Genomic DNA, 55,302 nt, shown 5'->3' with positions numbered 1-55,302 from the left:
GAATGCGATAGAGCCAGGACCGCGCATTGGCGCCGCGCGGCGCGGTGAAGGGCGAACCCGACAATTGCTCCGCATAGAGCCCGTAAGGACAATGCTGCGGCGAATTCTGCCCCACGGGCAGGGCGCCGGGCAGCGCCTCGCTGGCGAATTCATTGCCGAAGCCGGACATGTAACGCAGTGTCATGGCTCAATCTCCGATGACGGCGCGCGCCCCACCCTCGCCCCTCGAGGGCGCCCGCGACGTCCTGGCCGGGCTTGTCCCGGCCAGGACGGCGGCAGTGTCTCGCGATATCTCCATCCCTCATGCTCCCGCAGGCAGCACGCCGCGCTTCACCTGATCGTCCTCGATCGACTGGAACAGAGCGCGGAAATTTCCTTCGCCGAATCCCTCGTCGCCCTTGCGCTGGATGAATTCGAAAAAAATCGGCCCGATCACCGTCTTCGAAAAAATCTGCAACAAGAGCTTGCGTCCTTCGCCGTCGATCAGAATGCCGAGCTCGCGCAACGCGTCGAGATTTTCGCCATGTCCCGGCAGCCGCTCGTCGACGCGCGCGTAATAAGAGTCCGGCGGCGCCGGCATGAATTGCAGCCCGCGCGCCCGCAGCGCCGTCACCGTGCGATAGATGTCGTCGCAGGCGCAGGCGACATGCTGAATGCCTTCCCCCCGATAAGCGACGAGATATTCCTCGATCTGACTCTTGTCGTCGACGCTCTCGTTGATCGGAATTCGTATCTTCCCGCAGGGGCTGGTCATGGCGCGCGAATGCAGGCCGGTGAGCTTTCCCTCTATGTCGAAATAGCGAATCTGCCGGAAGGCGAAGAAGCGCTCGTACCACCCGGCCCATTCGTCCATATGGCCGCGATAGACATTATGGGTGAGGTGGTCGATGACCGTGAGGCCGGCGCCTTCGGGATGCGGATCGCGCGCGCCGGTCCAGCGAAAATCGACGTCGAAGATCGAGCCGCGCTCGCCATAGCGATCGACAAGATAGATCAATGCGCCGCCGACGCCGACGAGCGCCGGAATCTTCAATTCCATCGGCCCGATCTTCGTCTCCGCCGCGCGCGCGCCCAAGGCGAGCGCGCGCTCGAAAGCAAGGCGCGCATCCGCCACGCGAAAGCCCATGGCGCAGGCGCAGGGCCCATGCGCGCGGGCGAAATCCGCGGCGAAACTGTCCGGCTCGGCGTTGAGCACGTAATTCACGTCGCCCTGCCGATAGAGCGTCACATCCTTGGAGCGATGCCGCGCGACGGCGGCGAAGCCCATTTGCTCGAGCAGAGCCGCGAGCTTCGCCGGCTCGGGATGGGCGAATTCGACGAATTCGAAACCATCTGTCCCCATCGGATTTTCGGGCGAAGGCGACGGAGAAGGCGACGGAGAAGGCGACATGGCGGCCTCCTTGCGAATGACGCTCGCCTTCAACATATTGCGCGCTGCCGCCGATTGAAGTCCCGGCGGACGGCGGAGGCGGCGGCAATGAAGCTCTATGATTACTTTCGGTCCTCGGCCGCCTATCGCGTGCGCATCGCCATCGAGCTGAAAAGCTTGGACGTCGAGCGCATCCCCGTGCATCTGGCGCGCGGCGAGCAGCGCCTGCCCGAATATCTCGCGAAGAATCCCCAAGGCCTCGCGCCGGCGCTGGAGCTCGACGACGGGACGATCATCATCCAATCCTTGGCGATCATCGACTATCTCGACGCGCTCGCGCCGCGGCCGCTGCTGACGCCGAAAGACCCTCTGCTCGCGGCCAAGGCGCGCGGCGTCGCGCTCGCCATCGCCTGCGACATTCATCCGCTCAACAATCGCCGCGTGCTCGACTATCTGCGCGAGAAGCTCGGCCAGGACGGCGCCGGCGTCGACGCCTGGATCCATCATTGGGCCCTGAAAGGCGGGCTGGAGGCGGTGGAGCGGCTGATCGAGCCCGGCCCCTTCTGCTTCGGCGCGCAGCCGACGATCGCCGATGTCTGCCTCGTTCCGCAGCTCTTCGCGGCGCGGCGCTTTGCGACGCCGCTGGACGCGCTGCCGAAGCTTCTCGCCGTGGAGGCGCATTGCCTCGCCCACCCCGCCTTCGCCGCCGCCGAGCCGTCACGACAGGCCGACGCCGAATAGAGCCGCGCGCCCTGTCACGCCCGCGCCGGCGCTCCATATGCCCGAGACAGTGTGGCGGCCTCGTTCCACTTTTCGCCGTCTTCGTCTTCGACAAAAGGCGTTTCCGCTTTTTTAGGAAATCGGCATGTCGCTTCGTCTGCGTCTCGTCCTCGCCGCCGCCGCTCTGCTCGTGAATGCGGGCGCGGCGGTCGCTCAATATTATTATTGGCCGGAGTCGAGCTATGGCCCACAGAGCGGCGCCGCCGACGATCCGTACGCCGAGCCGCAGCCTCGCCGCCCGCGCGCCCGCGCCACTTGGCCGTTCGACGAAGAGCGCCGCGATCCGCCGCGCGCCCGCAACCGGGCGCCTCGGGAGAAGGACGAGCTCGAGCGGCGGCGCCTCGCCGCTCTGCCGCCGGACGCCGATCCCGATTATTCGACGCCGATCGACTATGACGACGACGTCGACATGCGGCAGACGCGTCGCCGCTTCGTCGCCGATCCGACCGCCGGCGATCCGGGCACGCTGACGATCGACACGCGCGCCCGGCGTCTCTATCTCTCGCTGGAGGACGGCCGCGCGGTCGAATATGCGATCGGCGTCGGCCGCACCGGATTCTCCTGGAAAGGCGAGGCGAAGATCGGCCGCAAAGCCTTCTGGCCGGGCTGGACGCCGCCGCCGGAAATGCTGGAGCGCCGCCCCGATTTGCCCGAGCATATGGACGGGGGCTTGAGAAATCCGCTCGGCGCGCGGGCGCTCTATCTGTTCCAGGGGCAGAAGGACACTTTGTTCCGCATTCACGGAACCAATGAGCCGGAGAGCATCGGCCGCGCGGTCTCGTCCGGCTGCATCCGAATGCTCAATGCGGATGTCATCGACCTCTATGGCCGCGTCGCCAAAGGCGCCCGCGTCGTAGTGCGCTGACTCACGCCGCCCGCGGGCGCGCCTCGGCCTCCAGCAGATCGCCGATGAGCGCGGCGATCGTCGCCATGGTGGCCATGCTGCGGCGCTCGAGCATGGGCTTCGGAAACTCGACGTCCAGCGTCGCTTCGAGCCACAGCATCACCTGCACGGCGCAGAAGGGCGAGAGCCCGGCGGCGTAGAGATCGGCCTCGGCGGAAAGGCTCGCCGCGGCGGCCGGCAGATTGCCCTTGGCGTCCACGGCGCGGCGGATGATCTCGATCGACGTCTCGCTGTTCATGATTTCGGTCTTCATGGCCCCATCCCTTCGCTTCGCGCTCTCGTCTCGTCGAGCGTGAGGGAAGCATAGGACGCGCCATCCAGAGCGGCTGTGCGCCTTCGCATGAGCCTCGCCGCGAGCGCGGCTGTCGCCGATTGCCGACGCATCGGCGCGGCCTATATGGCCCGCTGTTCGACGGCGCCGAAAACGGCGCGACCTTTGCCCCAGGATGAGAGCCGATGGCGACGCGGCCGATGGCGCGAACGGATTTCGCTTCGCCTCCACATGGCGACCCTCCCCTCGAGACCGAGACATTGCGCGCTCGGCTCGCCGCGACGCGCGCGCGCACTCTGGCGCTCGCCGCGCCACTCGGCCCTGAGGATATGGCGGCGCAGGCGATCGAGGAGGCGAGCCCCACGAAGTGGCATCTCGCCCATACGAGCTGGTTCTTCGAGACCTTCGTGCTGGCGCGCTTTCTGCCCGGCTATCGCCTCTTCGATCCCGCTTTCGGCTATTGCTTCAACTCCTATTACGAGGGCGCCGGCGCCAGGCAGCCGCGGCCAAGACGCGGCCTGCTGAGCCAGCCTTCGCTCGAGCGCGTCATGGCCTATCGCCGCCATGTCGAGGAGGCGCTGGAGCAGCTCTTCGACTCGGGCCTCGCGCCGCAGAGCGAGGCGGCGCGGCTGCTGGAGCTCGGACTGCAGCATGAGCAGCAGCATCAGGAGCTGATCCTCAGCGATATTCTCGCGCTTTTCGCCGCCAATCCGCTGCGGCCGGCCTATCGCGCCGCGCCGCCGCGCGGCCTTTGCGGCCCGCCTGAGCCGCTGCGCTGGATCGGCTACGCCGGCGGAATCGTGCGCATCGGAAGCGACGCCGACGACCATTTCGCCTTCGACCGAGATTTCGCTTTCGACAATGAGACGCCGCGTCACGACGCGCTGATTCATCCTTTCGAGATCGCCGATCGGCTCGTGACCAACGCCGAATGGCTGGAGTTCATCGAGGATGGCGGCTATGGCGATCCCGCCTTCTGGCTCTTCGACGGCTGGACGACGATCCAGCGCGAGGGCTGGGAGGCGCCCGCCTATTGGGAACGGCGGGGCGGCCTCTGGCTCGCCATGACGCTCGAGGGATTGCGGCCGCTGGAGCCCGCCGCCCCTGTCGTCCATGTGAGCTTCTACGAGGCGGACGCCTTCTCCCGCTGGGCCGGCGCGCGCCTGCCCACCGAATTCGAATGGGAGACGGTGGCGCAGCAGGAGCCGGTCGCCGGCAATCTGCTCGATGGCGACGCGCTGCGTCCTCTGCCGCCCGCGGAGGCGTTCCAGGGCCATGCGCGCCAGCTCTTCGGCGATGTGTGGGAGTGGACAGGCAGCGCCTATCTTCCCTACCCCGCCTATCGCCGGCCGGCCGGCGCCATAGGCGAATACAACGCCAAATTCATGTGCGACCAGCATGTGCTGCGTGGCGGCTGCTGCGCGACGCCGCAGAGCCATATTCGCGCGAGCTATCGCAACTTCCTCTATGCGCGCCAACGCTGGCTCTTCGCCGGCCTGCGCCTCGCCAGGGATGTCGGCCGATGACCAATGATATCGATCGCGCGACGCCTTCGGAGCCGAAGGGCCGCGGCTTCGCGGCCGATGTGCTCGACGGTCTCTCGCGCGCCGAAAAACGCCTCTCCTGCGTCTATTTCTACGATGCGGCGGGCAGCGAATTGTTCGACGAGATCACGCGTCTGCCCGATTATTATCCGACCCGCGTCGAGACGGACATTCTCGCCGCGCATGGCGAGGAGATGCTCGACGGCGCCGCAGAGGATACGGCGCTGGTCGAGTTCGGCTCCGGCTCCAGCCGCAAGACCGAAATATTGCTCGAGCGCGCGCCGCGCCTCGCGCTCTATGCGCCGATCGACGTCTGCGCCAGCGCGCTGGAGAAAGCGCGCGCGCGTCTTTCCGCGCGCTTCCCGCATTTGCGCGTCTGCCCCATCGTCGCCGATTTCTCGCGGCCGGCGCCGCTCCCCGCCGCGCTCGCCGATCGCCGCCGCATCGGCTTCTTCCCCGGCTCGACGATCGGCAATTTCACGCCGGACGAAGCGCGCGCTCTGCTGCTGGCCATGCGCGTATTGCTCGGGCCGGGCGGGCGGCTCATCGTCGGCGTCGATCTGAAGAAGGACCCGTCGCGGCTCATCGCCGCCTATAATGACGCGCATGGCGTGACGGCCGCCTTCAATCTCAATCTATTGGCGCGCATAAATCGCGAGCTCGGCGGCGGCTTCGATCTCTCGGGCTTTGGCCACCAGGCGATCTATGACGCGCGCGCCGGCCGCATAGAAATGCGCCTCGTCAGCCGCCGCCGCCAGACGGCGAAGATCGGCGGTCGCGACTTCGCCTTCTCGCGCGGCGAAGCGATCCATACGGAAGATTGCTACAAATATGGCGTGGACGAGTTCCGCGTCACGGCGAGCGACGCCGGCTGGGAGCCCGGACGCGTGTGGACGGATGGGGAGGCGCTGTTCAGCGTGCACGAGCTGCAGGCGCCTTAGGGGGCGCTCTCGATCCAGAAAATCGCAACGACCCTCATCCGACCTCGCTTCGCGAGGCCACCTTCTCCCACAAGTGGGAGAAGGATGCGCGCCGTTCGATCGCGAAACCAGGAGAGGTTCGCGCTCCTTCTCCCGATCGATGGACAGCGCCACAATCTGCCGCGGCAGAACGCGCATGGCGCGGCGCCGGCTCGCGGTATAGATTTCACAGCTGCAGCTCATAGCGTCGTCGTTGTGGGCCCGAGCCGCGCGCCGTCACGATCATTTCATGAATTTCGCGTCGACATTAGCCCTCACCTCCACAGGAGACCGCGGATGAACATCGTCTCCCCCACCGTCACTTCGCCGCCGCTCGCAGAAGCGACGCCGCGGGAGATCGACCGTAGCGGCGAAATCCCCTCCTTCGACACGCTGGATCGCGCCGCCCGCGCCTTTGCGGCGCGCTTCACGCAAGGCGTCTCGCCTCTGGCGCAAATGTCGGCCTGGCTCGATTGGGCGACGCATCTGACCCGCGCGCCGGGACGGCAGATCGAATTGTCGCTCGCCGCCATGCAGGACGCCGCCAGATACGCGCACTTCGTCGCTCATGCGGCGCGCGGCGAGACCGTCGCGGCGCCCTTCGCGCCCGCGCCTTTCGACAAGCGTTTCGACGATCCCGCTTGGGACGCGCCGCCTTTCGCCTTTTGGAAGCAGGGATTTCTCGCGAGCGAGCATTGGTGGCGGCAGGCGACGCGCGAGGCGCGCGGCATGACGCCCAATGACGCCGCCCGCGTCGCCTTCATGGCGCAGCAATGGCTCGCGCTGTTCTCGCCCTCCAACGCCTTCTGGCTCAATCCGACCGTCATCGACCGCACGATGAAGGAAGGCGGCGCCAATCTCCTGCGCGGCGCGGAAAATTTCATCGAAGATTACACCCGCGCGCTTCTGAACACGCCCAATGGAGGCAATGGCTTTCGCGTCGGAATCGATGTGGCGGCGACGCCGGGCGAGGTGATCTTCCGCAACGAGCTGATCGAGCTCATCCAATACGGCCCCTCGACGGGAAGCGTCCACGCCGAGCCGATATTGATCGTCCCGGCCTGGATCATGAAATATTACGTGCTCGATCTGCAGCCGCAGAATTCGCTGGTGCGCTATCTGGTCTCGCAGGGCTTTTCCGTCTTCATGATCTCCTGGCGCAATCCGACGCCGGAAGATCGCGATCTCTCCTTCGACGATTACCGCGTCTGCGGCGTGCTCGCGGCGCTGAATGCGATCGGCGCCGTGCTGCCCGGCCGCAAGATCCATGGCTGCGGCTATTGCCTCGGCGGCACGCTGCTCTCCATCGCCGCGGCGGCGATGGCGCGCGATCACGACGAGCGTTTCGCCAGCCTCACCCTGCTCGCCGCGCAGACCGACTTCAGCGAGCCCGGCGAGCTGATGCTCTTCGTCGACGCGGCGCAGGTCGCATTTCTCGAAGATATGATGTGGGACCAGGGCGTGCTCGACACGCGGCAGATGGCGGGCGCCTTCGCGGCGCTGCGCTCCAATGAGCTGGTCTGGTCCAAGGCGGTGCGCGAATATCTGCTCGGCGAGCGGCAAAAGCCCAATGATCTCATGGCCTGGAGCGCCGATCAGACGCGAATGCCCTATCGAATGCACTCACAATATTTGCGCGGCCTGTTCCTCGAGAATCGCCTCACCGCCGGCCGCTACGCCGTGGAGGGCGAGGTGGTGGCGCTGAAGGATATATCGGCGCCCATGTTCGTCGTCGGCACGGAGACCGATCATATCGCTCCCTGGCGCTCTGTGTACAAAGTCCATCTCTTCACCGACGACGAGCTGACCTTCGTGCTGACCACTGGCGGCCATAACGCCGGCGTCGTCTCGGAGCCGGGCCATCACGGCCGCTCCTATCACACGGGCCTGCGCCAGGCAGGCGGTCACTATGTCTCCGCCGACAAATGGCTGGCCGCGGCGCGGCGGGAAGAAGGCTCCTGGTGGCCGCTCTGGGCCGATTGGCTCGTCGCCCACGGCTCGACGGAGCGCGTCTCGCCGCCGCCCATGGGGGCCCCGGCGCGGGGCTTCGCGCCGCTCTGCGCCGCGCCCGGAAACTATGTCCACGAACATTGAGCGCTTTCCGCTCGACGCGCGGCGAAATACTCGTCAAACTGCGCTCATGGCTCTGGGCGGGGCGATACCGTGTCGAATTCTTTGTTGCGAATTGCATATTTCGAGGGGCTCGACTCCGCTGAGGCGGAGCGGATCGCCCGCAAATGCATTTGGCGGCGCGTCGACGAGCATGAGCTCGTCGTCGATTACGACGATCGCTCGACGGACGTCTATTTCATCGTCTCCGGCGATCTGCGCGTGCTCATCCGCACGCCGGCGGGCAAGGAGGTCATTCTCTGCGACCTCCATCCCGGCCAGATTTTCGGCGAGATGGCGGCGATCGACGGCGCGGAGCGCTCGGCCAATGTCTCGGCTCTGACAAAATCCGAGCTGTGCATCATGCCGTCGAGCGTGTTCAAAACCGTGCTGTTCAGCCAGCCGGCGGTCTGCGAGAAGGTCCTGCGCCTGCTGACGAAGCGCATTCGCGATCTCAATTCCCGTCTGTTCGAGCGCTCCGTGCTCGATCTGCGCCACCGGCTCTACGCCGAGCTGCTGCGCCTCGCGCTGCCGCGCAAGGGGCATGAGGGCCAGTCGATCATCTCGCCGCCGCCGCTGCAGCATGATCTCGCCGCCCGCATCGGCTGCCGGCGCGAGCAGGTCAATCGCGAAGTGCAGGCGATGATCCACGAGGGCCTCGCCGAGAAAATCCGCGGCGGACTGGTGCTGCTGCGGCCCGCGACGCTGGAGCAGCGTCTGACCGCCTGCCTGGAGCAGGCCGGCTGAAAAAGATTTATGAATCGCGCCGGGACCGCGCCGGCCGTCTGTGCGCCGACGCACAAACAGCCGCGTGGGGGCCTGCTAAATCTTTTTGCTTCGAGGCGCTTCCGACGCCGAGCCGTCCCCTTCGGCCGGTAGCGCTCTCGAGTGGCGACGCCGCTCGCGATGAGCGGCCAACCGGCTGGACGAGCCCGTAATGCCTTTCGCGCTCATTTCGATTCCCCGTTGCGCCGAGCTCTGCGGCCTGGAGCCGCACGAGGCGATCGCCGGCGCCGTCGCCTCGCCCTCGCACCAATCGCTCTACGAAAGCTATCTGATGCTGTGCGATCGTGGCGCGGATTTCGTGCGCGAGCTCGTCATCGCCGACCTGCGCCGGGCGCTGGACCTCGACGCGCGGCGCCTCGCCGCCGAGCTGCTGCTGGTTCTGCGCCGCTTTCTCTCGGCGCCGCGCGGCGCGCCGCGCTCCCGGCCGCCGCCGCTGGACGGGAGCGCGCTCGAGGCCGCTCTCGGCCTCGTCGAGCGCCTCGCGGCCTATCGCACGCCCGACCGGCTCGGCGGCGGCGCTGGAATTTCGGAGACGGCGTGACAAAGGCCGCTCCGGTCGACACGATCGACCGCTCGGTCTAGCGTTTCCGGGCGAAGTGGACATCGGTTCGGCATTGGAAACGCGTCGAATCGAGAGCGCTCGCGGCGCAAGTCGCGCCCTGGGCCGGCGCATGAGAGGCGTGATTGAAGCGCACACGGCGACGCAGACCGGCCTATTATCTCGCGACCGCGACTGCGGCTCTCGCCGTGCTCGCGATCGGCCGGCTGCAGCCGCCGGCGCTGGACGATCTGCGCAATTTCGTCTTCGACACGTTTCAGCGTCTCGCCCCGCAGCCCTATGATCCGGGCCTTCCGGTGCGGGTCGTCGCCGTGGACGAGGAGAGCCTCGCCGCCTTCGGCCAATGGCCCTGGCCGCGCACGCGCCTCGCCGAGCTCGTCGACAAGCTGGCAGAGGCGGGCGCCGCGGCGATCGCCTTCGATATCATCTTCTCCGAAGAGGATCAGACCAGCCTCGATCATTTCATTCGGCGATTGCCCGACGGGCCCGCCAAGGCGGAGATCGCCGCGGTCGCGGCCAACGCCATTCCCAATGATCGGCTGTTCGCCCGCTCGATCGCGGCGGCGCCGGCGGCGCTCGGCCTCACTCTCTCCAACGCCGGCCCGAAAAGCGCGCCGGCGCAAAAGGCGGGCGTCGCCATAGCGGGCGACGACCCGACGTCTTTCCTGAGCCGCTTTCCCGCCGCCGTCACGCCGATCGCCGAGCTGGCGGAGGCGGCGCGCGGCCTCGGCGCGACCAATTGGGCGCCCGATCGCGATGGCGTCGTGCGCCGCGTTCCGCTGCTCGGCGTCGGCCCAGGCGGCCTCACGCCCTCACTGGCGCTGGAGGCGCTGCGCCTCGCCCAGGGCGCCTCGACGCTGGTCATTCGCTCCTCCAACGCCAGCGGCGAGACCGCCTTCGGACGCCAGACCGGCGTCAATGCGGTGAAGGTCGGCGCCTTCGAGATCGCCGTCGGCGCCGCGGCCGACATTCGTCCGCGCTATGGCGCCGAAGCGCCCGAGCGCGTGCTCTCGGCGGCGGCAGTTCTCCAGGGCCGCGCGCCGCGGGACGAAATAGAGGGGCGCATCCTCTTCATCGGCGCCACGGCGATCGGTTTGGGCGATATTCGCGCCACGCCGTTGCAGCCGACGCTTCCGGGCGTCGAGATTCATTCGCAGATCGTCGAATCTCTGCTCTCCGGCGCTCTGCTTTCGCGGCCGGATTGGGCGGCCGGCCTCGAGCTCGTCGCCGCCGGCGCCGCTTTCGTCCTCGTCGCTTCGCTGCTGCTGCTGGTCGCGCCGCTGTTTTCGGCGCTCGCCGCGATCGGCCTGATCGCGGCCCTGTTCACCGCGTCCTTTTGGGCCTTCGATCGCGCCGGCCTGCTCGTCGACGCCGCCTTTCCGAGCCTTTCGGCCGCGCTCGCCTATGGCGTCGGCGCGGTGGCGCTGTGGCGCAACGATCAAGCCGCGCGGCGTCATGTGCATATGGCCTTCGGAAAATTCATCGCGCCCGCCGTCGTCGAGGGCCTCGTCGAGCATCCAGAGCGGCTGGTGCTCGGCGGCGAGACGCGCGAGCTGACGGTTCTGTTCTCCGATCTGCGCGATTTCTCCACCATTTCGGAAGGGCTCACCGCGCAGGAGCTCACGCATTTCATGAACGCCTATCTGACGCCGATGACCGACGCCATTCTCGATCGCGAGGGCACGGTCGACAAATATATCGGCGACGCCGTCATGGCGTTCTGGAATGCGCCGCTCGACGTCGCCGACCATCCGCGCAAGGCCGTCCGCGCCGCGCTCGACATGCGCGCCGCCATGGCGCGCTTCAACGCCGAGCGCGCCGCCGAGGCCGCACGCGCGGGGCGCGACTATCGCGAGGCGGCGATGGGCGTAGGCCTCAATCTCGGGCCCTGCAGCGTCGGCAATATGGGCTCGACGCGACGCTTCGACTATTCGATCCTCGGCGATGTCGTGAATCTCACCTCGCGGCTCGAAGGGCTATGTAAATGGTTCCGCGTCGATATTCTGGTTTCCGGCGATTTGCGCGACGCCGCCGCCGGCTTCGCCTGGCTCGAACTCGGCGCGGCGCAGGTGGTCGGGCGATCGGCGCCGACGCGCATCTATGCGCTGGCGGGAGACGAGGCCTTTGCGGCGAGCGAGGCGTTCGCCGCCTGGCGTGACGAGCATAGGACGATGATGCGCTATCACGCCGAATGGGATTTTACCCGCGCCCGCGCCGCGGCGGCGCGCATGATGGTCATCGTCGAGCCGCATTGGACTGGCTGCTATTTGGCGTTGGAACAGAGATTCGCGGCTTTCGAGGCGGCCCCGCCCGCAAAGTCCGATGGCGGACCCATTTGGAAGATGGATAGCAAATGACGGGCGTGACGGAAGAAAGCGCGGAAGCGCGCAGGCTGCGCTATTGGGGACGGATCGAGCCGGCGTATGAGCCGGACGCTTTCGCGGCGCTCGATTCGGCCTATCGGCAGCCGCATCGCTCCTACCACAGTTGGGCGCATATCGACGAGCTGCTGGCGGGTCTCGAGCGATTCGGCGCGCTGGCGACGCGGCCGGATTTGATCGCCGCGGCGATCTTCTGGCACGACGCCGTCCATCTCGCGCGCGATCCTGACGGCAAGACGCGGCTCGACCGGCAGAATGTGCGCGACAGCGTCGCCGCCTTCCGTCGCCACACGACGCTCGAAGGGAGCGAGGCGCAGGCCGTCGAAGACCTCGTCATGGCGACATCCGATCATGTCGGCGCGCGCGCGACGACCGAGCATTATCCCGGCTTCGCCGCCGATCTCGATCTCTTCGTCGATCTCGATTTGAGCCCGCTCGCGGCGCCTTGGGAAATTTTCGCCGCCAATACGCAGAAAATCCGCTCGGAATCGGTAGGCGTGGAGGAAGCCGAATTCGCCGCCAATCAAGTGAAGATGCTGGAGGGGCTCGCCCATGGCGATGCGCCGGTCTTTCGCCGCGCCGAGACGCGCGCGGCCTGGGACGCCACGGCGCGCGTCAATCTCGCGCGCTGCATAGCGGGGCTGCGCGCCGCCGGACGCTGAGCGTCGCGGCGATCGACCTCCCCCCATAAAAAAACCCCGCCGAAGACCGACGGGGTTTTTGTTTCCAGTCAGACCGGATTGGGTTCGAGCCCGCCGGCGTCCGGCTCCGGCGAAGGACGCGCCGCGCCGGCCGTCGGCACGGGCGAGGGGCGCGCCGGCGGGGCCGCGGGCGGCACATCCTCGCGCACCGGGCGCTTGCCCTGCAGCAGGCCGATCATCTCGTCGCCGGTCAGCGTCTCGAACTCCAGAAGGCCATTGGCCAGCACGTCGAGATCGCCGCGCTTCTCGGTCAGAATGCGCCGCGCGTCCTCATAGCCTTCCTGCACCAGGCGCCGCACTTCCGCGTCGATCGTCTGCTGCGTCGCCTCCGAGAGGGTCTGCGTGCGGCCGATCGAATAGCCGAGGAACTGCTCCTGCTGCGGATCGGCATAGGCCACCGTGCCGAGCTTGTCCGAGAAACCGAGCTGCGTCACCATCGCGCGGGCGATGCGCGTGCATTGCTGAATGTCGCTCGCCGCGCCCGAGGTCACCTTGTCGCGGCCGAACACCAGCTCTTCCGCCACGCGTCCGCCCATCGCCAGCGCCAGCATGGCCTTCAATTGCTCGAAGCTCTGCGAGATCTGGTCGCGCTCCGGCAGGCCCTGCACCATGCCCAGCGCGCGGCCGCGCGGGATGATCGTCGCCTTGTGGATCGGGATGGAGCCCGGCATGTTGAGCTGCACCAGCGCATGTCCGCCCTCGTGGAAAGCGGTGAGGCGCTTCTCCTCCTCCGTCATCACCAGAGTGCGGCGCTCGGCGCCCATCATGATCTTGTCGCGCGAGTCCTCGAACTCTTGGCGCGTGACGATGCGCTTGCTGCGACGGGCCGCCAGCAGCGCCGCTTCATTGACGAGGTTCATCAGATCGGCGCCCGAGAAGCCGGGCGTGCCGCGCGCGACGACCTTCAGATCCACATCCGGCGCCAGCGGCACTTTGCGGGCGTGAACCTTGAGGATCTTCTCGCGGCCGATGAAGTCGGGGTTCGGCACATTGATCTGGCGATCGAAGCGGCCGGGACGCATCAGCGCGGGATCGAGCACGTCGGGACGGTTGGTGGCGGCGATGAGGATGATGCCCTCATTGGCTTCGAAACCGTCCATCTCGACGAGCAACTGGTTCAGCGTCTGCTCGCGCTCGTCATTGCCGCCGCCGAGCCCGGCGCCGCGGTGACGACCCACAGCGTCGATCTCGTCGACGAAGATGATGCAGGGCGCGTTTTTCTTGGCCTGCTCGAACATGTCGCGCACGCGGCTCGCGCCGACGCCGACGAACATTTCGACGAAGTCGGAGCCCGAGATGGTGAAGAAGGGGACGTTGGCCTCGCCGGCGATGGCGCGGGCGAGAAGCGTCTTGCCGGTGCCGGGCGGGCCGACGAGCAGCACGCCGCGCGGAATGCGGCCGCCGAGACGCTGGAACTTCTGCGGATCGCGCAGGAATTCGACGATCTCCTGGAGGTCTTCCTTGGCCTCGTCGACGCCGGCGACATCCTCGAAAGTGACGCGGCCTTGCGTTTCCGTCAGCAGCTTGGCCTTGGACTTGCCGAAGCCGAGCGCGCGGCCGCCGGCGCCGCCCTGCATCTGGCGGGCGAGGAATATCCACACGCCGAGAAAGGCGATGAGGGGCAACGCATTCAGGAACAGCGTCATCCACCAGCCGCCGCCCTCGCTCGAGGGACGCGCGCTGATGGCCACATTTTTGGCGGTCAGGCGCTGCACCAGCGTCGGATCATTGGGCGCATAGGTGATGAAGGAGCGGTTATCGGCGAAATGCCCACTGATCTCATTGCCGGCGATGGTCACGTCATGGACGCGGCCGAGCTCGATCTGCGCCAGCAATTCGCTGAAGTTGATGTCGCGTCCGGCCGAGCGCTGGTTGCGCTGATCGAACAGCATGGCCAGAGCGACGGCGAGCAGCGCGACGATCGCGAATATCATGAAGGGCTTGTAATTCAGTTTCATCGACGACCTCCGACGGACCGTCAGCCGCCGCGGGACGTCTTGCCCGCGTCGACGGCGCGTGTCGCTTTTATGACCTTACGCCAGCATCCGCCGGTCGCCAAATTAAATGCAGTCATGAGCCATGCGCCGCGCTCATGCGCAAAGACCATAAGCTTGGCCGTGCGGCTGCGCGGCGAGAGAGCCCGCGGCCTCGCCCGAGACAAAAAGTCGCAAGCCCGCTCACCCCAGATATTTCGGCAATTCACGCTCGAATTCTGGAAAATAGAGCGAAATCACGCTCACGTCGAATTGCGGAAGGATCTGCTCCTTCGGCTCGCGGTCGAGCAGGAAGCGAAAGGCGGCGGTGAGACATTGCTCTGCGGTGGAAACGCCGCCGCCCAAGCGCTCGGCCAGCTCGCGCGACATGGTCACGCGATGGCGCGATTTACTGCGCGCATCGCGCAGCACGACGTCGAAGGAAAGGAATTTGGGCGCGCCGTCGCGGCGCGCAATGTCGATCGCGATTGTCACGGAGCCTCCGCAAGATGTTTTTCTATATCCGCCGCGATCGCCTGCGGCTCGACGGTCGGCGCATAGCGCTTCACGACGCGGCCCTGTCGATCGACGAGAAATTTGGTGAAATTCCATTTGATCGCCTGCGTGCCCAAAAGGCCCGGCGCCAGCGATTTCAGAAAACGATAGAGCGGATGGGCGTTCCCGCCATTCACCTCGATCTTGGCGAAGAGCGGAAAGGTGACGTCATAGCGCATCGAGCAGAAGGCCCCGATGGCGGCTTCGTCGCCGGGCTCCTGATGGCCGAATTGATCGCAGGGAAAGCCGAGCACAGCGAAGCCGCGGTCGCGATAGGTCCGCCACAGCGCCTCGAGACCCTCATATTGCGGGGTGAAGCCGCATTTGCTGGCCACATTGACGATGAGCAGAACCTTCCCCGCCCAATCGGAAAGGCTCACGCTCTCGCCATCGAGGCGGCGCGCTTCGAATTCATAGACGCGATTCATGGTCGAGGCGACCTCTCGACGATGTCGCCTCGATCGGGGCGCGCGAGCTTCTCCGCGATCCGGCCGCCTCGGCGGCGGATCGGCGGAGCTGCTCGACCAATATGGCGCAGAGTCGCGATTTCGTCACGGCGCCCGCCGGCCTCGCCCACCGCCCGGGGCTAGGACGGACGCTTTTTCCTCACGCCTCGGCGAGCAGGGCCTGAATGTCGGGCTCCATCTGGCGCGGCGTGTTGGTCGCCTGGAAGCGCTTCACCACATTGCCCTTCCGGTCGATGAGGAATTTGGTGAAGTTCCACTTCACGTCTTCCGCCGGACCCGGGTCCTTCTCCTTCAGCAGCTTGTAGAGCGGATGCTGATTGTCGCCATTCACCTCGATCTTGCTGAACAGCGGGAAGGTCACGATGAAGCGGGTGGAGCAGAAGGTCTTGATCTCCTCGTCGGTTCCCGGCTCCTGATTGCTGAACTGATTGCAGGGGAAACCGAGAATGACGAAACCCTTGTCGCGGTTCTCGTTCCAGATCGCCTCGAGGCCGTTGTATTGCAGCGTGAAGCCGCATCTGCTCGCCACATTGACGATCAGGATCACCTTGCCGGCGTAGTCGCCGATCTTGACGGTTTCGCCGTCGATCGTGCGCGCTTCGATATCATAGAGCTCGGACATGACTGAGAAGGTCTCCGTTCCTCGCGCGGCGCCCGAGAGCGCCGGCGCGTTCTGGCCCGCAGAATGGCCGCGCGCGCTTTTTTGGGCAAGCCGGCGAACGCCTAAATTGGCGGCGCCTTCGCCTCTTCAGGCGGCGTCGACATTCTCGTCCATCTCCTCGCCGAGCCCGTACTCCTTCATTTTGCGGTAGAGCGTCGAGCGACCTATGCCCAGACGACGCGCAATCTCCGACATTTGCCCGCGATAATGGACGAGGGCGAATTTGATGACCTCGGCCTCGAGCTCCTCTAGACGGCGCATGTCGCCATGCGGTCCGAGCAGCGCCATCACATTGGGATCGCGAATCTCGACGCGCACGATCTCCCGCTCCGGCGCGGCTCCGGGCGCTGCCGGCGCCGGAACCGGCGGCACACGGGCGGAGAAACCCTCCACATGGGCGGCGATCTGCGGGAACTCATTGACCGTCAGCTCGTCGCCATCGGCCAGCACCACGGCGCGGAAGACCGCGTTCTCGAGCTGTCGGACATTGCCCGGCCAATCATAGCTCGCCAGCAGCGTCGTCGCCTCATGCGATATGCCGCGCAGGCGCTTGTTCTCCTCCGCAGCGAAGCGGATGGCGAAGCGGCGCGCCAGATCGCCGATATCGTCGCGGCGCGCGCGCAGTGGCGGAATCGTGATGGGGAAGACGTTGAGGCGGTAGAACAGATCCTCGCGGAACTGGCCGCGCTTCACCTGCTCGATCAGATTTTGATTCGTCGCCGAAATGAGGCGAATGTCGACGCGCACCGGGCGCTTGGCGCCGACGGGGTCGATCTCCCCCTCCTGCAAGGCGCGCAGCAGCTTCACCTGCGTCTCGAGCGGCAATTCGCCGATCTCGTCCAGGAAGAGCGTGCCGCCATTGGCCTCGAGGAATTTGCCCGAATGCTTCTCGGTCGCGCCGGTGAAAGCGCCCTTCTCATGGCCGAAGAGGATGGATTCGACGAGATTGGCCGGCAGCGCCCCGCAATTGACGGTGACGAAGGGCTTGCCGCGGCGATCCGAGCCGCCCTGAATGGCGCGCGCGACGATCTCCTTGCCGACGCCCGACTCGCCCTCGATCAGCACCGGAATATTGGAATGGGCGGCGCGCTCGCCGAGGCGAATGACGCGCGCCATCTCCTCGCTGCGCGAGACCAGATCGCGGAAAGTCAGCGCGCCGTCCCTGCGGCGATTGACGCGGCGCAGCTCCCCGGCGAGGGCGTCTGCCGACAGCGCATTTTTGATGGAGACCTGCAAGCGCTCGGCGCCGACCGGCTTCACGACGAAATCCTGCGCGCCGGCGCGCATCGCCGAGATCACCGTCTCTATGGAGCCGTTGGCGGTCTGCACGATGACGGGCACGTCGATCTTGAGGTCGCGCAGGCGCGTCAGCACGCCCATGCCGTCGAGATCGGGCATGACGAGATCGAGAATCAGCAGATCGACCGGCGTCGCGCCATTCTGCGTCAGCCGCGCCAGCGCCTGCTCGCCGCCCTCGACAGTCTCCACCTCATAACCGAAGCGCCGCGCCGAAGCCTCGAGCAAACGGCGCTGAACCGGATCGTCGTCGGCGATCAGAATCGTAGAAGTCATTGATCCTCTTGAAATTTCTTAGGCCTGCGCGGCGTGGGCTCGGGCGGATCGCGCGGATCCGCGGCGTGCAATAGAGGACGTGGACGACGCCACCTTCCGGCCATGCTCGGAGATCAGGGTAAAGGCGTCGTTAACGTGAGCCTCGCCGTCGGGAGGAATCCGAAGGCCGGGGACGAGAAAAACTCCTGTGCGGCCAGCGTCTCGGCGGCCTGCGACTTGCATTTTTTCCGTCCCGTGCCCGATATTCGGCGAAGCGCCCTTCATCCTCAACTCCCGGTTCGAACCATGCCGCATCTTCACGCCCGCGTCCAAGCCCCTCTTCACGACGCCGTCTCCGAGGCCGAGGCCGGCGGTCCCGGCCCCGCGCTCCCCGAATGGAATCTCGCCGATCTCTATGCCGCGCCCGATTCGCCGGCGCTGGCCGCCGACATTGCGGCGGCGGAGAAGGAGGCCTCGGCCTTCGCAGCCGAGCTTCGCGGCCGCCTGAGCGAGATGGCGAGCGGCGCGGCGGCGAGCGAGACGCTCGGCGAGGCCGTGCGGCGCTATGAGGCGCTACAGGACCTGTTGGGCCGAATCATGTCCTATGCGGGATTGGTCTACGCCGGCGACACCACCGATCCGGCGCGCGGCAAATTCTATGGCGACATTCAGGACAAGATCACCGAAATCTCCACGCAATTGCTGTTCTTCCAGCTCGAGCTGAACCGTATCGACGACGCTGTTCTCGACACCGCCGCGGCGACGGCGCCGCTCGCGCATTGGAAACCCTGGCTCGAAGATATTCGGATGGAGAAGCCCTATGAGCTCTCCGACGAGCTGGAGCGTCTCTTCCACGAGAAATCCGCCACCGGCCGCGCCGCCTGGAACCGACTTTTCGACGAGACCATCGCCGCGCTGCGCTTTTCGATCGGCGGCAAGGAGCTGACGATCGAGCCTGCGCTCAATCTCATGCAGGATACGCGCGAGGAAGTGCGGCGCGAAGCCGCGCTCGCCGTCGGCGCGACGCTGAAAGCCAATCTGCGCACCTTCGCGCTCGTCACCAACACGCTCGCCAAGGACAAGGAGATCGGCGATCGTTGGCGCGGCTTCAAAGACGTCGCCGACTCGCGCCATCTCTCCAACAGAGTCGAGCCGGAGGTGGTGGACGCGCTGGTCACGAGCGTCACAGCCGCGCATCCGCGGCTCTCGCATCGCTACTACAAGCTCAAGGCCAAATGGTTCGGCAAGGAGGCGCTGGATTATTGGGATCGCAACGCGCCGCTGCCCTCCGTGCCTTCGCATAATTACAGCTGGGACGAGGCGCGCGACATCGTTCTCACCGCCTATAGCGGCTTCGCGCCGCAAATGGCGGAGATCGCCTCGCGCTTCTTCGACAAGAGTTGGATCGACGCGCCGGTGCGGCCGGGCAAGGCGCCGGGCGCCTTCGCGCATCCGACCGTGCCCTCCGTGCATCCTTATGTACTGGTCAATTTCCAAGGCAAGACGCGCGATGTGATGACGCTGGCCCATGAGCTCGGCCATGGCGTGCATCAGGTGCTGGCGTCGCGACAAGGCGCTCTGATGGCGCCGACGCCGCTGACGCTGGCCGAGACGGCCTCCGTCTTCGGCGAGATGCTGACCTTCCGCTCGCTATTGGCGCAAACGACCGACATCGAGAAGAAGCGCGCGCTGCTCGCCGCCAAAGTGGAGGACATGCTCAACACTGTCGTACGGCAGATCGCCTTCTATTCCTTCGAGCGCAAGGTCCACACCGAGCGCAAGAATGGCGAGCTGACCGCCGACAAGCTCTGCGATCTGTGGATGAGCGTGCAGAGCGACAGTCTCGGCCCGGCCATTCGGCTCGGCGAAGGCTACGAATCCTTCTGGGCCTATATTCCGCATTTCGTGCATTCGCCCTTCTATGTCTACGCCTACGCCTTCGGCGATTGTCTCGTGAACTCGCTCTATGGCGTCTATCAAAAGGCGGAGACGGGTTTCGCCGAGCGCTATTTCGGCCTGCTCGAGGCGGGCGGCGCCAAGCCCTATAATGAGCTGCTCGCCCCCTTCGGCCTCGATGCGCGCGATCCCGCCTTTTGGGGAATAGGGCTCGAGATGATCGAGGGGCTCATCGCAGAGCTGGAGGCGATGGAGGGGTAGCGCGCCTGCGGGAGCTCTACTGCTGGCTGATCGGCGCCTTTTCTTCCGACGCGCTTCGATCTATCTTAGGCTCATGAGCGCCGCTATCACATTCGATACGCTGAAATTCGTCGAGAAACTCGAGTCCGGCGGCTTTTCGCACGCTCAAGCGAAAGCCGCGGCGGAGGCTTTCGCCGAGGCGACGAGCCAGGAGTTCACCACCAAAGCCGATTTGGCGGCTCTTCAGATGGAGCTGCGGGCCTCGGAGCAGAAGCTCGAAACAAAAATCGCGACCACGGCCGCCGATTTGAAGGTCGATATTCTCCGCTGGCTGATCGTGACCCAACTCGCCCTCGGCGGCTTCCTGTTCGCCGCGATGAAATTCACGCGCTGAAGGGCGAGCCCCCTCACTCCACATTCTGCCCGATCCGCCACAGCACTCCCGAAGGATCGACCAATGTGAAATCGCGCATGCGCCAAGGCTGGCGCTGCACCTCCGAGACCGCGACGCCATAGCGCGCGGCGATCCCGCTCTCGTCGACCTTCGCCTTCCAGGCCTCGACATCCTCGACGAGCAGATGCATCATTAGATTTTCGGCGAATTCCTTCACGTAGAAATTCTGCAGCAGGAAGCTCACATTCTCGTGATAGAAATAGGCGACGCCGTCGCCGTCCGAGGCGAGCGTGAAGCCCAAATCCCGATAGAAGCGCTTGGAAAGCTCGTAATCCTTCGCCGGGACGAAGGCCTTCAATTCGATCGTTCGCAAATTCGACATGAACGGCTCCCTAGAAACGGAACGCCGCCCATCCTATCAGAAAAAGCGCGTCAGCTCCCGCACTCCGGCCCGCCCCACAGCCAAGCCGCGCCGCGCACGCCGCCCGAGTCGCCATGCACATTGCGCAATATGCGCGTGTCGATGGCGTCCGAGAACGCCTGCTTCTCGACCAGATCGCGCAGGCCCTCGTAAATAAAATCGATATTGGACACGCCGCCGCCGAGCACGATGACATCCGGATCGAGCAGATTGACGATGCCGGCCAGCGCGCGCGACAGGCGGTCGCGATAGACCTCCAGCGCATGGCGCGCCGCCGCCTCGCCCGCCGCGGCGCGGGCGGCGATCTCTTCGCCGCTCGCCTCGGCGCCGACGCGCTGGCCATAGTCGAAGGCGAGCGCCGGGCCGGCGAGAAAGGTCTCCACACAACCGTGATGGCCGCAATAGCAGAGGCGTCCGGGAAATTCATCCGGCGTCATCCAGGGCAGAGGCGTATGGCCCCATTCGCCCGCCACTTTGTTGACGCCCTGCAGAACCTTGCCGTCCACGACGATGCCGCCGCCGACGCCCGTTCCCAATATCACGCCGAAAACGCTGCGCGCGCCCGCCCCGGCGCCGTCCACCGCCTCGGACAGGGCGAAGCAATTGGCGTCGTTCTCGAGCCGCACGGGACGCCCCAGCAGAGCCTCGAGATCCTTGTCCAGCGGCTTGCCGTTGAGCCCTGTGGTATTGGAGTTCTTCACGAGGCCGGTGCGCGGCGAGATCACGCCCGGCGTGCCGACGCCGACGCTGCCGCGCCCGCCGATCTCGCGCTCGAGCTCGAGCACGAGGCCGCCGATGGTCGCCAGAACGGCGGCGTAATCATGGGCGGGCGTCGGCGCGCGCCGACGCGCCAGCGTCTCGCCCATGGGACCCATGGCGATCGCCTCTGTCTTGGTGCCGCCGAGATCGACGCCGATGCGGAAGGGTTCTCTCATCATCGCCCTTCGTTCATCTATGGCGGCGGCGCGATCGGGCAGCCCCCGCCCCTAGAGGTTTCGACGCGTTTCCCAACGCCGAAAATGCCCTATTGCAGATAAGCGCGATCCAAATCCACCGCGCCTTTCAGCGTCGCGGCCGCGCCTCTGTCGATCCGCACGGAATCGAGCGACAGGCCCTCGGCCTTGGTTCCCTCGAAGCGGGCGCCGGTGAAATCCGCGCCGGCGGCGTCGACATCCTTCAGCGAGGCCTTGTCGAAGATCGCGCCCGGCGCCCGCGCATAGCGCATGTCGGCGCGCGAGAGATCGGCGCCGTCGAAATGCGCGCCGTCGAGCTTGGCGGAGCGCAGAACGGCGCGCATCAGCCCCATGGACTGGTTTTTCATATCCGCCGACATGTCCGCGCCGCGGAACAAGGCGCCGCGCAGATCGGCGCCCGTGAGATCGGCGGCGAGGCGGCTCTTGGAGAAGTCCGCGCCCTCGGCGCGGGCGCGCTGCAGCTGCGTCGCGAAGACATGCGCGCCGCGCAGGCTGGCGCCGGAGAGATCGGCCTCGAGCAGCCATGCCTGATCGAGAATGGCGCCGTCGAGTCTGGCCCCGGCGAGCCGCGCCTTCACCAGCCGCGCCGCGCGCAAATTGACGCCGGAGAGATCGAGGCCGGAGAGATCGAGCCCGTTGAGGCTGCGCATGGAGAGATCGAGCGTCTCGCCCGGCTTCGTCGCCGCGAGTCGCGCCTCTATGTCGGCGCGCGTGAACTCGGATTGCGAATAGGCGGGCTGGGCGAGATCGACATTGCGCAGCATGTCCTGCGCCGGCGCCTCCGCCGAAACGACGCTGAGCAGCAGCGAGGCTCCGAGAAGATGCGCGAGTCTCATTCGGCCTGCGCCCGTTCCGTCGCGGCGGCGAGTTCCTTGGCCTGCGCCACCCAGCGGCCGCGCTCGGGACGGCCGGGAACCGCCAGCGTCGCGCCGATCCAGGCGACATTCTCGGAGGACCAGCCGGCGATCTGATCGAAATGATAGACGCCGAGTCCATGCAGCTTCTCGACGCTCTTGGGCCCGAGCCCCTTGATCTTGGTGAGATCGTCGGCGCGGCCGCCGCGCGGCTCGGAGAGACCTTCGGGCCGCTGGCCGGGCGCTTTTTTCTCGCTCTCCGCCGGGCGCGCGGCCACGCGCCGACGCGGCTCGGCGGCGGCAGGCGCGGCCGGCTTTGCCGCGACGATGGGCGCGGCGGCGAGCGGAGCGGCGACGGGAGCGGGAGCAAGAGAAGGAGAAGGAGAAGGAGAAGGAGAAGGAGAGGTCTTGTCCTCGACCAGCTCGGCGGCTCCGCGAAGCGCGACCTGAGGCGCTGTCTTTTTGGCGCCCGCCTCGGGCGCGGCGGTCCCGAACAGCAGCCTCACGCCGCCGCCGAAAGGCAGGCCGATCAGATAGGCCGTCGCGAGCAGCAGGCCCAATTCCAAGAGCAGGCCGTTGCGGCCCGGAATGGTCTGTAGATTGGCGACGAAAAAACCGGCGGCCAGAACAAAGGCCGAAGCGACGACGACGCCATGGCCGTCGAATGTCGCGCCTTTCACCTTCGTCGTGGTGAGGAAGCCGACGACGAGCCCCAGAGCGAGCGCGGCGGCGAGCCACTCGGTGGAGACGGCGAGCAGATAGAGCATGGGCGTTCTCCCCTCGAAAGCCCCGGATCACCGGATCGAGAATTCGATGCGACGGCCGTTCCCATCGGCCGCGGCGGCGCCGGAGGCGGAGAGTCGCGCCGCTTCGACGCCCGCCTCGATCAGATAGTTGCGCACGGCCTCGGCGCGACGCAGGCCGATGGCCTCGTCCTCCGCCTGCGAGACCGCGCCCGAAAAACGCCCGACGATATCGACCGCAGCGCCCGGGCTGCGCAGCAGCACGAAGGCGAGCGCGTCGATCACCGGCAAGGATGCCTCCGCGATTCGATTGTCCGCGCCGAAGGTCAGTCCCTTGGCGGCTTTCTCCGCCAAAGCGGCGTAGAGCCGCGTCGGCGGGATTTCATCTGTCGTCGTCGCGAGGCCGAGCCGCGCGGCGTTCTCATAGCCTTCCGGCAACTCGCGGGAGAGCCGGGCGCGAATGTCGAATTGCGCCTTGGCGTTATAGGCCGCGCCCTCGAACGCCAGACTGCGGTCGGAGAGCGCCGCGACGCCGATGTCGAGCCGCGACAATGCGCGCAGAGCGGCGCTCGCCGCCTCGGCGAATCCCTTCGGCGCGCCGTCGGCTATGGCGAGTCCGTCGTCCACCGCGCCGAAATCGCGCTCGGCCTGCTGGACGATCCGGGCGCGGGCGGCGGCGTCCGGCGCATAGCCGGCGAGCGAGAGCTTGTCCTCCTGCTTGCGCGCGGTGAAGACGAAAGGCGAGATCGCCCCCGCGGCCACCGACACTTCGCCGAGGCGAAAGCTCTTGGGCAAAGCGGAGCGCAGGCTCGCCTCCACGGCCGGAGCGGCGATATTGGTCTTGCCGGCGCCTTCGATGGAGACGACGCCATCGCTTATCGAAGCCTTGCCGCTCGCGAGCTGGTCGAGCGCGCGCAGCGCGGCGCTCGCCGCCACGGCGAAATCGCCGGGGGCGCCGCCGGCGACGCGCGTCTGATCGCTCGCCGCGCCGAGCCCGGCGGCCTCGGCGACGAGAGTCTCGCGCGTCTTTTCGCTCGGCGCATAGCCGAAGAGCGAAACCGCCTCTCCCGATTTGGCGGCGCTCCAGACGAAGGGGGAGACGCGCGGCGGCGCGATCTCCGCCGCCTTCACCGAAACGCCTTCCGGCGGCTCTCTCAGCGCGGCCGCGGCGCGGTCATAGCCGTCGAAGCTGGCGGCCGAGCCGGTCACCGTGAGGGCGGCGTCGCTGACCGACACTCTGCCGTCGCCGATCGCATCGAGCAGCGCGACGCAATAGGAGGCGAGGGCGACGTAATTTTTCGGCGCGCCCAGCGCCGAGACCGAGGAATCGGAAAGCTCGAGCCCCTTGCCGGCGGCGGCGGCGCGAACCGGCGCGCGCTCGCCCGGAACCGGCGCATTGCCGGAGAGCGCGAGCGTCTTGCCCTTGCGCTCGAGCGAGAAGGCGAAAGGCTGCGCCGAAGGCGGCGGCGTCGTGACGTCGGCGACGGCGCGCACGCCCTCCTGCAATTCGACGGTTCGGACGGCCTGCGCGACGGCGGCGGGCGAGAGGACGACGCCCGACAGCCTCACGTCGCGTCCGTCCACGACGACGCGCGCGCCCTCGATCGCGCCGGGGGATTTGTCGAGCGCCGCGCGGACGCGATCACCCAGATCCTTTTCGATCTTCTCGACGTCGGACGTCGCGACGATCGTGAACAAAATGGCCAGCACGGGCAGGCCGACCCACCATTTCCTCGGCCGGATCATGGCTTCCGTCGCTCCCTGGGGCGAGAATCATTACGTAACGGGCACAGTTCTACCAGTCGAGCGGCCGCAGACCAACTCGAGGGAAGCGCGTTGCCGCGCCGCAGGAGGCCGATTCAGCCTTTTTTTCTGGGTGGCTGCTCGCCCGGCCGAGGCGGCGGCGCGGGGTAGAGATCGATCGCCCGATCGAGCGTCCAGAAGCAATCCAGCGCGCCGGAGGGACGCACGCACCACAGCGACCCGTCGCGCTGATCGACGTCAACCTTTTGATCGCGCATCAGCTGCACGCAGTGGCCGGACTGCAGCCTGCCGCGGAAAAAGGCGGGGTCGTCCTTGGCCGCCTTGTCCGAGGCCGGACGAAAGGCGCGCTTGATGTCGGCTTGATCGCGACAGGCGAGCACGGAGCCGCGCGCGGCGGCCGCCTGCGCCTCGGACGCGGGTCCGAAGACGGCGAGGAAGAGGGACGCGATGACCGCGCAGCGAGCGTACATGCCGCGAATCTAACGCATTGGCTCGGGCATTTCCAGCCATGTTCGCGCTTCGCGAGCGCCCATCGGCCGCGGATTTTTACGATTTGGCCGGGCCCATTCGCCGTTCGATCTCGGTTTTCAGCCTTTTCCACAGATCGATCGCGCGCGGCTTGCCCCATGCGTAGAATTCGAGCGTGCGCGGACGCGCCCAATCATAGAGCGCGAGGCTCCATTCGCGCAGCAGTCGGCCGGTCGCCACAATGAAATCGACGCCCTTGTCGAACCAGGGCAGGAATTGGCTGTCCGCCGGAATCTTGGCCCGCGCCCAGGCGACGGCGTCCCGCGCGATCTGCGAGATCGCGCGCCAGAGCTGGCTCCAGGGCTCGTCCACCGGCGTGCTCGTCACCTTGTCGCGATAGCGCGCGAAGTCTCCCGCGAGCGTCGCCTTGGCGCGGCGCTCGTCATCGAGAAGGCGCTGCAGATCGGCGGCGCGTTTTTCGGCCTCCTGCGCCTTGCGCGCGTCGCCCTCGGCCTTTTGCGCATTGCGCTTCGCCTCGAGCTGGGCGTCGTCGATCTCATGCGTCGATTCGTCGACCTGGAACGCCATCGCCTCATATTTGGAGAGCACGTCGTCGCGCTGCTCGATGACGCTGCGCAAAAGCGAGACGAGCGCGTCGCGCCCGAGCTTGTCGTAATCCTCGCCGGCGGATGGGGTCGCGGCCGCCACGGCGGCGCTTCGAATGCGATTGTCGGACAGTTCGGCCTCCATCGACTTTCCGCGCCGCGGCCTATGCGCGGCGCTTCGCCGATGCGGTTACATAAGGAGGCCCCGCCCGCCGTCCACCCGCGCCGACAAAAGGCCTCGACAATCGCCTCATGGCGCGCGCAGGAACAGGCCCAGGGTCAAGAGCGCGCCGATGACGATCACGACGATGCGCAGCCATTTGTCGGGAATGTGATGCAGCAGGCGCGCGCCGACGACGCCGCCGATCGTCGCGCCGAGCGAGGTGACGAGCGCCTGGGCGAGATGCAGATCCGGCGAGAACAGGAAAATGGCCACGGCGGAGGCGTTCATCACGGCGGCGAGCACATTTTTCGTCGCCGCGGCGATGCGCACATTCTGCCCGGCCATGGTCAGCGCCGCCACCATCAGAAAGCCGATGCCGCCGCCGAAATAGCCGCCATAGACCGAGATGAGAAATTGCGACGCCATGGCGCCCCTCGGCGAAAGATGCGCATTCGCCTCGCCGGGTTTGCGCAGAAAGCTGCCATAGGCGAACACCGCGGTCGCGAACAGCACCAGCCAGGGCACCAGCCTGGCGAAGAAGGCGGGCGGCGTCAGCAGCAATATGACCGCGCCCACCGCCCCGCCGACGATGCTGATGATGAACAGCGTGCGCAGAGACAGGCCCGCGGCGCCGCGCGACAGATCGCGCCCCGTCCAGCCGGTGGCGATCTGCGCGGGAAACAGAGCGACGCAGGATGTGACATTGGCGGCGCGCGCGTCCATGCCGGTGAGCATGAGCGTCGGCAGAGTGAGAAAGGAGCCGCCGCCGGCCAGCGCATTTTGCGCGCCCGCCCACATTGCGACGAAAAAGAGCAGAATCAGCAGCATGGCCGGCGGCGCCTCTCGAGCTTCCCAAATCCGATATTTCAGCTCGGGCTCTGGAAGGCAAGCCATAGCTCGCTCTACCCGCGCCTCACCCCGGCGGCGGCAAGGTCAGTCCGGCCGCAAAAGCGCGCACCAGCCGCTCGAGTTCGGCCTCCAATATCGCCTCCGGCATAGGCGCGAGCTTCTCCTCGAGGCCGAGCGAGACGACCCCATGCACGGCGGAAAACAAAGTGCGGGCGAGCAGAGCGCGCGAGGACGCCGGCTCGTCCGGCAGCAGACGCGCCAGCGGCGCCTCGACCAGGGCGAAGAGCCGGCTCTGATCCTCGAGATACCAAGCCGGCGCGGCGCGGCCGCCGGCGAGCCGGTGCTCGAACAACGCCCGCCACAGCGCCTTATTGGCGCGGGCGAAGGAGAGATAGCCGCACGCAAGGCGCAGCAGCTCTTCCGCCGGCTCGGGCGCCGGGCCGGGCGGCGCGGCGAGGCCTTGCTCCAGACGCGCGAGCGTATCCGCGCCGATGCGCAGGATCAGATCGTCGAGATCGTCGAACACATTGTAGATCGCGCCCACGGCGCAGCCCGCGGCGGCGGCGAGATCGCGCGCCTTCAAATTCTGCAACCCACCCTCGGCTATGGCCGCGCGGCCCGCCGCCACCAGCCGCGCGCGCAGATCGGCGCGGCGCGCGGAGGTCTTGGCGCCGGGGCGCTCCGCAGAGTCGGATCCGGTTTTTTGAACGTCGTTCATTTTTCTCTTGAGCGCTGTTCAGATCGTGCTATGGTCGCGCCTGAACGATGTTCATAACAGGAGGCCGCGAATGTTCAAGCCGCCTTTTCGATGACAGCGAGCGCGCTCGCGCCCCGCCCCCGACCCCGCTCTGCGGGAGAGGGGGCGGGAGGGGTCGTCCGAGCCCCAGAATCTCATCGCCGCGGGCCGCGCCCGCAGCGTAGTATGTGCGGGCGCGCAACGCCTGCCGACCAACCCATCCTTAAACAGAATCGGCGAAACAGAGCGTTCTCGCCGCGCGCCGACGGAATTTGCCCATGTCCGATCATCTGCTCCTCACCAAACGTTTCGCGCCTTTGTTCTGGTGCCAGTTCTTCGCCGCCTTCAACGACAACTTCCTCAAGAATGCGCTCGTTCTGCTCATTCTGTTCAAAATCGGCGGACATGAGGGCGAATCGCTCGTCACGCTGGCCGGCGCCATTTTCATCGCGCCCTATTTCGTTCTCTCCGCGCTCGGCGGACAGATCGCCGACAAATACGACAAGGCGCTGGTCGCGCGGCGCCTCAAATTCGTGGAGATGGGCGCGGCGCTGATCGCCGTCGCCGGCTTCGCGCTCTCTTCCGTTCCCGTGCTCTTCGCCGCGCTGTTTTCCTTCGGCGTGCTCGGCGCGCTGTTCGGCCCGGTGAAATACGGCATTCTTCCCGATCATCTGCGCCAGGAGGAACTGCCGGCCGGCAATGCTCTGGTGGAAGGCGCGACCTTCCTCGCCATTCTCACCGGCACCATCGCCGGCGGCCTCGCCATGCATGGCGGCGGCGAGCCGCTCATCACCACCATCGGCGTGATGGCCGCAGCCGCCGCGGCCTGGGGCGCCGCGCGGCTCATTCCCTCGACTGAGCGCGCCGCGCCCGATCTTCGCATCGACCCCAATATTCTGCGCTCCACCGCCGTGCTGCTGCGTGAATTGTGGAAGGACACGCGGCTGTGGCGCGTCGGCGTGGTGACGAGCCTGTTCTGGCTCGTCGGCGTCATCGCAATGTCGCTGCTGGCGCCGCTGGTCACGCATGTGATGCATGGCTCGGAGCTGGTCGTCACCCTGTTCCTCGCCGTCTTCGCCATCGCCATCGCGGTGGGCTCCGGCCTCGCCTCCTTCCTGCTGGCGGGACGCATCGTGCTGCTGCCGGCGGCGATCGGCGCGGCGATCATCGCCGGCGCTTCGCTCGATCTCGGCTGGACTCTCGCGACGCTCGCGCCGCGGGAGGCGACGACGCCGCTCGAGATCGCCGAATTCTTCGAGCTCTCCGGCGCCTGGCGCGTGACCATCGATCTCGCTTGTCTCGCCATCGCCGGCGGGCTGATGATCGTGCCGAGCTTCGCCGCGCTACAGGCCTATGCGCCGCCTCACGAGCGCTCGCGCATCATCGCCGCGGTGAATGTGCTCAACGCCGCCTTCATGGCCGGCGGCGCTTTCGCCGTCGCGCTGCTGCAGAGCAAGGGCGTCTCCGTGCCGGATCTCTTCCTCGGCATGGGCGTCCTCATGGCGCTGGCCGCGATATGGATCTACAAAGCGGTCGTCGTCTCCCCTTTTCGTGACGCCCTGTCGATTATCTTCCGCGCCTTCTATCGGCTCGAGGTGAAAGGCTTCGGCAATTTCGCCAGGGCGGGCAAAAATCCGATCATCGCGCTCAATCATGTGAGCTTCCTCGACGCGGCGACGATCCTCTGCGTGCTGCCGGTCGATCCGGTCTTCGCCATCGACTCGACGATCGCGACGAAATGGTGGGTGCGGCCGTTCCTGCGTTATGTGCGCGCCATTCCGCTCGATCCGACGCGTCCGCTCGGCACGCGAACTCTGGTCAATGCGGTGAAGAACGGCGATCCGCTGGTCATCTTCCCCGAGGGACGCCTCACCGTCACCGGCAGCCTGATGAAGGTCTATGACGGCGCCGGACTCATCGCGGAAAAATCCGGCGCCTGGATCGTGCCGGTGCGCATAGAAGGACCGGAAGCGACCATGTTCTCGCGTTTGACCCGCGAGCAGGCGCGCCGCCGCTTCTTCCCCAAATTCACGCTCACCGTGCTGGAGCCGACGCGGCTCGAGGTCGATCCCGCATTGCGCGGCAAGGCGCGGCGCATCGCCTCCGGCGCGGCGCTCTATGAGATCATGTCCGATCTCGTCTTCCGCACCAGCCCCATCGACCGCACGCTGCATCAGGCGCTCGTCGACGCGGCGCGCGAGCATGGCGCCGGCCGCGTCGCGATAGAGGACCCGATCACCGGCGCGCTCACCTATAAGCGCATCATGATCGGCGCCCATGCGCTCGGCCGCAAGCTGCAGCGCATCTCGCAGACGGGCGAGGCGCTCGGCGTCATGCTGCCCAATTCCAACGCCGCCGGCGTCACTGTCTTCGCCGTCGTCGGCGCCGGGCGCGTCGCGGCCATGGTGAATTTCACCGCCGGCGCGGCGAACATCGCCTCGGGACTCAAATCCGCGCAGGCGACGACGCTGCTGACCTCGCGCGCCTTTGTGGAAAAGGGCAAGCTCGACGCGCTGATCGCCGCGCTCGATAAGGAGTTCCGCATCGTCTATCTCGAGGATCTGCGCGGCGAGATCACGCGCGCCGACAAGCTCTTCGCCCTGCTGCGCCACAAGCGCCCGCTGGAGAAGCGCAGCCCCGACGATCCGGCGGCCATTCTCTTCACCTCCGGCTCGGAAGGCGCGCCCAAGGGCGTCGTGCTCTCGCACAAAAACCTGCTCGCCAACGCCGCCCAAGCGGCTGCGCGCATAGACTTCGGCCGCACCGACAAATTGTTCAGCGTGCTGCCGGTGTTCCATTGCTTCGGCCTCAATGTCGGCTTCATCCTGCCGATCGTCTCCGGCGTGCCGGTCTATTTCTACCCTTCGCCGCTGCACTATAAAATCGTGCCGGAGCTGGTCTACAATTCCAACGCCACAGTGCTGCTCGGCACCGACACATTCCTCAACGGCTATGCGCGCGTCGCGCATTCTTACGACTTCCGCTCGCTGCGCTATGTCATCGCCGGCGCCGAGCCGGTGAAGCAGGGAACGCGCGAGGTCTATCTCGAGAAATTCGGCATTCGCATTCTCGAGGGCTATGGCGTCACCGAAACGGCGCCGGCGCTGGCGCTCAACACGCCCATGTTCAACCGCTTCGGCAGCGTCGGCCGTCTGCTGCCCGGCATGGAGCTGCGCCTCGAGACTGTTCCCGGCGTCGCCGAGGGCGGCCGGCTCTTCGTGCGCGGCCCCAATGTGATGCTCGGCTATCTTCTGGCGGATAATCCTGGCGTGCTCGTGCCGCCGGCGCAAGGCTGGCACGACACGGGCGACATCGTCACCGTGGATGCGCAGGGCTATATAAAAATTCAGGGCCGCGCCAAGCGCTTCGCCAAGATCGGCGGCGAGATGATCTCGCTCGCCGCTGTGGAGACGCTCGCCGCGGAGCTGTGGCCCAATTCGCTGTCGGCGGCGGCGCGCGAGCTCGATCCGCGCAAGGGCGAGCGCATCGTGCTGGTGACGCAACAGAAGGACGCCACACGTCCCGAATTCCTCGCCTTCGCCAAATCGAAAGGCGCGTCGGAGCTGATGGTTCCGGCGGAATTCATGATCGTCGACAAATTGCCGCTGCTCGGCTCCGGCAAGCTCGATTTCGCAGGCGTCGCCACAATGGTGCGCGACCGCAACCGCTATGTTCTGCCCAGCCCACGCATTCCGAACGGCCTCGGCCGCATCGTCGGCGATGCGCCGGCGCAGAACGCCTGAGACGAGAGGTCGTAACGCAACAGATCGAAGCACGCATCGACGAGTTTCATCGGCTGCACAGCAATCCCGCGCCGTGAGGCGCAAGAGGAAAGCGCATCATGGACGTGCGACTGCGGCTCGCGCCGCTCGAGGAAAAACGAGAGATCGCCGCTCTGCTGCGGCGCTACCTCGTCGAGCTCGGCCCTTGGGGCTATGACGAGCCCGACAATTATCCTTTCCTCGATTCCTATTGGCGTGAGCCGCGCCGCTCTCCTTATGTGATCGAGGCCGATGGCGCCGCCGCCGGCTTCACCCTCGTCAACGCCATCTCCATCTCCGGCTATCCGGTCGAAGCTTCCATAGCGGAATTCTACGTGCTGCCGAATCTGCGCCGCGCCGGCTGCGGCGGCGAGGCGGCGATGCAGGCGTTTCATACACGCGTCGGCTGGTGGGAGCTGTCCTTCCACCGCGACAACGCCGCCGCCTGCGCCTTCTGGCCCACGACGGCGGAGCGCGCCGGCGGCAAGCGCATTCAGTTTTTCGACGTCGGCGAGAGCCGTATTCTGCGCTTTCGCATTTCGCGCTAGCCTTTCCAAACGCGATTTGCGACGCTGCCGCGCAGCGCGCCAGCGTCGAAGCCGTCGATTCATCGCCATGTATTGGAAAAATTTCTCGAAGATCGTCGCCACCTTCGCGCTGCTCGGCCCGCTCGCCGGAACGGCGCCGATCTGGCTGCTTTTCTTCCTGGCGGCCCCCGAGATCGCGCGCCGGACTCCCCTGATGGTTCCCGTCTTCGGGCTCACCTTCGGCTTCCCCTTCGCGCTTCTCACGGGGGTGATCTTCGCCGTTCTGGCCCTTTCTCGCGGCCACCGCCACTTGGCCGATGCTTGGCTCAGCACTTTGGTCGCGGACCTCTGCGTCGTAGCGGCCTATTGCGCGACCCTGGACGTCGGAAGGATGGGGATCATAGGAGCCGCGGCAATGTGGATCGAATTTGCGATCCCCTCCCTGGCTGCGGCCACGATCTGCTGGCTCGTCGTCGATCGGTGGTGCGAGACGAGACCAATCGTCATCTCACCGGAACGAGCAGATCGGTGATCAGCCCCTCGGGCGGCGCGTCATAGGGCGTGTTGCGATAGATCTCCAGCGCCGGGCGATCGTCCGGCTCATGACCGCTCGTCGGCAGCCATTCGCCATAGAGCCTCTGAAAGGCGGCGGCGATGCCGCTATAAGGGCCGATGTGGCGGTAGAAGGCGTAGCGCCCGCCGACGATATCGGCGATCGTCACCTCGCCCGAGGCTGCAACGCCGTCTGGAAAGACCAGGCCGGCGCAATAGCGAAAGCCGCAATCTTCCTCCGGGTCGCCATAGCAGACGCCGATGGGATAGAGCGCCCGCCCGGCGAGGCCCGCCTGCATATGCCAACGCCACAGGCTCGCCCATGTCTCCGGTATCGACGCCACCGGCCCCTTGTGCTCGAGAAGATGCGCGCGGATCGGCGCCTGCTCGACGATTTCGACATTCATGGCTGCGTCCTTTCTCGTGACGACGACGGGGGAAGGCAAAGTGAAATCGGCGGCGGCGCGATGCGTCGCGCGAAATTGCGTAGGGCTCACGGCGACGAAGCCGCGAAAGGCGCGCGCGAAGCTCTGCGCATTCTCATAGCCCGCCTCCAATGCGATATCGGTGACGCTGCGCGCGCTCATCGCCAGCGCGCGCGCGGCGAGGGTGAGACGGGCGCGGCGAATCGTGTCGGCGAGGCTTTCGCCCTGCATGGCGCGATAGATGCGATGAAAATGAAAGGGCGAAAAATTGGCGAGCGCCGCCCAATCCTCCAGCGAGCGCGCTCGCGCGGGATCGCGAAAAATCGCCTCGGTGACGCGCGCGATGCGCCGCGCATAATCATTGCGTGTGGTCTGCTTCATGGATTTCACGAATAAACGAGCGGCGCGCCGCACGCATTGCAGAGGTTGCTGATTTTCACCCTATGGGCGAAAATCCATACGGCCGTCGAATTAACGCATTTGTCGCGATGATCGCGTCTCGGGCCGGGGCGAGCGAGAAGGATTTGAACATGCGTCTCATCGGAATGCTGGATTCGCCCTATGTCAGACGCGTCGCCGTATCGCTGCGAGCCTATGGTCTGCCTTTCATCCATGAGCCCGTGTCGGTGTTTCGCGATTTCGATGCTTTTTCGCAGATCAACCCGGTCGTCAAAGCGCCGACCTTCGTCACCGACGAGGGCGTCGCTCTGCTCGATTCGACTCTGATCCTCGATTATCTGGAGCGCCTCGTCCCCGCCGAGCGGAGGCTCACGCCGGAGCGGCCGGAGCATTTCTCGCGCGCGCAACGAATCATCGGGCTGGCGCTGGCGGCGAATGAGAAGACCGTGCAGCTCGTCTATGAATCGCTCCGCCCGCCGGAGAAGCGGCACGACGCCTGGATCGCGCGCGTCGACGGCCAGCTGCGGGCCGCCTACCACCTGCTGGAAAAAGAGGCCGCCGAGGCCAAGGAGAGCTTTCTCTTCGGCGCGCGCCCGCTGCAGCCGGATATAACGACGGCCGTCGCCTGGCGCTTCTCGCGCTTCGCGCTCGCCGATCGCCTCGACCCCGCCGATTATCCGGCGCTCGCGAATTTTTCCCTACGCGCGGAGGCGCTGCCGGAATTCATCGCCGCGGATTTCGACTGACGCAATTCGCCGACAGAATGCGAGGCTGAAGGCTCGCGGTCCAAAGCCCATCGGACCCGCGCGCCTTTCGGCGAGGATCAGCGCCGCAGCTTGCCCAGCAGCCAGTCGAGCGCCTCGGGGAACACCAGCTCCTGCGCCGCGGCGATCTCCTCGGCGCTCCACCATTTCCAGCCGAGCACGTCGCTGCGCTCTATCTCCGTGAAGCCGCTGGTGTCGGGCGTGAACTCGCCCGTGCGAATGGCGTAGAAGCGCTCGTCGGCCTGGAACCAATCCTCGCCGAGCTGCATCGGAAATTCGCGCGAGAAGACGATGTCGCCGATCTCGACGCCAGTGAGCCCGGTCTCCTCCGCGAGCTCGCGGCGGGCGGCGGCGTCGAAGGTCTCGCCGGGCTCCAGCGCGCCGCCGATCGAGCCCCAGAAATGCGAATGTCCCTGCGCCACGAACACCGGCGACAGGCGTGTCGAATAGCGGAACAGAAGAACGCGATTCTGCTCGTCCAAAGGCAGCAGCCGCGCGGCCGGACGGCGCTCCAGCTTGCGCCCGTCATAGGGCATGACGACGCGCTCGCGCGCGCCCTCCTCCGCCCAGCGCTCGAGCGTCCAGCGTCCGTCCTCATAGAGGAACCAATTGGGCGCGGCGTGCAGCACCGGCGGATCGCGCTTCTCGGAGAGACCGAGACCGGTCGCGAGGCGATAGCCAATGTCCAGCACGCCGGCATGGGCGACGACGAGCACCGTCTCGCCCGGATGCCGCGCCGCTATGGCGCTCAGCTCATCGCCGACGCGCGCGGCGAAAGCGGAGAGCGTCTCGCCGCCCGGAATGAGAAAATCCGCCTGTCGCTGGCGGTGCTTGGCGTGCTCGCTCGGAAAGGCGCGGTCGACATCGTCGAAGGTCATGCCGTGCCAATCGCCGTCGTCCTTCTCGCGTAGCGCGACGCTCGTCTCTATGGGCAGGCCGAGCCGGCGCGCCAGCGGCGTGACGGTCTGCAAGGCGCGCTTGAGATCGCTGCTGTAGATGCGGTCGAAATGCGTCGAGCCGAGCTCGCGCGCCAGCGCCTCCGCCTGCGCCATTCCGCGGACATTCAAGGGGATGTTCAGCTGCCCTTGAACGCGCCTCTCGAGATTCCAATTGGTTTCGCCGTGCCTGGCGAGACAGATGCGCGTGCGCGCCATGAAGATTCTCCGGGATAGCCGCACGTCCTAACGACGAAATGTCGATCCGTCCAGCGGGACTGTGCGCCGCACAACGGGACGCCGCCGCCGGCTTCATGCGCCACGCCCACGCCGGCGCGGATGCGCCCGCAGACGCGCCATCATCATAGTATTCTACTGAATTTATGCCCGGCTCGCCGGATGGGCGATTTCTCTCCGCCGCGCGCGGGATCGCACCTCGGCGTTTTCCTTCTTGCGCGATTGTCGATATATCTATTCTATTCGCATCGTCGGCTCGGGGCCTCGGCGGGCTCGCGTCGCGCCGTCCGCCGCACCCTCGTCCCGCTCGGCGCGGCGAAGGCAAGACAGCCGATGGAGTTTGCCGAGTTGACCGAGGCGAGGCTCGCGCTCCATGCGGCGCGCATGGGAGAGATTGCGAACCGATGCTGTCCAACAAAGCGAAATACGGGCTCAAGGCGTTGATCCATCTCGCCGGCGCCGAAGGGCAGTGCCTCGCCGGCGATATGGCGGCGCAGAACAATATTCCCCGCAAATTCCTCGACGCGATCCTGCTGGAATTGCGCAACGCCGGCATTCTCAACAGCAAGAAGGGCAAGGGCGGCGGCTATCACCTCGCCCGTCCCGCCGACAAGATCACCGTCGGCCAGATCATCCGCATTCTCGACGGGCCGCTCGCGCCCATCGCCTGCGCCAGCCGCACCGCCTATCAGCGCTGCAACGACTGCCCGGACGAGGACGCCTGCGCGATCCGCGATCTGATGCTCGACGTGCGCGACGCCATGGCGCTGATCCTCGATCGCACCAGCATCGCCTCGCTACGCGGCAGGGGCGGCCGTTCGGCGCAAATCCTGCGCTGACGTCACCGCTTCCAGAGGTCGTGCAGCACATGCGGAGGCCCGCGCCCGCCGCCGAGCGCGAGCGTATCGGCGGCGCCGAGCGCCCGCGCCAAAAAATCCTTGGCGGCGCGGATCGCCGGGACAAGTTCAGCGCCCTGCGCCAAATGCGCGGCTATGGCGGCGGAGAGCGCGCAGCCCGTGCCGTGCAGATTTCGCGTCGGCGCGCGCGCGCCGTGGAATTCCTGCACGCTCTCGCCCTCGACGAGAATGTCGAGCGGCTCGCCCGGAAGATGGCCGCCCTTCATCAGCACGGCGCGCGCCCCGCGGGCGAGAAGCGCGCGACCCTGCTCGACCATTTCTCCCGGAGCGGACGCCGCGGGCGCGCCCAGAAGGGCGGCCGCCTCGGGAAGATTGGGGGTCACGAGCGCCGCGAGCGGAAAGAGCCGCGCGATCGCCGTCTCGATCGAGCCGGCGGAAGAAAGGGAATCCCCGCTGGTGGCGACCAGCACGGGATCGAAGACGATGCGCCGCGCCCGGGCGCGGGAAAGGGAATCCGCCGCCGCCCGAGCGATCGCAGGCTCGGCCAACATGCCGATCTTGACCGCATCCACCTCTATATCGGCGAAGATCGCGTCGATCTGCGCGGCGACGACCGCGGGCGGAACCGGATGAACGAGGCTCACTCCTTTCGTATTCTGCGCGGTGAGCGCCGTGATCGCGGCCATTCCGTAGCAGCGCAGCGCCGAGAACGTCTTGAGATCGCCCTGCACGCCGGCGCCGCCGCTCGGATCTGAGCCGGCGATCGACAAAAGCTTGGGAATATGGGCGGCCATGAGCGCCTCCCGCTCCGAATCCTATTTTGTCGGCAGCGTCAGCACGCCCGCCGCGCCATTCTCGGCGCCGACGAGCAGCCGCGTTCCCTTGGCGTCCCAGCAGAGCGCCGAAATGCGCGCCGGCGCGCCCTGGTCCGGGGCGCGCACGAGCAATTCGGCGGCGTCGGTGAGGCGGCACAGCATCACCATTCCATCCTCATAGCCGACCGCCACGGCGAGCGCGGTCGGATGAAAAGCGACGCGCGTCGCCTTCACCTCCGGCCGCACGCCGCATTCGCGCGGCGGCTCGCCCATCGGCCCATCCTTGGATTGGAAGGGCCAGACGACGCAGGCGTCGGCGCCCGAGGTCGCCAGCCATTTGCCGTCGTGCGACCAGGAGAGCGAACGCGTCTTCGCCGGATAGCCGGCCATGCGCATATTCTTGCCGTCGGAGACGCGCCAGCCGTGCAGCATGTTCTCCTGCATGGTGGTGAGCACGAATTTGCCGTCCGGCGAGACCGTCGCGTCGATATGCGAGCCCTTCCACTCCAGAACCTCCGGCGCGCCGGCGTTGGGAAACCACAGCGAGACGCCGTTGTAATGTGCGATGGCGAGCCGATAGCCCTTCGGAAAGAAGGCGATGCCGCGCGAGCTCGACGGCAGCGGCAGCGTCTTGACCTCGCCCTTGGGCGCGCGCGCCCGCAGTTCGCGGCCGACAGTCCAGGCGAGCGTCCCATCGCCGCGGGCGGCGACGGCGTCGATCCATTTGCCCTTCTCATCGGCGATGATCTCGCGGCCGCCGGCGACGCCCGACGCGACGACGAGCCCGTCATCGCCGCCGGTGATCAGCCGCTGGCCGTCGCTCGCCGCGACCAATATCGCGCCGTCGGGATGCGCCACGCTGTGGCGGAGCTCGGCGCCGCCCGCAATGGCGAGCCGTCCGTCGCCGAGCGCCAGCACGGGCGCCGCGCCGAGAAAGGAAGCGGCGACGACCTCCGCGCCGGCGTCGAAGGGCGTGAAAGCCGAAGTGAGGGAGGGAGCTGCGCCAAAGGTCACGATCGGAGTCGCCTCGGGGGAACGGATTGGAGTCGGGGGACGCGCCGCCCGGCCCGCCCTCTATAGCGGATTTGCGCGGCGGTGGCGCCGTTCTTTCATGCCGGCTCGCGTCTCGAATGGGGATGGACGAGCAAAATGCAGCAAAAGCCCGACAGCGCCGACTATCTTTCTCTCTTCGGCCGCTACAAGGAGGATTTCGGGGACGTCTACATGGACCCGGAGGATGAGAGGTTTCGGCTGCTTTTCGACCAGATTTGCCGAATGCTCGCGCAGCCCTCCTCCTTCAATCTCGGCCTGCCCGAGCAATTCCGAACGACCGCCTCGCGCTATCTCGACGGCGATCCCCACACGGTCGCCCATATGAAGACGATCGAGAACCGCCATTTCATGCTGAGCGATCTTTTCGACTATATCCACCTCGTCAAGACGATGGGCGGCTCCTGGGATCAGCGCGGACGCTGATCCGACGAGAAAGCCGCGCCGGCCGGAAAGGTCACGCGGCCGAGATCGACCCCTCCCTCAGCTCTGCTAGGCCGGCGAGAAAGGCCCGCAGCGCCATCGGCCGGCCGAAATCGAAGCCGTATTTCTGCAGATTAGGCGATGCTGGTGTAGCCGGCGCCGAAATCATCCAGCGCCACGGCGACGCCCAGCCTCCGCAGGAAGGAAATCGCCAATCGCCCGCATCGACGCTCGCGGCGCGAGCGGCGCCTGGCGGAGGCCTCGACGAAAGGCAAAACGGACCAATGTGATGGCGGGGCGCGACTCCCCCGTCGGAGAGCCGTCGCTTCGCGACATCTCGAGATTTCCGAGGAGCCAAGCATGAGCACGAGCAATGTATCCGGCGACCCGTTTCGCGGCGGCCCGTTCGATTTGAACAGGCTCGAGGCGAAAAACGCCATTCTCGCCCATAATTGGTGGGCTATCGCCCTGCGTGGCCTCGCCGCGATCCTATTCGGGCTCATCGCCCTGTTCATGCCCGGCGTGACGATCCTGTCGCTGGTGCTGGTCTTCGCGATTTTCGCAGCCGTCGACGGCATAGCCACGATCGTCGCCGCGGTGCGCGCCGCGCGGCAGGGCGAGGCCTGGCTGTTCCTCTTCCTCGCCGGATTGGTGAAGATCGCCGCCGGCGCTTTCGCGGCCTTCTGGCCCGGCATCACGGCGCTGATCTTCGTCGCGGTGTTCGGCGCGGGCGAGGTCGTCGGCGGCGCGCTGACCTTCGGCTCCGCGCTCGATCTGAAGGAGGATCACGGCCGCTGGTGGCTGGCGCTCGGCGGCCTGCTCGCCGTCGTGTTCGGCCTGTTTCTGCTGCTGACGCCGGTCATCGGCGCGGTGGTGCTGAGTTGGTGGCTCGGCATCTATGCGATCGCGCTCGGCATTGTGGAGCTGATCCTGGCCTTCCGGCTGCACGCCCGGCATGTCGAGCATCCGCCGCTGGCGCATCCGCAAGGCGCGTAAATAAAATCGGGGCGCCCGCAGCCACAGGCGCCCCGTGCCCCCTTCCCGCCCCCGCGGAAAGCTCGCGAAATCAGTCGATCGAGGAAATCTTGATCGGCGAATCGAGATCGGCGTGAACGACCTTGAGGCCCGCCTTGGCGACGGCGGCCTCATCGGCGTACCAGGTCGACTCATGGTCGAGTCCGCCGTATTTGTTGAAGACCATCACATATTTGGCCTTCAGATCCACCTCGCAGCGCAGCCCTTTGCCGGGCTGGCCGATGGGCCGCATCTTGCCGTCCCAATCGATGAAATAGCCCCCGGTCTCTTCGGACATTTCCTGTTCCCTTTCGGACATTTGTCTCCGTGACCGCGAGGAAGCAGGTTTCGGGCCAGGGGAAGCACCCTACTTCGAGAGCGCCTCAATTTGCTTTTGGACGATCTCCGCGGCGGTTTTCATCCAAGCAGCCTCGGCAACCTTGCTCGGAACCGCTCCCAACGAGGCAGTCGCCGCCAAAGCAACGGCGAGCAATGCTCCGACGACAACCTTCGAAGCAGCTGACGACAGCCCGTCTACCGTTTTGGTTGTCGTCTGCTCAAGGAAATCCAATCCATGCTGGTAAACACGAGCGACTAGATTTTCTACGGTTCTAAGTGTGGCGAACGCAGCCTTCCTGGAAGACTGACCTGGGTTTGCTATCAAGCCGCTAAGCATAAGCAGAGTTTTCGGAATTTCTTCGTCCGCTATTTCCGGGTGCATCGTTACTCGCTCTATAATCGCTTGGGTGGCATCGCCAATATGTTTGATATCGCTTGCATCCAGCTCAATATCCAACGCATTCTCGGAAAAACGACGCCACTCTTCAAATTGAGCTACGTACATCCCGACACCTGCGATATGCCCATCGATCGCACCAAGCAATGCATCTGGGAATTCCGATGCGGCACCCTTACAAACCTTGTCGACACTAATATTAATTATTCCCAATTCAATGATATTATCGTAACGCGACAATCCATTTTGCAGCCGCTTTATGCCATCTATAATACGACGATCACAGTTCGATTTTTCCAAAGCCTCAATGATACCAGTACCCTGCTCCAATAGGGCATTGCGTGCATTTTTCACATTATTGATATCGGCACCGCTCGGATTGACGGCGTGACGAACAACAACAATCCTGCTGTCTTTAATATCAAAACTTACAGGCGCAAGCTTCTGTTCCGGCAATGTATTTCGCAATGCCGCAATAGTTGTCGCATATCCAGGCGATTCATTATTATTTTTATCACCACGCCTATATGTCACTATTTTATCCAGACGATCGATAAGAATATCAATTCCATCTATGATCCGAACTCGACCATCGTGCAGCTCTGGAATCAACGGAAGCTGAGGGCCTCTGTTGAAAAGCCTATCATCTAAAAATCCATCGCGCTCAAATTCATCTTTAATTTGAATTAAGCCCACCCTTAAAGATTCAAAAATTTCAATTGACAAATTTTCGCGATGCCTCCTTGCAAAGGTAATATCGATTCTATGCCCTTCAACTTTAAGAATTGCATCCTTTAGGCTCTGAATATATTTTTCAGATCCCCTCGACCTTCGGATACGCTCCTCAATAGAACGCCTAATTGCAAGCAGCGTATTGTATATATTGCTAAGCTCTTTCTCAGAATCTACATCACGATTTTCGGATGGCATAATTTCCTCTCAGCCGCTATTCAGCTTTGTTCCTACGGGCGAATCACCATCCGGCAATTGTCGCTGCTTAACGAAAGCACCATTAAATCATATCCTCGAATAAAAAATTATCAACAGGTCGACCTCAGCATCGTTACCTGTTGCAGCCAATCGCCCCTTTCCCTAACTTCCGTCCATGACTCTCTCCCCCGCCCTTTCCATCACCCGCGATCTCCTTCGCTGCCCCTCCGTCACCCCGGCCGACGCCGGCGCGCTCGGCGTGCTCGAGCAGCGCTTGAAGGAGGCGGGCTTCGCCACGCATCGGCTGGTCTTCAAAGAGGAAGGCACGCCGGATATCGACAATCTCTTCGCCAAGATCGGCGAGGGCCGGCCGCATCTCGTCTTCGCCGGCCATACGGATGTGGTGCCGAGCGGCGCCCCCGAGCGCTGGCGCTTCGACCCCTTTTCCGGCGAGATCGCCGACGGCAAGATTTTCGGCCGCGGCGCCTCCGATATGAAGGGCGGCATCGCCGCCTTCGCCGCCGCCGCCATCGACTATGTGAAGGAGCATGGCGCGCCCCAGGGCGCCATCTCCTTCCTCATCACCGGCGACGAGGAAGGCCCCGCCGTCAATGGCACGGTGAAGATGCTCGATTGGGCGAAAGCGCATGGCGAGGTCTTCGACCATTGCATCGTCGGCGAGCCGACCAACGTCGAAGAGCTCGGCGACACGATCAAGATCGGCCGGCGCGGCTCGCTCAACGGACGCCTCACCGTGCGCGGCAAGCAGGGCCATTCCGCCCATCCGCATCGCGCCGACAATCCCACCCCCGCCGTGGCGCGCATCGTCACCGCTCTATCGACTCATGTCTTCGACGAAGGGACGGAGCATTTCGACCGCTCCAATCTCGAGGTGACGTCGATCGACATCGGCAATCAGGCGGCCAATGTCATCCCCGGCGAGGCGCGCGCGCGCTTCAACATTCGCTTCAACAATGTGTGGACGCTGGAGACGCTGCAGGCGGAAATCCGCCGCGTGATCGAGACGGCCGCAGCGGGCGCGAAAGTGGAGGTGGAATTTTTGCCCTGCAATTCGCTGCCCTTCCTCACCGCGCCGGGCGATTTCAGCGCGCTGGTCGCCGGCGCGATCGAAGAGGTGACGGGGCGCCGTCCGGGCCTTTCGACCAGCGGCGGAACCTCGGACGCGCGCTTCATCACGCGCGATTGTCCGGTGCTGGAGTTCGGCCTCCTCAACGAGTCGATCCATGCGGTGGACGAGCACGCGCGGCTCGAGGATGTCGACGGGCTGACCGCGATCTACAAGCGCATCATCGAGACGTATTTCGCGCGCTGAGGCCCAGTGTCCTCACAAACATAAAAAGGCTCGCGTTCCCTTCTCCCGCGCAGGGGGAGAAGGTGGCCCTCGCGTCAGCGAGGGTCGGATGAGGGCTCGCGCCGCCACAACAGCCTCTAAACTTTCGACCTGGAAACCGCAGCCGCCCTCATCCGACCCGACTTCGTCGGGCCACCTTCTCCCGCTCGCGGGAGAAGGAAGCGCCGTTCGATGGCGGAACCCTCATTCCGCCAGCGCTTGCGCGGCCGGCACGGCGAGCGTCCATTCGAAGCCGTCGGGCGGAAAGCCGATCGTCGCTTCGCCGCCCAGCGCCTGCGCGACGAGGCGCTTGATCACCTTATGGCCGAAGCCCTCGCGCAGTTGCTCCGGCGCCGCCGGCGGACCGCCGAACTCTCGCCATTCCACCACAAAACGCGAATCGTCGACGCGCCAATGCAGCTCGAGCCGCCCCTCCGGCTGCGCCAGCGCGCCATGCGTCAGCGCATTCACGGCGAGCTCGTGCAGCGCGAGGCCGATGTTCTGCGCGGCCTCCGGCTTCAGCATCAGATCGGGACCGCCGGCGCGCGTCTGCTCCTCGACGCAGCCGGCGTCGAGACAATAGGACAATTGCGCGCGCACCAGCTCCGGCATCGACGCGCCATGCCAATCCTGCGAGACGAGAAGATCATGCGCCATGGAGAGCGCCTGCAGCCGCGCGGCGAATTTGCGCTGGAAATCGGCGAGCGAAGGCGCGCCCGCCGCCGTCTGCCGCGCCATGGCCTGCACGACGGCGAGAAGATTTTTGGAGCGATGCACCAGCTCGCGCAGCAGCACATGGACATGATCCTCGCGCCGCTTGCGATCGGTGATGTCGCGCGCCGTGCCGATGATGCGCGCGGCGCGTCCGCCTTCGAAAAAAGTGCGGCCGCGCACTGCGATCCAGCGCTCGACGCCGTCGGTCTGGCCGATGATGCGATACTCCGCCTCGTAATCGCCGAGCTGGCCCGGATCGAGCGCGGCGGGCGCCGCCTCGCGCGTCTGCGCCTTGTCGTCCTTGTGCATCGCATTGCGGAAAATCTCGAAGCTTCCGGGCGCGCCTTCCGGCAAAGCCCAGAGCGCGCGCACGCGCTCGTCGAGATGCACCTCCCCGGTAATGAGATCCCAATCCCAAATTCCGGTGAGGCTCGCATCCAGCGCCATGCGCATTCGCTCGAGCGCCAGCGCGGCGTCGCGATCATCCGCCCGCTGCGGCGCGAACGCCTCGCTCTTGCTGTCGATGTCCGTCAAGATCGGTCCCTCGACGCCCGCCGCCCGCTTCGAGTGGCGCGAACCATAGCCCAACGGCCGTCGGCGGGCGAGAAAATCATTTCAAAATCGCGCGACTCATCTCTCACGCCCGATATGCGAGAAAGGAAACGCCGTGGTCCGATCCACGGTTCCCTTCACACATCCAATTCCGTGGCGAAAGCGGCGCGCTCCTGAATGAAGGCGAAACGCGCCTCCGGCTTGGCGCCCATCAGCCGCTCGACGCAATCGGCGGTCTCCTCGCGCTCCTCGCCGGCGATCACGACCTTGAGCAGAGTGCGCTTCTTGGCGTCCATCGTCGTTTCCTTGAGCTGAGCCGGCATCATCTCGCCGAGGCCTTTGAAGCGGCTCGTCTCGATCTTGCCCTTGCCGGTCAGCACTTTCTTCACCAGCTCGTCGCGATGCGCGTCGTCGCGCGCATAGACGGTCTTGGCGCCTTGCGTGAGCTTATAGAGCGGCGGCACGGCGAGATAGAGATGACCGCCGTCGATGAGCTTGGGCATTTGCCGAAAGAAGAAAGTGATGAGCAGCGAAGCGATATGCGCGCCGTCGACATCGGCGTCGGTCATCACGATGATCTTGTCGTAGCGCAAATCCTCGTCGCGATAATGCGAGCCGATTCCGCAGCCGAGCGCCTGCACCAGATCGGCGAGCTGCTGATTGGCGGCGAGCTTCTCACGCCCCGCCGAGGCGACATTGAGAATCTTGCCGCGCAGAGGCAGCACGGCCTGGCTGGCGCGGTCGCGCGCCGCTTTTGCGGAGCCGCCGGCGGAATCGCCCTCGACGATGAAAATCTCCGAGCCTTGCGACGACGTATTGGTGCAATCGGCGAGCTTGCCGGGCAGGCGCAATTTGCGCGTCGGGGATTTGCGCGCCTGCTCCTTCTCGGCGCGTCGGCGAAGCCGCTCCTCGGAGCGCTCCACCGCGAAATCGAGCAGCTTGCCCGCCTGCGACGGCGCGCCGGCGAGCCAATGGTCGAAAGCGTCGCGCACCGCGCCTTCGACGAGGCGTGAGGCCTCGACATTCATCAGCCGCGTCTTGTTCTGCCCCTGAAACTCCGGCTCGCGAATGAAGACGGAGATCATCGCCGCCGATTGGCCCATGAGGTCCTCGGCCGTCACATTGGCGGCGCGCTTGGCCTGGCCGATGCGCTCGGCGTGATCCTTCAAGCCGCGCAGCAGAGCGAGGCGAAAGCCCGCCTCATGCGTGCCGCCGTCGGGCGTCGGAATCGTGTTGCAATAAGAGTGCGAAAAGCCGTCCTCATTGGCGAACCAGGCGATGGCCCATTCGAGCGAGCCATGGCCGCCCTCGCGCTGCACCTTGCCGACGAAGGGCTGATCGGCGACCAGCTCCTTGCCCTCGGTCTCACGCGCGAGATAGTCGCGCAACCCGCCGGGAAAACGCAGCACCGCCTCGGCCGGAACGTCGGAGCCCGGCTCGATCAGCTCTTTGGCGCAGCGCCAGCGAATCTCGACGCCGCCGAAGAGATAGGCCTTGGAGCGCGACATGCGGAACAGCCGCGCCGGCCGCCAATGCGTCGCCGGGCCGAAGATGTCCGCATCCGGCTTGAAGCGCACCTTGGTGCCGCGGCGATTGGCGATGCGGCCGAGCTTTTCGAACTTGCTGGCGACGAGGCCGCGCGAGAAGACCTGACGATAGAGCTGCTGCTCTCTGGCCACCTCGACCTCGACCCTCTCCGACAGGGCGTTGACCACGGACACGCCGACGCCGTGCAGGCCGCCGGAGGTTTGATAGGCCCCCGAGTCGAATTTGCCGCCGGCGTGCAGCATGGTCATAGCGACTTCGAGCCCGGTCTTGTCCGGAAACCGGGGGTGTCGATCGATCGGAAAACCGCGGCCATTGTCCACGACGGTGAGCCAGCCCTCCGGCTCGAGCGTGACCTCTATGAAGCTGGCGTGGCCTGCGACGGCCTCGTCCATGGCGTTGTCCAGCACCTCCGCGAAGAGGTGATGCATGGCGGCCTCGTCCTTGCCGCCGATATACATGCCCGGCCGCCGCCGGACCGGCTCCAGCCCCTCGAGCACCTCGATGGAGGCGGCGTCATATTCCGCCGGCGCCTTGGGCGCTTTCGCGGCGGGAGCGGCTGCGGCCGGCTTGCGCGGGGCGCCGCCGAAAAGATCATCGGATTTGGCCATGGAGGGGATTTTAGCGATTCGCGAGGGGGAGCGCGAGGGGGTATGAGAACATACAATGAACTTCTTTTGAACGAGGCGTCCGCCTATTTCACGCTCCGAATGGTCCAATGCAGATAGAGGCGCTTACCGCTTCTTGACATTGCAAGCGTGCTGAAATCGTGTCTTGCGATTTCGGTAGCGCTGGCTCCTTTGCGGGCCAATGTTTTTTCAATCCAATTTTGTTAAATTCAATGCAAGAACAGCTTCACCGCTATCGCCACCTGAAACGCGAGCACGAACCCCATCATCCATTTGATGACGAGCAGTTCGCCCTTCAAAGTCGAAACGTCATCGTCTCGCTTGCTCAGCGCGGTCGCGGCTTTCAAAGCCTTGTCCTCGGGAATGTCGATGGCCCGAAAAGCTTCGAACACTTCGGATTGAAGATTGCTCATACGAGAAAAACTAGCACGGAATCGTGCGCCGAGAAAGAGAGCGAAGCCAGAACTCGAAGAGAATTCCGTTTCGGTTCCCTCCTGCTGAGGTACCCGCGTCGAATTCAGCGCCGCCTTCTGGAACTCGCCCTCGTGCTCGAGATGGTCGGCGCGCGCCCCTCAGCATGATGGCGAGGGGGATTGCCCTTCGCGCCGCCGCCTCACCCAGCAATTTATCGAAAATCTCCCATCGGCAAAGGCGCTCGCGCAGCGTGTCGGACGCACCTCGTGAAACGCGGCGGAGGGAAAAGCGACGAGACGATCATAGGCCGGCGCTATGTCCGCAAAGCCGTCCGGCGAAAAGAGCCGCAGCGCCCCGCCGTCGAAACGCTTGGGCAGCGCGTGAAAATAATAGACGAGCGTGAGAACCCGCACGCTGTCGTGTCCGTCCGGCCGCGGCGGCGCATCGGCATGGCGCTTGAAGAAGCCGCCGTCGCCATAGCGCACCATCTCGATCTCTTTTTTCGTTTCCGAGAGCAGACAAACATTCAGCTCGTGCGTCAGACGCGCGAGGACCACATCGACAGACGCGGCGAAAGCCGCGCGCAGCGGGCCGAGCTCGAGAAGATGCGAAGAATCGCGCACCGACGTACCGACGCGCGCCTCGCGCTCGGCCGTGTAGAAACGCGATTGCGAAAATTCGCTCTCATGGGCCAGCGCGAATTGCATCAGCTCGCCTGCGCGCGCCGCGCCGAGAAAGCCGTCGATGACGACATGCGCAGGCGTGGCGGCGGCGGTCATAGGCGCATCCATTGCGGCGACAGAAGCGCTCGATAGATCACAGAAAGCCGCAATGGAAAAGCCGCGCCGCGCTCAGCCATGCAAGGCCGAAAAGCGCGCCTTTCGCTCGGCGAAACGCGGCGTCACCCATTCGACCAGCGCTTCGCCCGCCGTCTCCGGGCGCCCGCTGTCGAAGGGCGGCGCCGGCGCATATTCGATCGACAATTGGATCGCGCGCGCGACCTGCTCGCCGGCGATATCGGCTGCGAGCGTCAAAGCGAAATCAATGCCCGCCGTCACGCCGCCGCCGGTGACGACGCGGCCGTCGCGCACGACGCGCGCGGCGTCTGGAACGGCGCCGAACAATGGCAGAAGATCGCGCCAGGCCCAATGGCAGGCGGCGCGCTTGCCGCGCAGCAGGCCTGCGGCGCCGAGCAGCAGCGAGCCGTTGCAGACCGAGGTCACATAGCGCGCGCCTTCCGCGAGCCGCGCGATCTGCTCCAGTAATTCGCGATCGACCGACGCCGCCTCGACGCCGGGACCACCGGGAACGCAGAGGAGATCGCAGCGCTCCACGCCGGCGAGCGCGCGCGTCGAGCCGAATTCGAGTCCCGTGTCCGAAGCGACGGCGCCGCCCTCGCGCGAGGCGACGACGACCTCGGCGCCGGGCAGTCGCGACAGCACCTCGAAAGGTCCGGTGAAATCGAGCTGGGTGAGCCGCGGAAAAATCGCGAAGACGATGCGAAAGCTTTGGTCCGACATTGCGAGCCTCCCCCTTGTTGACGAAGGCAGAGTAGCGCCGCTAGGCTCTGTCTGAAATGACGGTTTTCCCACTTTTTCAGACAGAGCCATGAGCGCGCGGATCATCGCTCTGCTGATCTTCGACGACTTTCAGATTCTCGATGCGGCGGGTCCGATCGCCGCTTTCGAGATCGCCGCGCGCATCGTCCCCGGCGCCTATGCGCTACGGACCGTCGCCACCGCTCCGGGCCTCGTGCGCTCCTCTTCCGGCGTCGCCATAGCGGCCGGGGGCTTCGCCGCGGCGCGACGTTGCGACACGCTGCTGATCGCCGGAGGCCTCGGCACGCGCGGCGCCGCCACGGACAGAGCGACTCTCGCTTTCGTCGCCCGCGCAGCGACGCGCGCGCGACGTGTGGCGAGCGTGTGCTCGGGCGCCTATGTGCTGGCGGCGGCCGGGCTTCTCGACGGCCGCAGAGCGACGACGCATTGGAGCCGCAGCGGCGATTTTCAGCGACGCTTTCCAAAGGTTCGGCTGGAGCCGGATTTGATCTTCGTGCGCGACGGGCCGATCTGGAGCTCCGCCGGAATCACCGCGGGGATCGATCTCGCGCTGGCGATGATCGGCGACGATCTCGGCGAGGATGTCGCGCGCGCCGTGGCGCGGCAGCTCGTCGTCTATCACCGACGCCCGGGCGGGCAATCGCAATTTTCCGCGCTGCTGGAATTGGAGAGTCGGCAAGACAAATTCGCGACGCTGCTCCGCTGGGCGAGCGAGCGTCTGCGACAACGCCTCACCGTGGAGGAGCTGGCCGAGCAGGCCGCGATGAGCCCACGCAATTTCGCGCGCGCTTTCTCCCGCGCCACCGGCGCGACGCCCGCCAAGGCGATCGAGCGCCTGCGGCTCGACCGAGCGAAGAGCGCGCTGGAGAGCGGCGCCGGCGCGATCGAGCAAATCGCGCGCGACAGCGGCTTTCACGATCCAGAACGAATGCGACGGGCGTTTTTGCGCGTTTACGGGCAGCCGCCACAGGCGTTTCGGCGTGGGGGAAGGCGATAGCCGTCCGCGCGGGCGACTGTTCACGCCACTTCCGCGAGCCGTTCGGCGATGAATTGATTGATGCTCTCGCCGGCCTTCGCCGCCTGCTCGGCGATGCGCTTGTGAAGCTCCGGCGGAATGCGCAGCGACAATGTGCCGGAATAGGGCTTCTCCGGCTCGACGTCGCGCGCTTTGCACCAGTCGCGATAGTCGGCGATCGTCTCGGCGAAAGCGCTGCGCAGCTCGTCTATGTCGCGGCCGGCGAAGTGAAGCGTGGCGCGCGCATTGACCACGACGCCATTCATGAGCGCGTCGCCGTCTTCATAGCTCACCTCGGCGATATAGCCGTCATGCTTCAGGATCATGGCTTTGCTCCCGCGCTTTCGAGGAAACGGCGAACCGCCGTGACGGCGCCCTTGTCGGTCTCCGGTTGCGGGTGCGGGCGATGGAAGACCGCCTCCGCTCCGCCGAGCAGGAACCGAACGCGAGAGCCGCGTCCCTCCGAACGCTCCGCCCCGAGCGCGACGAGGAGGCTTTCGATATCCGTCCATCGCAGGTCCGAAGGAACGGGTCGGGCGAAGATCGCCTCCAACGTGCGCCGATGCTTTGCGTTCATATCGCCTTGATACCAAAAAATGGTAGCGAACGACAGCAAAAGCAAGTGGATGGGCCGCAGAGCCGGGGAGGCCGTTTTTGGGGCCCCTCGGCAGCGTCGTCATAACATATAGATTTAAAATAAATTTTGGCGGGCCATGCCCAACGATGATGAGCACTATGTCCACGCTATAGCACTGTAAATGCGCACGGCAACTTCGCGTAATGTCGAGTCGCGCTGACGCTACGATCAGCGTAGAGGCACATCAGATGTCCAGAACGTGATATCAGTATTTTCTTCCACCGTGCCCTTCACCAAAGCCACCTTGTCTGGGTCAGCGATTGGCCCAAACCCCACCGACCGGATGGCAGATCGTAGCCCATCGTCCCATAGCGGTAGATCAATGAAGCGTGTAGGCCCATATTGACCTTGCCGAAGTTGGATCGGCAACGCCGGAATCTCTGTCCCATCGCCACGGTGCCCGCCGGGATCACGCAAGCCATACGACGCCGCTTTCTCGGTTAGCGTCAACCGGGACACACGCACCTCCCTTTCGGAATGAAAACGCGGATCCTTGAAGGCATAGAGGTCCATCACGAACATCGCCGCGAGCTGCGCGAGTTCCTCGCGATCGTCCATGTTCTCCTCATAGTGCGATTGCAGCATCGCGAGACCTGCATTGACAAACTCCCGAAGATACTCGGGATCGTAGGAAACTCGCCTGATCGCAACACCTGCACGCTCTGCAAGCCAAAGCGCGTCGAAGCCTAAGACGCACCCGCTGCCTCGATCCGCATAACGTTCCCAAAGCCCAACATCATCCCGATCCTCCGTGAGGCAGCCAACCATCATGACAGTCGCGGACTCGTGAGTGTTGAGTTTGATATTTGCCATATAACGCGGCACTTCCTCGACGAAAACTTCGCGGTTCTGGTAGGCTTCTACGAATTTCGATCTTGCATAAACATATTCCGACTTGTCATTCATCATCGAGAATTCTGATAGGCGGAGCGTTCTGTGCCGAATAATAGCCTCTGCCGCTTCAGCCGTTGTATAGTGATAGAGAATCTGGCCTGACTTCGGCGCGAAGAAGTGCTTCATGATAACGTTTCTATGTTACGGCAAATATTGATGACGTGACTTCGGGAGCAATTCGCTAAGGCGCGCTTTCAGCTTCAATCAAAGGCCGCATCGTAGAGCGCCGCGCAACACCGCAAGCATCGAACTGGCGGAAGGGGTGGGATTCGAACCCACGGTGAAGTTTCCCCCACGGCGGTTTTCAAGACCGCTGCCTTAAACCACTCGGCCACCCTTCCGAACCCGGAGCCGGACCGGGCTCGCGGCGAAGCCTATCGCTTCTCTATGACCGCGCGTCAACCGGCCGCGCGCGCCTAGCGGAACCAGACATAGACGATCGCCGCCGCCAGAGCCAGGACGAGGCCGATCGCCGTGCTGCGCAGAAAGCCGCCTTCGAACTCCTCCATTTCCGTCCTCCCTTCTCGCCCTCGCGTCGATTCGACGCATTTCTAAAACTGCATCCAACGCTGAGAATAGTCGATGAGGGTGGTTAATTCCCAGGGGCCGCTCTCGGTTGGGAGCCCGGCGCAGGCCGGGCTCTTTTTCTTTCCGTGAGGGGCGTCCGTGGCGCCTCGCTCGCGGCGGCGCTATGCGCTAAGGTCCGCCGCCGCTCGGAAAGACCACATGCCTCTCTATTTCGCCTATGGCGCCAATATGGACGTCGCCGCAATGGCCGTCCGCTGTCCCCATTCGCGGCCGCTCGGCCTCGGCCGGCTGGCGCGCTACCGTTTCACCATTCTGGAGACGGGCTACGCCACTGTCGCGCCCGATGCGCGGGCGCAGGTCCATGGCCTGCTCTATGACCTCGCCGTGGCGGATGTGCCGGCGCTCGACCGTTACGAGGAGATCGGCCGCCGGCTCTACCGCAAGGTCGTGCAGCCGGTGCTGCGCGCGCCGGTGGGCTCGGCGCGGGCGCTCGTCTATATCGGCACTTCGACGCGCGAGGGGCCGGCGGCGCCGGGCTATGTCGAGAATATCGTCGCCTCGGCGCGCGCGCTCGGCCTGCCGAGCGCCTATATCGCCTTTCTGGAGAGCCATGCGCCCAATGCGCAGCAGAGGATGAGCCGAAGATGAGCGCCTTTTTTGTTCCGACCGTCCATACGCTGGCCGAGCTGCGCGAGCGTGTCGCGCAATGGCGCGCGCGCGGCGAGCGCGTCGGCTTCGTCCCCACCATGGGCGCGCTGCACCAGGGCCATCTCGCTCTGGTGGAGGAGGCGCGCCGGCGCGCCGATCGCGTGATGGTCTCGGTCTTCGTCAATCCGACGCAATTCGGCGCAGGCGAGGATTTCGACCGTTATCCGCGCACGCTCGCCGCCGATGTCGAGAAGCTCGCGAGCGTTGCGGCCGATCTCTGCTATGCGCCGGCGGTGGAGGAAATGTATCCGCCGGGCTTTTCCACCACGGTCGCTGTGGGCGGCCCGGCGGTCGCCGATCTCGAGGATCATTTCCGGCCGACGCATTTCTCCGGCGTCGCGCTCGTCGTCGCCAAGCTGCTCAATCAGGCCGATTGCGACGTCGCCGTCTTCGGCGAGAAGGATTATCAGCAATTGCTGGTGATAAAGCGCCTGGCGCGCGATCTCGACCTGCGCGCGGAGATCGTCGGCGCGCCCACTTTGCGGGAGGCGGACGGGCTCGCAATGTCCTCGCGCAACATCTATCTTACGGCCGAGGAGCGGCGCATCGCCCCTGTGCTGCATCGCGCATTGACCGAGGCCGCGCGGCGCATCGCCGATGGCGAGCCGATCGGCCATGTGATGGGCGAGGCGCGCGAGCAAGTCGCCGCCGAGGGATTCCTCATCGATTATCTCGAGGCGCGCCACGCCGAGACTCTGGCGCGCGTCGCCCGCCGGCATGACGGCCCGATCCGCCTGCTCGGCGCCGCCAAGCTCGGCGCGACGCGGCTCATCGACAATATCGCCGTCGAGTCCGCGCAATGAGCGAGGCGCGACGCGTTTTCCGCATCATCGTGCGCGGCCGCGTGCAGGGCGTCGGCTTTCGCGCCTTTGTGGCGCGGGAAGCCGGGCGTCTCGCGCTCGCCGGCTGGGTGCGCAATTGCAACGATGGCGCGGTGGAGATCGTCGCCGCCGGGCCGCAGGGCGCGCTGCGAGCGCTGGTGGAGGCGGCGCGACGCGGACCGCCTGCGGGACGCGTCGACGATCTGCGCGCGGAAGAGACGAGCGAGGCCGCTCTCGTCGAGCGGCGCGGCGATGTGGAGTTTTGACGGCGTGCGGCTCGAGAAAGACGCGGATTTCGATGCGCTCGCGGCCGCCTTCGCCGATCTGACGACGTGCGCCGGCGCTATCGCCATGGAGGTTCTCGCCGCGCCGGCGATAGAGGCGCGCGCGAAGAAGGACGCCAGCCCGGTCTGCGAGGCGGACGAGCGAATCGAAGCTTTTCTCGCGCAGCGTCTCGCCGAGTTGCTGCCGGGCGTTCCCATCGTCGCGGAAGAGGCCGCCGCCGCGGGCGCGCAATTCGCCCGCGCCGAGACTTTCCTGCTCGTCGATCCGCTCGACGGCACGCGCGAGTTTCTGGCGCGCAGCGGCGAGTTCACGATCAATATCGGCCTCGTCGTCGCGAGGACGCCGCGCGCCGGCGCGGTCTTCGCCCCGGCGCGCGGGCGATTATGGTTCGCCGGCGCGCGCGCCTTCGCCGCCGACGCTCAGCCCGGCCGGCCGGCGCCGGAGCGCGCGGCCTGGCGCCCGTTGCGCGTGCGCGCGCTCCCCGTGGAAGGGCCGATGGCGCTGGTCAGCCGCTCGCATCTCGACGCAGAGACGAAGGCCTTTCTCGCGACGCATCGCGTCGCCGCGACGCGCGATGTCGGCTCCTCGATCAAATTCTGCCTTCTGGCGGAGGGCGCAGCCGATCTCTATCCACGCTTCGGCCCGACGATGGAATGGGATACGGCGGCAGGCGACGCCGTGCTGCGGGCTGCCGGCGGCGGCGTCGTCGATCCTTCCGGCAGGCCGCTCGCCTATGGCAAGGCGGAGGCCTCCTATCGCAACGGGCCTTTCATCGCATTCGGCGATCCCGCCGCTGCAAGACTTTGTTAAGGCCGCGGGGAGATTCTTCGTCTCGCGAAGAAGAGCCGCCGAGGCGCCACAGGCGCGACACGATCGCATCCAAACTTCAGCGGACTGATTCGCATTCGCCGCAACGGGGGTTTTCGTGATGCGCGCCGCTCATTCGACTCGCAGAGAGATGCTCGCGCTCGCCGCGGCAGCCGCTCTGTCGCCGCTCACGCCCGCGCGCGCCTATGGCGAGCGGCCGGAACCCAGACCCGAGCCGATGTCCGGCGACGAGGTGGTGCGCAACGGCCATCGCTTCTTCGGCTCGATAGCGCGCGATCTCGCGCAGGGCGTCGAGCAGATGGCGCGGCGCTGGGGCCGCCCCAACGCCTATGTGCTGGGACAGGAAGGCTCGGGCGCCTTCGTCGGCGGCCTGCGCTATGGCGAAGGAGTCATGTACACGCGCAACGCCGGCCAGCGGCGCGTCTATTGGCAAGGTCCGTCGCTCGGCTTCGACGCCGGCGCCAATGGCGACCGCACCATGATGCTCGTCTATAATCTGCCTTCCGTCGATGCGATCTTCACCCGCTTCGGCGGCGTCGCCGGCTCGGCCTATCTGGTCGGCGGATTGGGCTTCACCGAGCTCACGGCGGACGGCGTCGTCATCGCCCCGATCCGGGCGGGCGTCGGCGCGCGCCTCGGCCTCAATCTCGGCTATTTGAAATTCACGCCGGAAGCGACGTGGAATCCATTCTGACGCGACGCGCGATGGCGATCTGCGTGTCGCCGTAGCGGCGGCGCTCTTCCTCGACGATTCCCTCGGGCAGAGCGAGGGGCGCATCCACAGCCTCTTCGATGACGATCAGCGCGCCCTCGGCGAGCCAGCCGCCGTCGATCAGCGAGCGCAGCGCACGCGTCGCGAGATCGCGCCCATAGGGCGGATCGAGAAAAGCGAGAGTGAATAATTCGCCCGGCGGCGCGAGGCCGAGCTTGGTCGCGTCACGCCGAAAAACGCGCGTCACGCCGCCCGCGCCCAGCGCCTCGACATTGGCGCGCAGCAGCGCGCGCGCCTCCGCGCCATCGTCGATGAAGAGGATTTTCGCAGCGCCGCGCGACAAGGCCTCGAGGCCGAGCGCGCCCGTGCCGGCGAAGAGATCGACGACGCGCGCGCCCGGAACCGGATCGTCATAGGCATGGGCGAGAATGTCGAAGACGGATTCGCGCAGGCGATCCGAAGTGGGACGGATCGCCTGCGATTGCGGCGTCTTCAGCACGCGGCCGCGAAAGCTGCCGGCGACGATGCGCATGGGCTAGCGCGGCTTGCGCGGCGCGCCGCCGGGCTTGCGCGGCCCCTTGCCAGGACCTTTGCCAGCCGGCCCGCCTCTGCCCGGCCCTTTGCCCGCGCCGCTCCGCGGCGGACCGCGACGCTCGCCCGACGGCGGACGCGCATCCCCGTCACGACGCGGCGAGCGGCCCTCACCCGCCTTGCGCGGCGCGCGCTCGCCCCGCGGCGCGTCGCCGGAGTCGAAACGCTTACCGGCGCCATTGCCTGCGAAGCTCTTGCCCGCGCCGAAGCTCTTGCGTTCGCCGAAGCTCTTGCCGGAGCCGGACGTCTTGCCGGCGCCGAAGCTCTTGCGCTCGCCACGCTCGAAACGATCGCCAGAGGGCGCACGGGCGGCCGCTCCCTCGCGACGCGGCGGACGCTCCTCGCCCTCACGACGCGGCGCGCGCTCGCGGCGCGGCCCATCGCCGGCGCCGAAGCTCGACCCGCGACGCTCGCCGC

At 65.9% G+C, this 55,302-nt stretch carries 57 protein-coding genes, 1 tRNA gene and 1 pseudogene (1 of these 59 cut by a window edge); 25 read left to right on the top strand and 34 right to left on the bottom strand.

Annotation, left to right across the window (positions count from 1 at the left end; all coding sequences use genetic code 11):
- On the bottom strand, positions 1-184 hold the 5' end (the start) of the coding sequence (gene hmgA / locus KP010_RS19675) for a homogentisate 1,2-dioxygenase (protein WP_142863380.1). The gene continues 1,115 nt to the left of window position 1, outside the view; 184 of the gene's 1,299 nt are visible here — the first part of the coding sequence; the start codon lies at positions 182-184; its stop codon lies beyond the left edge, outside the window.
- 117 nt (positions 185-301) lie between these two features.
- On the bottom strand, positions 302-1,390 hold the full coding sequence (gene hppD / locus KP010_RS19670) for a 4-hydroxyphenylpyruvate dioxygenase (protein ID WP_142863381.1): 1,089 nt from the start codon (positions 1,388-1,390) through the stop codon (positions 302-304).
- An 87-nt stretch (positions 1,391-1,477) separates the two neighbouring features.
- On the opposite strand from hppD, the gene maiA reads away from it, so the two are divergent.
- Positions 1,478-2,110, top strand: a complete 633-nt coding sequence (gene maiA / locus KP010_RS19665) for a maleylacetoacetate isomerase (RefSeq protein ID WP_216281377.1) — start codon at positions 1,478-1,480, stop codon at positions 2,108-2,110.
- Between the two features lie 124 nt (positions 2,111-2,234).
- Positions 2,235-3,014, top strand: a complete 780-nt coding sequence (locus KP010_RS19660; protein WP_142863383.1) for a L,D-transpeptidase — start codon at positions 2,235-2,237, stop codon at positions 3,012-3,014.
- Position 3,015: 1 nt separating this feature from the next.
- Here KP010_RS19660 and KP010_RS19655 read toward each other — a convergent pair whose 3' ends face one another.
- Positions 3,016-3,306 carry an acyl carrier protein gene (locus KP010_RS19655; protein WP_142863384.1) on the bottom strand — a complete coding sequence of 97 codons (291 nt, stop codon included), beginning with the start codon at positions 3,304-3,306 and terminating at the stop codon, positions 3,016-3,018.
- 203 nt (positions 3,307-3,509) lie between these two features.
- Here KP010_RS19655 and egtB point away from each other — a divergent pair, with 203 nt between their 5' ends.
- From egtB to KP010_RS19620, 7 genes are all read left to right on the top strand, one after another.
- Complete coding sequence (egtB, locus tag KP010_RS19650; RefSeq protein WP_216281375.1) at positions 3,510-4,850, top strand: ergothioneine biosynthesis protein EgtB; 1,341 nt, start codon at positions 3,510-3,512, stop codon at positions 4,848-4,850.
- Complete coding sequence (gene egtD / locus KP010_RS19645; protein ID WP_142863386.1) at positions 4,847-5,809, top strand: L-histidine N(alpha)-methyltransferase; 963 nt, start codon at positions 4,847-4,849, stop codon at positions 5,807-5,809. The genes egtB and egtD overlap by 4 nt, the downstream gene beginning before the upstream one ends.
- A 315-nt stretch (positions 5,810-6,124) precedes the next feature.
- Positions 6,125-7,921, top strand: a complete 1,797-nt coding sequence (locus tag KP010_RS19640) for an alpha/beta hydrolase (protein ID WP_142863387.1) — start codon at positions 6,125-6,127, stop codon at positions 7,919-7,921.
- Positions 7,922-8,002: 81 nt separating this feature from the next.
- Positions 8,003-8,683, top strand: a complete 681-nt coding sequence (locus tag KP010_RS19635; protein ID WP_142863391.1) for a Crp/Fnr family transcriptional regulator — start codon at positions 8,003-8,005, stop codon at positions 8,681-8,683.
- Between the two features lie 190 nt (positions 8,684-8,873).
- Positions 8,874-9,263 carry a hypothetical protein gene (locus tag KP010_RS19630; RefSeq protein ID WP_216281373.1) on the top strand — a complete coding sequence of 130 codons (390 nt, stop codon included), beginning with the start codon at positions 8,874-8,876 and terminating at the stop codon, positions 9,261-9,263.
- Between the two features lie 143 nt (positions 9,264-9,406).
- Positions 9,407-11,638 (top strand): CHASE2 domain-containing protein, encoded by a 2,232-nt coding sequence (locus KP010_RS19625; protein ID WP_216281370.1) that lies wholly within the window; start codon positions 9,407-9,409, stop codon positions 11,636-11,638.
- The gene (locus KP010_RS19620) at positions 11,635-12,324 is read left to right on the top strand and encodes a hypothetical protein (RefSeq protein ID WP_216281368.1); all 690 of its coding nucleotides are present in this window, start codon (positions 11,635-11,637) and stop codon (positions 12,322-12,324) included. The genes KP010_RS19625 and KP010_RS19620 overlap by 4 nt, the downstream gene beginning before the upstream one ends.
- Before the next feature lie 68 nt (positions 12,325-12,392).
- Here the strand turns inward: KP010_RS19620 and ftsH are convergent, their stop codons facing one another.
- The 5 genes from ftsH to KP010_RS19595 form a co-directional block, all read right to left on the bottom strand.
- Complete coding sequence (gene ftsH, locus KP010_RS19615; protein ID WP_216281366.1) at positions 12,393-14,321, bottom strand: ATP-dependent zinc metalloprotease FtsH; 1,929 nt, start codon at positions 14,319-14,321, stop codon at positions 12,393-12,395.
- 219 nt (positions 14,322-14,540) lie between these two features.
- Positions 14,541-14,831, bottom strand: coding sequence for a hypothetical protein (locus KP010_RS19610; protein ID WP_108918273.1), 291 nt, complete (start codon positions 14,829-14,831; stop codon positions 14,541-14,543).
- Positions 14,828-15,319, bottom strand: coding sequence for a glutathione peroxidase (locus KP010_RS19605; protein ID WP_216281364.1), 492 nt, complete (start codon positions 15,317-15,319; stop codon positions 14,828-14,830). Before KP010_RS19605 ends, KP010_RS19610 begins: the two co-directional genes overlap by 4 nt.
- A 178-nt stretch (positions 15,320-15,497) precedes the next feature.
- Complete coding sequence (locus KP010_RS19600; protein WP_108918271.1) at positions 15,498-15,980, bottom strand: glutathione peroxidase; 483 nt, start codon at positions 15,978-15,980, stop codon at positions 15,498-15,500.
- A 126-nt stretch (positions 15,981-16,106) separates the two neighbouring features.
- A complete protein-coding gene (locus KP010_RS19595) occupies positions 16,107-17,591 on the bottom strand; it encodes a sigma-54 dependent transcriptional regulator (protein ID WP_142864749.1) in 1,485 nt (494 codons plus the stop codon).
- 285 nt (positions 17,592-17,876) lie between these two features.
- Between KP010_RS19595 and KP010_RS19590 the strand changes: the two genes are divergently transcribed.
- Positions 17,877-19,727 (top strand): M3 family oligoendopeptidase, encoded by a 1,851-nt coding sequence (locus tag KP010_RS19590; RefSeq protein ID WP_142864748.1) that lies wholly within the window; start codon positions 17,877-17,879, stop codon positions 19,725-19,727.
- Positions 19,728-19,800: 73 nt separating this feature from the next.
- On the top strand, positions 19,801-20,100 hold the full coding sequence (locus KP010_RS19585) for a DUF1640 domain-containing protein (RefSeq protein ID WP_142864747.1): 300 nt from the start codon (positions 19,801-19,803) through the stop codon (positions 20,098-20,100).
- 13 nt (positions 20,101-20,113) lie between these two features.
- Here KP010_RS19585 and KP010_RS19580 read toward each other — a convergent pair whose 3' ends face one another.
- From KP010_RS19580 to KP010_RS19540, 9 genes are all read right to left on the bottom strand, one after another.
- Positions 20,114-20,482, bottom strand: a complete 369-nt coding sequence (locus KP010_RS19580; RefSeq protein WP_142864746.1) for a VOC family protein — start codon at positions 20,480-20,482, stop codon at positions 20,114-20,116.
- Positions 20,483-20,532: 50 nt separating this feature from the next.
- On the bottom strand, positions 20,533-21,459 hold the full coding sequence (locus KP010_RS19575; protein WP_142864745.1) for an ROK family protein: 927 nt from the start codon (positions 21,457-21,459) through the stop codon (positions 20,533-20,535).
- An 86-nt stretch (positions 21,460-21,545) separates the two neighbouring features.
- Positions 21,546-22,331, bottom strand: coding sequence for a pentapeptide repeat-containing protein (locus tag KP010_RS19570; protein ID WP_142864744.1), 786 nt, complete (start codon positions 22,329-22,331; stop codon positions 21,546-21,548).
- Positions 22,328-23,116 carry a hypothetical protein gene (locus KP010_RS19565; RefSeq protein ID WP_216281362.1) on the bottom strand — a complete coding sequence of 263 codons (789 nt, stop codon included), beginning with the start codon at positions 23,114-23,116 and terminating at the stop codon, positions 22,328-22,330. Before KP010_RS19565 ends, KP010_RS19570 begins: the two co-directional genes overlap by 4 nt.
- A 27-nt stretch (positions 23,117-23,143) precedes the next feature.
- On the bottom strand, positions 23,144-24,838 hold the full coding sequence (locus tag KP010_RS19560) for a BON domain-containing protein (protein ID WP_216281360.1): 1,695 nt from the start codon (positions 24,836-24,838) through the stop codon (positions 23,144-23,146).
- A 113-nt stretch (positions 24,839-24,951) separates the two neighbouring features.
- Positions 24,952-25,326, bottom strand: a complete 375-nt coding sequence (locus KP010_RS19555) for a hypothetical protein (protein WP_142864074.1) — start codon at positions 25,324-25,326, stop codon at positions 24,952-24,954.
- Between the two features lie 76 nt (positions 25,327-25,402).
- Positions 25,403-26,074, bottom strand: coding sequence for a hypothetical protein (locus tag KP010_RS19550; RefSeq protein WP_246659961.1), 672 nt, complete (start codon positions 26,072-26,074; stop codon positions 25,403-25,405).
- 105 nt (positions 26,075-26,179) lie between these two features.
- Positions 26,180-26,920: a sulfite exporter TauE/SafE family protein gene (locus KP010_RS19545; protein WP_142864081.1), complete on the bottom strand. Its 741-nt coding sequence runs from the start codon at positions 26,918-26,920 to the stop codon at positions 26,180-26,182.
- Positions 26,921-27,005: 85 nt separating this feature from the next.
- Positions 27,006-27,659: a TetR/AcrR family transcriptional regulator gene (locus tag KP010_RS19540; RefSeq protein WP_185966564.1), complete on the bottom strand. Its 654-nt coding sequence runs from the start codon at positions 27,657-27,659 to the stop codon at positions 27,006-27,008.
- Between the two features lie 296 nt (positions 27,660-27,955).
- On the opposite strand from KP010_RS19540, the gene KP010_RS19535 reads away from it, so the two are divergent.
- The 3 genes from KP010_RS19535 (at position 27,956) to KP010_RS19525 (ending at position 32,497) form a co-directional block, all read left to right on the top strand.
- Positions 27,956-31,420 carry an acyl-[ACP]--phospholipid O-acyltransferase gene (locus tag KP010_RS19535; RefSeq protein ID WP_142864073.1) on the top strand — a complete coding sequence of 1,155 codons (3,465 nt, stop codon included), beginning with the start codon at positions 27,956-27,958 and terminating at the stop codon, positions 31,418-31,420.
- 98 nt (positions 31,421-31,518) lie between these two features.
- Complete coding sequence (locus KP010_RS19530) at positions 31,519-31,986, top strand: GNAT family N-acetyltransferase (protein WP_142864072.1); 468 nt, start codon at positions 31,519-31,521, stop codon at positions 31,984-31,986.
- 67 nt (positions 31,987-32,053) lie between these two features.
- A complete protein-coding gene (locus tag KP010_RS19525) occupies positions 32,054-32,497 on the top strand; it encodes a hypothetical protein (RefSeq protein WP_142864071.1) in 444 nt (147 codons plus the stop codon).
- Here the strand turns inward: KP010_RS19525 and KP010_RS19520 are convergent.
- Positions 32,469-33,323: a GyrI-like domain-containing protein gene (locus KP010_RS19520; RefSeq protein WP_142864070.1), complete on the bottom strand. Its 855-nt coding sequence runs from the start codon at positions 33,321-33,323 to the stop codon at positions 32,469-32,471. The two genes, KP010_RS19525 and KP010_RS19520, sit on opposite strands and share 29 nt — an antisense overlap.
- Positions 33,324-33,472: 149 nt before the next feature.
- Here KP010_RS19520 and KP010_RS19515 point away from each other — a divergent pair, with 149 nt between their 5' ends.
- Positions 33,473-34,087: a glutathione S-transferase family protein gene (locus tag KP010_RS19515; protein WP_216281357.1), complete on the top strand. Its 615-nt coding sequence runs from the start codon at positions 33,473-33,475 to the stop codon at positions 34,085-34,087.
- 77 nt (positions 34,088-34,164) lie between these two features.
- Here the strand turns inward: KP010_RS19515 and KP010_RS19510 are convergent, their stop codons facing one another.
- Positions 34,165-35,259, bottom strand: coding sequence for a histidine phosphatase family protein (locus KP010_RS19510; protein ID WP_216281355.1), 1,095 nt, complete (start codon positions 35,257-35,259; stop codon positions 34,165-34,167).
- A gap of 422 nt (positions 35,260-35,681) precedes the next feature.
- Between KP010_RS19510 and KP010_RS19505 the strand changes: the two genes are divergently transcribed.
- Entirely contained in the window at positions 35,682-36,116 is a 435-nt protein-coding gene (locus tag KP010_RS19505) for an Rrf2 family transcriptional regulator (RefSeq protein WP_108918256.1), read from the top strand.
- A gap of 2 nt (positions 36,117-36,118) precedes the next feature.
- Here KP010_RS19505 and thiD read toward each other — a convergent pair whose 3' ends face one another.
- Both thiD and KP010_RS19495 read right to left on the bottom strand, forming a co-directional pair.
- Positions 36,119-36,928, bottom strand: a complete 810-nt coding sequence (gene thiD, locus KP010_RS19500) for a bifunctional hydroxymethylpyrimidine kinase/phosphomethylpyrimidine kinase (RefSeq protein WP_142864068.1) — start codon at positions 36,926-36,928, stop codon at positions 36,119-36,121.
- 21 nt (positions 36,929-36,949) lie between these two features.
- On the bottom strand, positions 36,950-37,963 hold the full coding sequence (locus KP010_RS19495; protein WP_142864067.1) for a WD40 repeat domain-containing protein: 1,014 nt from the start codon (positions 37,961-37,963) through the stop codon (positions 36,950-36,952).
- Positions 37,964-38,098: 135 nt separating this feature from the next.
- On the opposite strand from KP010_RS19495, the gene KP010_RS19490 reads away from it, so the two are divergent.
- A complete protein-coding gene (locus KP010_RS19490) occupies positions 38,099-38,425 on the top strand; it encodes a hypothetical protein (protein WP_142864066.1) in 327 nt (108 codons plus the stop codon).
- Between the two features lie 357 nt (positions 38,426-38,782).
- Positions 38,783-39,418 carry an HdeD family acid-resistance protein gene (locus KP010_RS19485; RefSeq protein WP_142864065.1) on the top strand — a complete coding sequence of 212 codons (636 nt, stop codon included), beginning with the start codon at positions 38,783-38,785 and terminating at the stop codon, positions 39,416-39,418.
- Between the two features lie 70 nt (positions 39,419-39,488).
- Here KP010_RS19485 and KP010_RS19480 read toward each other — a convergent pair whose 3' ends face one another.
- Together KP010_RS19480 and KP010_RS19475 are read right to left on the bottom strand one after the other, a co-directional pair.
- Positions 39,489-39,734, bottom strand: a complete 246-nt coding sequence (locus KP010_RS19480; RefSeq protein WP_018266465.1) for a hypothetical protein — start codon at positions 39,732-39,734, stop codon at positions 39,489-39,491.
- A gap of 69 nt (positions 39,735-39,803) precedes the next feature.
- Positions 39,804-41,102, bottom strand: coding sequence for a hypothetical protein (locus KP010_RS19475; protein WP_142864064.1), 1,299 nt, complete (start codon positions 41,100-41,102; stop codon positions 39,804-39,806).
- Between the two features lie 175 nt (positions 41,103-41,277).
- On the opposite strand from KP010_RS19475, the gene dapE reads away from it, so the two are divergent.
- The gene (gene dapE / locus KP010_RS19470; protein WP_142864063.1) at positions 41,278-42,435 is read left to right on the top strand and encodes a succinyl-diaminopimelate desuccinylase; all 1,158 of its coding nucleotides are present in this window, start codon (positions 41,278-41,280) and stop codon (positions 42,433-42,435) included.
- A 222-nt stretch (positions 42,436-42,657) separates the two neighbouring features.
- On the opposite strand, the gene KP010_RS19465 is transcribed toward dapE, so the two are convergent.
- The 5 genes from KP010_RS19465 to KP010_RS19445 all read right to left on the bottom strand — a co-directional run bounded on the left by KP010_RS19465 (position 42,658) and on the right by KP010_RS19445 (position 47,827).
- A complete protein-coding gene (locus tag KP010_RS19465; protein WP_142864062.1) occupies positions 42,658-43,701 on the bottom strand; it encodes a sensor histidine kinase in 1,044 nt (347 codons plus the stop codon).
- 155 nt (positions 43,702-43,856) lie between these two features.
- The gene (gene parE, locus KP010_RS19460; RefSeq protein WP_142864061.1) at positions 43,857-45,875 is read right to left on the bottom strand and encodes a DNA topoisomerase IV subunit B; all 2,019 of its coding nucleotides are present in this window, start codon (positions 45,873-45,875) and stop codon (positions 43,857-43,859) included.
- 227 nt (positions 45,876-46,102) lie between these two features.
- A complete protein-coding gene (locus KP010_RS19455; RefSeq protein WP_142864060.1) occupies positions 46,103-46,306 on the bottom strand; it encodes an integrase in 204 nt (67 codons plus the stop codon).
- A gap of 159 nt (positions 46,307-46,465) precedes the next feature.
- Positions 46,466-47,086 carry a 2OG-Fe(II) oxygenase gene (locus tag KP010_RS19450; protein ID WP_185966563.1) on the bottom strand — a complete coding sequence of 207 codons (621 nt, stop codon included), beginning with the start codon at positions 47,084-47,086 and terminating at the stop codon, positions 46,466-46,468.
- 72 nt (positions 47,087-47,158) lie between these two features.
- Positions 47,159-47,827 (bottom strand): DJ-1/PfpI family protein, encoded by a 669-nt coding sequence (locus KP010_RS19445; RefSeq protein WP_142864058.1) that lies wholly within the window; start codon positions 47,825-47,827, stop codon positions 47,159-47,161.
- Between the two features lie 100 nt (positions 47,828-47,927).
- On the opposite strand from KP010_RS19445, the gene KP010_RS19440 reads away from it, so the two are divergent.
- Complete coding sequence (locus tag KP010_RS19440; protein WP_210244321.1) at positions 47,928-48,863, top strand: GlxA family transcriptional regulator; 936 nt, start codon at positions 47,928-47,930, stop codon at positions 48,861-48,863.
- A 20-nt stretch (positions 48,864-48,883) separates the two neighbouring features.
- On the opposite strand, the gene KP010_RS19435 is transcribed toward KP010_RS19440, so the two are convergent.
- The 4 genes from KP010_RS19435 to KP010_RS19420 all read right to left on the bottom strand — a co-directional run bounded on the left by KP010_RS19435 (position 48,884) and on the right by KP010_RS19420 (position 50,753).
- Positions 48,884-49,207, bottom strand: coding sequence for a type II toxin-antitoxin system HicB family antitoxin (locus KP010_RS19435; protein WP_051949329.1), 324 nt, complete (start codon positions 49,205-49,207; stop codon positions 48,884-48,886).
- A complete protein-coding gene (locus KP010_RS19430) occupies positions 49,204-49,458 on the bottom strand; it encodes a type II toxin-antitoxin system HicA family toxin (protein WP_142864056.1) in 255 nt (84 codons plus the stop codon). The genes KP010_RS19435 and KP010_RS19430 overlap by 4 nt, the downstream gene beginning before the upstream one ends.
- Before the next feature lie 228 nt (positions 49,459-49,686).
- Positions 49,687-50,538, bottom strand: coding sequence for a hypothetical protein (locus KP010_RS19425; protein WP_142864055.1), 852 nt, complete (start codon positions 50,536-50,538; stop codon positions 49,687-49,689).
- A gap of 125 nt (positions 50,539-50,663) precedes the next feature.
- Positions 50,664-50,753: transfer RNA gene (locus KP010_RS19420), tRNA-Ser, on the bottom strand.
- Positions 50,754-51,138: 385 nt separating this feature from the next.
- Here KP010_RS19420 and KP010_RS19415 point away from each other — a divergent pair.
- The 5 genes from KP010_RS19415 to KP010_RS19395 all read left to right on the top strand — a co-directional run bounded on the left by KP010_RS19415 (position 51,139) and on the right by KP010_RS19395 (position 54,276).
- Positions 51,139-51,588 carry a gamma-glutamylcyclotransferase family protein gene (locus KP010_RS19415; protein ID WP_142864054.1) on the top strand — a complete coding sequence of 150 codons (450 nt, stop codon included), beginning with the start codon at positions 51,139-51,141 and terminating at the stop codon, positions 51,586-51,588.
- Positions 51,585-52,451, top strand: coding sequence for a pantoate--beta-alanine ligase (gene panC, locus KP010_RS19410; protein WP_142864053.1), 867 nt, complete (start codon positions 51,585-51,587; stop codon positions 52,449-52,451). Before KP010_RS19415 ends, panC begins: the two co-directional genes overlap by 4 nt.
- Positions 52,448-52,735 (top strand): acylphosphatase, encoded by a 288-nt coding sequence (locus KP010_RS19405; RefSeq protein ID WP_142864052.1) that lies wholly within the window; start codon positions 52,448-52,450, stop codon positions 52,733-52,735. Before panC ends, KP010_RS19405 begins: the two co-directional genes overlap by 4 nt.
- On the top strand, positions 52,722-53,564 hold the full coding sequence (cysQ, locus tag KP010_RS19400) for a 3'(2'),5'-bisphosphate nucleotidase CysQ (protein WP_142864051.1): 843 nt from the start codon (positions 52,722-52,724) through the stop codon (positions 53,562-53,564). The genes KP010_RS19405 and cysQ overlap by 14 nt, the downstream gene beginning before the upstream one ends.
- Before the next feature lie 118 nt (positions 53,565-53,682).
- Positions 53,683-54,276 (top strand): DUF1134 domain-containing protein, encoded by a 594-nt coding sequence (locus KP010_RS19395; RefSeq protein ID WP_246659962.1) that lies wholly within the window; start codon positions 53,683-53,685, stop codon positions 54,274-54,276.
- On the opposite strand, the gene rsmD is transcribed toward KP010_RS19395, so the two are convergent.
- Positions 54,245-54,826 (bottom strand): 16S rRNA (guanine(966)-N(2))-methyltransferase RsmD, encoded by a 582-nt coding sequence (rsmD, locus tag KP010_RS19390; protein WP_142864050.1) that lies wholly within the window; start codon positions 54,824-54,826, stop codon positions 54,245-54,247. The two genes, KP010_RS19395 and rsmD, sit on opposite strands and share 32 nt — an antisense overlap.
- 3 nt (positions 54,827-54,829) lie before the next feature.
- Positions 54,830-55,302, bottom strand: a pseudogene (locus KP010_RS19385) (hypothetical protein); the annotation flags it as partial.

This window comes from Methylosinus sp. KRF6 (genome assembly GCF_018887255.1).
Classification (GTDB): domain Bacteria; phylum Pseudomonadota; class Alphaproteobacteria; order Rhizobiales; family Beijerinckiaceae; genus Methylosinus; species Methylosinus sporium.
The sequence above is the reverse complement of the archived record's forward strand: the minus strand, read 5'-3'. Positions and strand labels throughout refer to the sequence as shown.

Bases quoted from the DNA above. Each gene is read 5' to 3' on its own strand.
- hppD (WP_142863381.1), bottom strand. From the start codon at position 1,390: ATGTCGCCTTCTCCGTCGCCTTCTCCGTCGCCTTCGCCCGAAAATCCG.
- maiA (WP_216281377.1), top strand. From the start codon at position 1,478: ATGAAGCTCTATGATTACTTTCGGTCCTCGGCCGCCTATCGCGTGCGC.
- KP010_RS19660 (WP_142863383.1), top strand. From the start codon at position 2,235: ATGTCGCTTCGTCTGCGTCTCGTCCTCGCCGCCGCCGCTCTGCTCGTG.
- KP010_RS19655 (WP_142863384.1), bottom strand. From the start codon at position 3,306: ATGAAGACCGAAATCATGAACAGCGAGACGTCGATCGAGATCATCCGC.
- egtB (WP_216281375.1), top strand. From the start codon at position 3,510: ATGGCGACGCGGCCGATGGCGCGAACGGATTTCGCTTCGCCTCCACAT.
- egtD (WP_142863386.1), top strand. From the start codon at position 4,847: ATGACCAATGATATCGATCGCGCGACGCCTTCGGAGCCGAAGGGCCGC.
- KP010_RS19640 (WP_142863387.1), top strand. From the start codon at position 6,125: ATGAACATCGTCTCCCCCACCGTCACTTCGCCGCCGCTCGCAGAAGCG.
- KP010_RS19630 (WP_216281373.1), top strand. From the start codon at position 8,874: ATGCCTTTCGCGCTCATTTCGATTCCCCGTTGCGCCGAGCTCTGCGGC.
- KP010_RS19620 (WP_216281368.1), top strand. From the start codon at position 11,635: ATGACGGGCGTGACGGAAGAAAGCGCGGAAGCGCGCAGGCTGCGCTAT.
- ftsH (WP_216281366.1), bottom strand. From the start codon at position 14,321: ATGAAACTGAATTACAAGCCCTTCATGATATTCGCGATCGTCGCGCTG.
- KP010_RS19605 (WP_216281364.1), bottom strand. From the start codon at position 15,319: ATGAATCGCGTCTATGAATTCGAAGCGCGCCGCCTCGATGGCGAGAGC.
- KP010_RS19600 (WP_108918271.1), bottom strand. From the start codon at position 15,980: ATGTCCGAGCTCTATGATATCGAAGCGCGCACGATCGACGGCGAAACC.
- KP010_RS19595 (WP_142864749.1), bottom strand. From the start codon at position 17,591: ATGACTTCTACGATTCTGATCGCCGACGACGATCCGGTTCAGCGCCGT.
- KP010_RS19590 (WP_142864748.1), top strand. From the start codon at position 17,877: ATGCCGCATCTTCACGCCCGCGTCCAAGCCCCTCTTCACGACGCCGTC.
- KP010_RS19585 (WP_142864747.1), top strand. From the start codon at position 19,801: ATGAGCGCCGCTATCACATTCGATACGCTGAAATTCGTCGAGAAACTC.
- KP010_RS19580 (WP_142864746.1), bottom strand. From the start codon at position 20,482: ATGTCGAATTTGCGAACGATCGAATTGAAGGCCTTCGTCCCGGCGAAG.
- KP010_RS19575 (WP_142864745.1), bottom strand. From the start codon at position 21,459: ATGATGAGAGAACCCTTCCGCATCGGCGTCGATCTCGGCGGCACCAAG.
- KP010_RS19570 (WP_142864744.1), bottom strand. From the start codon at position 22,331: ATGAGACTCGCGCATCTTCTCGGAGCCTCGCTGCTGCTCAGCGTCGTT.
- KP010_RS19565 (WP_216281362.1), bottom strand. From the start codon at position 23,116: ATGCTCTATCTGCTCGCCGTCTCCACCGAGTGGCTCGCCGCCGCGCTC.
- KP010_RS19560 (WP_216281360.1), bottom strand. From the start codon at position 24,838: ATGATCCGGCCGAGGAAATGGTGGGTCGGCCTGCCCGTGCTGGCCATT.
- KP010_RS19555 (WP_142864074.1), bottom strand. From the start codon at position 25,326: ATGTACGCTCGCTGCGCGGTCATCGCGTCCCTCTTCCTCGCCGTCTTC.
- KP010_RS19550 (WP_246659961.1), bottom strand. From the start codon at position 26,074: ATGGAGGCCGAACTGTCCGACAATCGCATTCGAAGCGCCGCCGTGGCG.
- KP010_RS19545 (WP_142864081.1), bottom strand. From the start codon at position 26,920: ATGCTGCTGATTCTGCTCTTTTTCGTCGCAATGTGGGCGGGCGCGCAA.
- KP010_RS19540 (WP_185966564.1), bottom strand. From the start codon at position 27,659: ATGAACGACGTTCAAAAAACCGGATCCGACTCTGCGGAGCGCCCCGGC.
- KP010_RS19535 (WP_142864073.1), top strand. From the start codon at position 27,956: ATGTCCGATCATCTGCTCCTCACCAAACGTTTCGCGCCTTTGTTCTGG.
- KP010_RS19530 (WP_142864072.1), top strand. From the start codon at position 31,519: ATGGACGTGCGACTGCGGCTCGCGCCGCTCGAGGAAAAACGAGAGATC.
- KP010_RS19525 (WP_142864071.1), top strand. From the start codon at position 32,054: ATGTATTGGAAAAATTTCTCGAAGATCGTCGCCACCTTCGCGCTGCTC.
- KP010_RS19520 (WP_142864070.1), bottom strand. From the start codon at position 33,323: ATGAAGCAGACCACACGCAATGATTATGCGCGGCGCATCGCGCGCGTC.
- KP010_RS19515 (WP_216281357.1), top strand. From the start codon at position 33,473: ATGCGTCTCATCGGAATGCTGGATTCGCCCTATGTCAGACGCGTCGCC.
- KP010_RS19510 (WP_216281355.1), bottom strand. From the start codon at position 35,259: ATGGCGCGCACGCGCATCTGTCTCGCCAGGCACGGCGAAACCAATTGG.
- KP010_RS19505 (WP_108918256.1), top strand. From the start codon at position 35,682: ATGCTGTCCAACAAAGCGAAATACGGGCTCAAGGCGTTGATCCATCTC.
- thiD (WP_142864068.1), bottom strand. From the start codon at position 36,928: ATGGCCGCCCATATTCCCAAGCTTTTGTCGATCGCCGGCTCAGATCCG.
- KP010_RS19490 (WP_142864066.1), top strand. From the start codon at position 38,099: ATGCAGCAAAAGCCCGACAGCGCCGACTATCTTTCTCTCTTCGGCCGC.
- KP010_RS19485 (WP_142864065.1), top strand. From the start codon at position 38,783: ATGAGCACGAGCAATGTATCCGGCGACCCGTTTCGCGGCGGCCCGTTC.
- KP010_RS19480 (WP_018266465.1), bottom strand. From the start codon at position 39,734: ATGTCCGAAGAGACCGGGGGCTATTTCATCGATTGGGACGGCAAGATG.
- KP010_RS19475 (WP_142864064.1), bottom strand. From the start codon at position 41,102: ATGCCATCCGAAAATCGTGATGTAGATTCTGAGAAAGAGCTTAGCAAT.
- dapE (WP_142864063.1), top strand. From the start codon at position 41,278: ATGACTCTCTCCCCCGCCCTTTCCATCACCCGCGATCTCCTTCGCTGC.
- parE (WP_142864061.1), bottom strand. From the start codon at position 45,875: ATGGCCAAATCCGATGATCTTTTCGGCGGCGCCCCGCGCAAGCCGGCC.
- KP010_RS19455 (WP_142864060.1), bottom strand. From the start codon at position 46,306: ATGAGCAATCTTCAATCCGAAGTGTTCGAAGCTTTTCGGGCCATCGAC.
- KP010_RS19450 (WP_185966563.1), bottom strand. From the start codon at position 47,086: ATGACCGCCGCCGCCACGCCTGCGCATGTCGTCATCGACGGCTTTCTC.
- KP010_RS19445 (WP_142864058.1), bottom strand. From the start codon at position 47,827: ATGTCGGACCAAAGCTTTCGCATCGTCTTCGCGATTTTTCCGCGGCTC.
- KP010_RS19435 (WP_051949329.1), bottom strand. From the start codon at position 49,207: ATGATCCTGAAGCATGACGGCTATATCGCCGAGGTGAGCTATGAAGAC.
- KP010_RS19430 (WP_142864056.1), bottom strand. From the start codon at position 49,458: ATGAACGCAAAGCATCGGCGCACGTTGGAGGCGATCTTCGCCCGACCC.
- KP010_RS19425 (WP_142864055.1), bottom strand. From the start codon at position 50,538: ATGAAGCACTTCTTCGCGCCGAAGTCAGGCCAGATTCTCTATCACTAT.
- KP010_RS19415 (WP_142864054.1), top strand. From the start codon at position 51,139: ATGCCTCTCTATTTCGCCTATGGCGCCAATATGGACGTCGCCGCAATG.
- panC (WP_142864053.1), top strand. From the start codon at position 51,585: ATGAGCGCCTTTTTTGTTCCGACCGTCCATACGCTGGCCGAGCTGCGC.
- KP010_RS19405 (WP_142864052.1), top strand. From the start codon at position 52,448: ATGAGCGAGGCGCGACGCGTTTTCCGCATCATCGTGCGCGGCCGCGTG.
- cysQ (WP_142864051.1), top strand. From the start codon at position 52,722: ATGTGGAGTTTTGACGGCGTGCGGCTCGAGAAAGACGCGGATTTCGAT.
- KP010_RS19395 (WP_246659962.1), top strand. From the start codon at position 53,683: ATGCGCGCCGCTCATTCGACTCGCAGAGAGATGCTCGCGCTCGCCGCG.
- rsmD (WP_142864050.1), bottom strand. From the start codon at position 54,826: ATGCGCATCGTCGCCGGCAGCTTTCGCGGCCGCGTGCTGAAGACGCCG.